Annotated in this window: 40 protein-coding genes (2 of these 40 running past the window's edge); 23 read left to right on the plus strand and 17 right to left on the minus strand. The window is 45.6% G+C overall.

Annotated elements, in window-relative coordinates:
* A protein-coding gene (locus MKX36_RS01020) for a glycosyltransferase (protein ID WP_340864055.1) crosses the window boundary here: on the minus strand, positions 1–201 show its 5' portion. It extends 948 nt beyond the left edge of the window; the window shows 201 of its 1,149 coding nt (coding positions 1–201); the start codon lies at positions 199–201; its stop codon lies off the left edge, out of view.
* 316 nt (positions 202–517) lie between these two features.
* Here MKX36_RS01020 and MKX36_RS01025 point away from each other — a divergent pair, with 316 nt between their 5' ends.
* From MKX36_RS01025 to MKX36_RS01060, 8 genes are all read left to right on the plus strand, one after another.
* On the plus strand, positions 518–1,240 hold the full coding sequence (locus MKX36_RS01025) for a GntR family transcriptional regulator (RefSeq protein ID WP_016820141.1): 723 nt from the start codon (positions 518–520) through the stop codon (positions 1,238–1,240).
* Between the two features lie 292 nt (positions 1,241–1,532).
* The gene (locus MKX36_RS01030; protein WP_340864056.1) at positions 1,533–3,917 is read left to right on the plus strand and encodes a phosphoketolase family protein; all 2,385 of its coding nucleotides are present in this window, start codon (positions 1,533–1,535) and stop codon (positions 3,915–3,917) included.
* 278 nt (positions 3,918–4,195) lie between these two features.
* Entirely contained in the window at positions 4,196–5,038 is an 843-nt protein-coding gene (locus tag MKX36_RS01035) for an aldo/keto reductase (RefSeq protein ID WP_340864057.1), read from the plus strand.
* A 178-nt stretch (positions 5,039–5,216) separates the two neighbouring features.
* Entirely contained in the window at positions 5,217–5,876 is a 660-nt protein-coding gene (locus MKX36_RS01040) for a PspA/IM30 family protein (RefSeq protein WP_090890838.1), read from the plus strand.
* 26 nt (positions 5,877–5,902) lie between these two features.
* Entirely contained in the window at positions 5,903–6,937 is a 1,035-nt protein-coding gene (locus tag MKX36_RS01045) for a TFIIB-type zinc ribbon-containing protein (protein WP_016820145.1), read from the plus strand.
* Entirely contained in the window at positions 6,934–7,728 is a 795-nt protein-coding gene (locus tag MKX36_RS01050) for a TPM domain-containing protein (protein WP_016820146.1), read from the plus strand. Before MKX36_RS01045 ends, MKX36_RS01050 begins: the two co-directional genes overlap by 4 nt.
* A gap of 21 nt (positions 7,729–7,749) precedes the next feature.
* Positions 7,750–8,742 carry an SPFH domain-containing protein gene (locus MKX36_RS01055; RefSeq protein WP_016820147.1) on the plus strand — a complete coding sequence of 331 codons (993 nt, stop codon included), beginning with the start codon at positions 7,750–7,752 and terminating at the stop codon, positions 8,740–8,742.
* A 205-nt stretch (positions 8,743–8,947) separates the two neighbouring features.
* Positions 8,948–12,688: an alpha-L-arabinofuranosidase C-terminal domain-containing protein gene (locus MKX36_RS01060; RefSeq protein ID WP_340864058.1), complete on the plus strand. Its 3,741-nt coding sequence runs from the start codon at positions 8,948–8,950 to the stop codon at positions 12,686–12,688.
* Positions 12,689–12,838: 150 nt separating this feature from the next.
* Here the strand turns inward: MKX36_RS01060 and MKX36_RS01065 are convergent, their stop codons facing one another.
* On the minus strand, positions 12,839–14,236 hold the full coding sequence (locus MKX36_RS01065; RefSeq protein ID WP_017427859.1) for a phytase: 1,398 nt from the start codon (positions 14,234–14,236) through the stop codon (positions 12,839–12,841).
* 99 nt (positions 14,237–14,335) lie between these two features.
* Positions 14,336–15,214, minus strand: coding sequence for a helix-turn-helix transcriptional regulator (locus MKX36_RS01070; protein WP_016820150.1), 879 nt, complete (start codon positions 15,212–15,214; stop codon positions 14,336–14,338).
* Between the two features lie 193 nt (positions 15,215–15,407).
* Between MKX36_RS01070 and MKX36_RS01075 the strand changes: the two genes are divergently transcribed.
* The 3 genes from MKX36_RS01075 (at position 15,408) to MKX36_RS01085 (ending at position 20,418) form a co-directional block, all read left to right on the plus strand.
* Entirely contained in the window at positions 15,408–17,351 is a 1,944-nt protein-coding gene (locus MKX36_RS01075; RefSeq protein WP_340864059.1) for a glycoside hydrolase family 127 protein, read from the plus strand.
* A 27-nt stretch (positions 17,352–17,378) separates the two neighbouring features.
* Positions 17,379–18,749: an MFS transporter gene (locus MKX36_RS01080; protein WP_025363719.1), complete on the plus strand. Its 1,371-nt coding sequence runs from the start codon at positions 17,379–17,381 to the stop codon at positions 18,747–18,749.
* A 277-nt stretch (positions 18,750–19,026) separates the two neighbouring features.
* Positions 19,027–20,418: an MATE family efflux transporter gene (locus MKX36_RS01085; protein WP_016820153.1), complete on the plus strand. Its 1,392-nt coding sequence runs from the start codon at positions 19,027–19,029 to the stop codon at positions 20,416–20,418.
* A gap of 85 nt (positions 20,419–20,503) precedes the next feature.
* On the opposite strand, the gene MKX36_RS01090 is transcribed toward MKX36_RS01085, so the two are convergent.
* Positions 20,504–21,493 carry a zinc-binding dehydrogenase gene (locus tag MKX36_RS01090; RefSeq protein ID WP_340864061.1) on the minus strand — a complete coding sequence of 330 codons (990 nt, stop codon included), beginning with the start codon at positions 21,491–21,493 and terminating at the stop codon, positions 20,504–20,506.
* Between the two features lie 134 nt (positions 21,494–21,627).
* Between MKX36_RS01090 and MKX36_RS01095 the strand changes: the two genes are divergently transcribed.
* Positions 21,628–22,494 carry a LysR family transcriptional regulator gene (locus MKX36_RS01095; protein ID WP_340864062.1) on the plus strand — a complete coding sequence of 289 codons (867 nt, stop codon included), beginning with the start codon at positions 21,628–21,630 and terminating at the stop codon, positions 22,492–22,494.
* Entirely contained in the window at positions 22,478–23,626 is a 1,149-nt protein-coding gene (locus MKX36_RS01100; RefSeq protein ID WP_340864063.1) for an RDD family protein, read from the plus strand. Before MKX36_RS01095 ends, MKX36_RS01100 begins: the two co-directional genes overlap by 17 nt.
* A 221-nt stretch (positions 23,627–23,847) precedes the next feature.
* Here MKX36_RS01100 and MKX36_RS01105 read toward each other — a convergent pair whose 3' ends face one another.
* Entirely contained in the window at positions 23,848–26,106 is a 2,259-nt protein-coding gene (locus MKX36_RS01105; protein WP_340864064.1) for a beta-L-arabinofuranosidase domain-containing protein, read from the minus strand.
* 130 nt (positions 26,107–26,236) lie between these two features.
* On the opposite strand from MKX36_RS01105, the gene MKX36_RS01110 reads away from it, so the two are divergent.
* From MKX36_RS01110 to MKX36_RS01150, 9 genes are all read left to right on the plus strand, one after another.
* Positions 26,237–27,130: an AraC family transcriptional regulator gene (locus MKX36_RS01110; protein ID WP_340864065.1), complete on the plus strand. Its 894-nt coding sequence runs from the start codon at positions 26,237–26,239 to the stop codon at positions 27,128–27,130.
* 112 nt (positions 27,131–27,242) lie between these two features.
* Entirely contained in the window at positions 27,243–27,698 is a 456-nt protein-coding gene (locus MKX36_RS01115) for a PTS sugar transporter subunit IIA (protein WP_025363724.1), read from the plus strand.
* Positions 27,698–28,015, plus strand: a complete 318-nt coding sequence (locus MKX36_RS01120; RefSeq protein WP_340864066.1) for a PTS fructose transporter subunit IIB — start codon at positions 27,698–27,700, stop codon at positions 28,013–28,015. The genes MKX36_RS01115 and MKX36_RS01120 overlap by 1 nt, the downstream gene beginning before the upstream one ends.
* A gap of 107 nt (positions 28,016–28,122) precedes the next feature.
* Positions 28,123–29,235: a PTS fructose transporter subunit IIC gene (locus tag MKX36_RS01125; RefSeq protein ID WP_107734431.1), complete on the plus strand. Its 1,113-nt coding sequence runs from the start codon at positions 28,123–28,125 to the stop codon at positions 29,233–29,235.
* Between the two features lie 39 nt (positions 29,236–29,274).
* Positions 29,275–31,950, plus strand: coding sequence for a mannosylglycerate hydrolase (gene mngB / locus MKX36_RS01130; RefSeq protein WP_340864067.1), 2,676 nt, complete (start codon positions 29,275–29,277; stop codon positions 31,948–31,950).
* A gap of 46 nt (positions 31,951–31,996) precedes the next feature.
* Complete coding sequence (locus tag MKX36_RS01135; RefSeq protein ID WP_340864068.1) at positions 31,997–33,964, plus strand: BglG family transcription antiterminator; 1,968 nt, start codon at positions 31,997–31,999, stop codon at positions 33,962–33,964.
* A 180-nt stretch (positions 33,965–34,144) separates the two neighbouring features.
* Complete coding sequence (locus tag MKX36_RS01140; RefSeq protein ID WP_340864069.1) at positions 34,145–35,083, plus strand: YwqG family protein; 939 nt, start codon at positions 34,145–34,147, stop codon at positions 35,081–35,083.
* A gap of 245 nt (positions 35,084–35,328) precedes the next feature.
* On the plus strand, positions 35,329–35,847 hold the full coding sequence (locus MKX36_RS01145; protein ID WP_025363730.1) for an RNA polymerase sigma factor: 519 nt from the start codon (positions 35,329–35,331) through the stop codon (positions 35,845–35,847).
* The gene (locus MKX36_RS01150; RefSeq protein ID WP_340864070.1) at positions 35,831–37,447 is read left to right on the plus strand and encodes a DUF4179 domain-containing protein; all 1,617 of its coding nucleotides are present in this window, start codon (positions 35,831–35,833) and stop codon (positions 37,445–37,447) included. Before MKX36_RS01145 ends, MKX36_RS01150 begins: the two co-directional genes overlap by 17 nt.
* Before the next feature lie 117 nt (positions 37,448–37,564).
* Here MKX36_RS01150 and MKX36_RS01155 read toward each other — a convergent pair whose 3' ends face one another.
* The 8 genes from MKX36_RS01155 to MKX36_RS01190 form a co-directional block, all read right to left on the minus strand.
* Positions 37,565–40,609, minus strand: a complete 3,045-nt coding sequence (locus MKX36_RS01155) for a glycoside hydrolase family 2 TIM barrel-domain containing protein (protein ID WP_340864071.1) — start codon at positions 40,607–40,609, stop codon at positions 37,565–37,567.
* Between the two features lie 51 nt (positions 40,610–40,660).
* A complete protein-coding gene (locus tag MKX36_RS01160; protein WP_113050849.1) occupies positions 40,661–41,485 on the minus strand; it encodes a carbohydrate ABC transporter permease in 825 nt (274 codons plus the stop codon).
* Positions 41,482–42,378, minus strand: a complete 897-nt coding sequence (locus MKX36_RS01165) for a carbohydrate ABC transporter permease (protein WP_016820161.1) — start codon at positions 42,376–42,378, stop codon at positions 41,482–41,484. Before MKX36_RS01165 ends, MKX36_RS01160 begins: the two co-directional genes overlap by 4 nt.
* A gap of 101 nt (positions 42,379–42,479) precedes the next feature.
* Positions 42,480–43,769, minus strand: a complete 1,290-nt coding sequence (locus MKX36_RS01170; RefSeq protein WP_025363733.1) for an ABC transporter substrate-binding protein — start codon at positions 43,767–43,769, stop codon at positions 42,480–42,482.
* A 344-nt stretch (positions 43,770–44,113) separates the two neighbouring features.
* The gene (locus MKX36_RS01175; RefSeq protein ID WP_016820163.1) at positions 44,114–45,928 is read right to left on the minus strand and encodes a cache domain-containing sensor histidine kinase; all 1,815 of its coding nucleotides are present in this window, start codon (positions 45,926–45,928) and stop codon (positions 44,114–44,116) included.
* Between the two features lie 39 nt (positions 45,929–45,967).
* On the minus strand, positions 45,968–47,533 hold the full coding sequence (locus MKX36_RS01180) for a response regulator transcription factor (RefSeq protein WP_340864072.1): 1,566 nt from the start codon (positions 47,531–47,533) through the stop codon (positions 45,968–45,970).
* 236 nt (positions 47,534–47,769) lie between these two features.
* Positions 47,770–48,405 carry a uridine kinase gene (gene udk / locus MKX36_RS01185; RefSeq protein ID WP_013368919.1) on the minus strand — a complete coding sequence of 212 codons (636 nt, stop codon included), beginning with the start codon at positions 48,403–48,405 and terminating at the stop codon, positions 47,770–47,772.
* Between the two features lie 75 nt (positions 48,406–48,480).
* Entirely contained in the window at positions 48,481–49,002 is a 522-nt protein-coding gene (locus tag MKX36_RS01190) for a ClbS/DfsB family four-helix bundle protein (RefSeq protein ID WP_340864073.1), read from the minus strand.
* Positions 49,003–49,345: 343 nt separating this feature from the next.
* Here MKX36_RS01190 and MKX36_RS01195 point away from each other — a divergent pair, with 343 nt between their 5' ends.
* Entirely contained in the window at positions 49,346–51,439 is a 2,094-nt protein-coding gene (locus tag MKX36_RS01195) for a pectate lyase family protein (RefSeq protein ID WP_340864074.1), read from the plus strand.
* An 89-nt stretch (positions 51,440–51,528) separates the two neighbouring features.
* Here MKX36_RS01195 and MKX36_RS01200 read toward each other — a convergent pair whose 3' ends face one another.
* From MKX36_RS01200 to MKX36_RS01215, 4 genes are all read right to left on the minus strand, one after another.
* Positions 51,529–51,873 carry a hypothetical protein gene (locus tag MKX36_RS01200; protein ID WP_016820169.1) on the minus strand — a complete coding sequence of 115 codons (345 nt, stop codon included), beginning with the start codon at positions 51,871–51,873 and terminating at the stop codon, positions 51,529–51,531.
* Positions 51,874–51,985: 112 nt separating this feature from the next.
* Positions 51,986–54,949 carry a DEAD/DEAH box helicase gene (locus MKX36_RS01205; protein WP_340864075.1) on the minus strand — a complete coding sequence of 988 codons (2,964 nt, stop codon included), beginning with the start codon at positions 54,947–54,949 and terminating at the stop codon, positions 51,986–51,988.
* The gene (locus MKX36_RS01210; protein WP_340864076.1) at positions 54,946–56,601 is read right to left on the minus strand and encodes an SWIM zinc finger family protein; all 1,656 of its coding nucleotides are present in this window, start codon (positions 56,599–56,601) and stop codon (positions 54,946–54,948) included. The genes MKX36_RS01205 and MKX36_RS01210 overlap by 4 nt, the downstream gene beginning before the upstream one ends.
* A 209-nt stretch (positions 56,602–56,810) precedes the next feature.
* On the minus strand, positions 56,811–57,671 hold the 3' portion of the coding sequence (locus MKX36_RS01215) for a GerAB/ArcD/ProY family transporter (protein ID WP_016820172.1). It continues 258 nt past the right edge of the window; 861 of the gene's 1,119 nt are visible here — the last part of the coding sequence; its start codon lies beyond the right edge, outside the window; its stop codon occupies positions 56,811–56,813.

Consider the following 57,671-nt stretch of genomic DNA (forward strand, 5'->3'; position numbering starts at 1 on the left):
AGGGTGTGACACATAGATAAGAGGATAGGATGCTTTGAAGCCTTCGACCATTTCTTTCGTTCCGTCTGTAGAACCATCATCAGCTACAATGACTTCGAATAGTTGCTTCGGGTAGGTTTGTGATTCAAATGAAGCGAGTGTGAGCAACAGCTGCTGGGCGCGATTATAGGTTGGAATGATGACGCTGTAGCGGATAGCCAATGTGATCTCCCCCCACCATTCTAATTAGACAACCTTTGAACGAGATAAATAATAACAATGTATTCAAGGATTTTAGCCTGGTCTAGTCAAACAACCCACAAAGTTCGAAACAGGCTTGGTCCTATGCGGATGTTAATGTGGAAGTGCTGTATTTTTTGCTGATTTGCAGATATGTTTCAGTGGTGTGATGTATATGTCATGGTAGCATTATGCATAAGGATGTAAAGTAGAAGGGACACAAACAAACATGAGATGAAATGGGCATGTTTATGGTAAACTATATGGAGTTATAGAAGACCTGAAAGAGGAGTACTATATGACACAATTTGTCTATAAGCAAATTATTGACGATCTTAAAATGAAAATTTTCGCTGGAAAGTTTGCAGATATGAGATTGCCAGATGAACGTAGTCTTAGTGAGACTTACCAGGTTAGTCGTAGTTCCATTAAACGTGCTCTGACTAAAATGGAGAGTGTCGGAATTATTTTCAAAAAACAAGGTTCCGGGACATTTATTAATCCCTTATACATAAGAAATGAATCTATCTTTAACTACGAGGGCTCTAATCTAGGAGTTACTGATAATTTTCAAATGCATGGCAAAAAGCCAAAAATCAAAGTATTGAGTTTTGAGGTCATTCCACCGACAGAAGAACTACAGCGCGATTTGTTCTTGGACACTCATGATTTTGTTTATAAAATCGTTCGCTTGCGTCTGTTTGATGATGATCCATTTATGATCGAAACGGGCTATATCCCCATTAAAATTGTCCAGGATTTAAATCAGACCATTATTGAGGGTTCCATTTTTAATTATTTGGAGGACTCGCGGAACCTGGCCGTCACCAAATCCTTTTTATCTATTTTTGCAGAACCGTCTGAAGAGAATGATCAAAAGCTACTGCAATTGAAAGAAAATGAACCCGTAGGCATTATGGAGGGTGTTTTCTTTTTGGATAACGGTACCCCATTTGAATTTTCGCATATGCGATTTCACTACAAATATTTGAAATTTAATACCTTTGTATCGGTACACTAATGAAAAGACTGGAGAATTCTCCGGTCTTTTTTTTATGGTTACGAAAAAGGATTAGAGTCTGCAAACTCTTCATTTATCACAAATTTTATTGGTTTATCCTGCTATATATTTTAATGTAAGAGCTTTTTTACTGTCTTTTTAATTTATATTTCATAGTATGTTCAAAATTTCACAAAATTGGACCGTATCACTTGTGAAAAAGGTTGAATTAATTCAGTGTAGCGTTATGATGTACATGTAGATGAAATTTCCGGAAATAAATTACAAACAAAATTACTAGGGAGTGGACACCATGGCTTTATCACCCGTGTTAGAAGATTACTCGTCTAAAACATATTTGGAAAAACTTGATGCATACTGGCGTGCAACGAACTACATTTCAGTAGGTCAGCTTTATTTAAAAGACAATCCTTTGTTGAGAGAACCTTTGAAAGATTCGGATGTAAAGGTTAAGCCTATTGGACACTGGGGTACGATTCCAGGCCAAAACTTTATTTATGCTCATCTTAATCGTGTTATTAATAAATATGATTTGAACATGCTTTACATTGAAGGTCCTGGTCACGGCGGCCAAGTTATGGTTTCAAATTCATATCTTGATGGAAGCTACACCGAAATTTATCCGCAAATCACGCAGGATATCCCAGGTATGAAGAAACTGTTCAAACAATTTTCATTCCCTGGCGGTATTGCTTCACATGCTGCGCCTGAAACCCCTGGATCTATCCATGAAGGCGGGGAGCTGGGCTATTCCCTTTCTCATGGTGTAGGTGCTGTTTTAGATAATCCGAATCTGATCTCGGCTGTTGTTATTGGGGATGGTGAAGCTGAAACGGGTCCATTGGCCGCTTCGTGGTTCTCTAACCGATTTATCAATCCAATCACGGATGGCGCAGTGCTGCCGATCTTACATTTAAATGGCTTCAAAATTAGTAACCCAACGATTATGTCTCGCCAATCAAAAGAAGAGTTAACCTCGTTCTTTAAAGGTTTGGGTTGGGAACCATTCTTTGTTGAAGGTGAAGATCCTAACCACATGCATCCAGAAATGGCGAAAGTATTGGATACTGCCATCGAAAAAATTGAAGCTATTCAAAAGAATGCGCGTGAAAATAATGACCTTACTCGTCCGGCGTGGCCAGTGCTTATCTTCCGTTCCCCTAAAGGCTGGACAGGTCCAAAGGAATGGGATGGCGTGCCGAATACAAATTCGTTCCGTGCCCACCAGGTTCCAATTCCGGTCGATCAAAAAAATATGCAGCACGCACCTGCTTTATTAGAATGGCTGAATAGCTATAGACCAGAGGAATTGTTCGATGAAAACGGTCGGTTAAAACCTGAGATTGCTGAAATTCTGCCTACAGGTGATAAACGAATGGGAATGAACCCTGTTGCGAATGCGGGTAACCTTATTAAAGACTTGAAATTGCCAGATTTCCGCAACTATGCGCTGGATAACTCCACGCCTGGTAAAGTGATTGCGCAGGATATGTCGGTTTTGGGCAAATACGTTAAAGATGTGGTTGTTTTAAATGAAGAGAATCGTAATTTCAGAATCTTCGGGCCTGATGAAACGATGTCTAATCGCTTGGCACCTGTTTTTGAAGTAACCAAACGCCAATGGATGGATCAAATTATTGAGCCTAATGATGAATTCTTGTCTTCGTATGGTCGTGTCATTGATTCCCAATTATCCGAGCACCAAGCTGAAGGATTGCTGGAAGGTTATGTGTTAACAGGTCGTCATGGTTTCTTTGCAAGTTACGAAGCCTTCCTGCGTGTGGTTGACTCGATGATCACTCAACACTTCAAATGGCTGCGTAAAGCAACGGATCAAGGATGGCGTGCAGATATCCCATCATTGAATGTTGTAGCAACTTCAACGGTCTTCCAACAGGATCATAATGGGTATACACACCAAGATCCAGGCTTGTTGGGTCATTTGGCTGATAAGAAACCAGAATTTATTCGTGAGTATCTGCCAGCTGACGCCAACTCTCTGCTAGCTGTTTTTGATACCATTTTAAATGACCGTCAAAAGATCAATTTAGTTGTTTCGTCCAAACACCCACGTCCACAATGGTTCTCTGCTGATGAAGCGAAAGAATTGGTAGACAAAGGGTTAAAGATTATTGACTGGGCAAGTACAGATCAAGGCGGAGAGCCTGATATTGTCATCGCTTCTGCTGGTACAGAGCCAACGATTGAAAGCTTAGCTGCGATCTCGATCTTGCATAAAAAACTGCCTGACTTGAAGATTCGCTACATCAACGTAGTAGACTTACTGAAGCTGAGAAGCCAAAAGTTAGATCCTCGTGGATTATCTGACGCTGAGTTTGATCAATTTTTCACAAAGGACAAGCCAGTCGTATTCGCTTTCCATGGTTACGAAGGTCTGATCAAAGATCTGTTCTTTGACCGTCATAACCATAATCTGCATGTACATGGTTACCGTGAAAATGGCGATATTACGACACCATTTGATATGCGTGTATTGAATCAAATGGACCGTTTTGACTTGGTGAAGGAAGCTGTTCTAAGCTTACCTAACGCTGGAAAGTACGCAAATATTGCGGATGAAATGGATGCAATAGTTAAGAAACATCATCAGTTCATTCGTGAAGAAGGTATTGACTTGCCAGAGGTAGAGAACTGGGTATGGGAAGGCCTGAAATAAAAAAGTATAGTACATTTCAGCTTTGTGTTGGACAACCAAGCAGTCAAGTATGAGCTGGAATATATGATTTGGTAGTAGTATAGATGTGCCTGACCCCTTGAATTCAAGTATGATTTCAACGGGGATCAGGCACTTTTCGATGTAGCACACTGAGAATTTAATAGGGAAGTCACGAGCAAGTGGGTAATAAGTATATGGGAACCGAATGGTTCACTGTATTTTGTCTGAATATTGAAGAGGTGTTATGGTATAAGAGAATAGGAGAGGAGGCTGTTAATATGAACCATCAAATTCCAGAGAAGGTATTGAATGATGGCACTAAGGTGCCTGCCATTGGATTTGGAACTGCTGGGTTGAAGGGTGCAGATGGAGTAAAAGTGATAACCGGCGCGATTGATGCGGGTTACCGTCTGATTGACACAGCTTTTAACTATGAAAATGAGGGCGCTGTCGGGAAAGCTGTCCAGCAGAGTTCAGTACCGAGAGAAGAATTGTTGATTTGCTCCAAACTTCCAGGTCGTCGACATGCGTATCAGGAAGCCATTGTCACGATCGAAGAGTCACTATATAGAGGCGGTTTGGACTATTATGATCTGTACTTGATCCATTGGCCAAATCCCAAAATCAATCGGTATGTTGAAGCCTGGCAGGCATTGATTGAGGCGAAGAAGCGGGGCTATATTCGTTCGATCGGAGTCTGCAATTTCCTGCCTGAGCATAATGAACGATTGATTCGGGAAACAGGTATCACACCGAGCATCAATCAGGTTGAACTGCATCCATTATTTAATCAGGAGCATCAGCGTACCAAAGATGCTGAACAGGGCATTGTGACGGAATCGTGGAGCCCTTTGGGTCGCGGTCACAGCATGATGGAGAACGAGGAGATTGGGAAAATTGCCGCTGCTCATGGCAAAACCGCGACACAAGCGATTTTACGTTGGCACATCCAACTAGGAGCGATCCCAATTCCTAAGGCTTCTTCTGTAAAACATCAGACGGAAAATCTGGACATTTTTGATTTTGAGTTGTCACCAGAGGAAATGAACGTGATTTCAGCGCTTAGCAGGGAAGATGGACGGCTATGGGACCAGGACCCCAATTCCTATGAAGAACTGTAATCTACAACAATGAATTCGAAGGGTTCAAAAATCTGTAGAGGGTTTTTGAACCCTTTGCTTTTTAGTAATAGCGGAAAGGATGCGATAGGCCTGAGTATAGCCATGATGAATGATGAACATTTTTAACCGGATTTGATGTATGATATGGGGGAATGTAGTCCTTTCGAAGGAGGTCATTATGGGGATTTTGTCAAGGTTTAGGGATATTATGAAGGTGAATATCAGCGCCTTATTGGATAAGGCGAGCGATCCGGAGAAGACCATTGATGATTATATGCGGAACTTGAACAGTGATCTGGGCAAGGTGAAAGCGGAAACGGCCTCGGTACTAGCTGATGAGAAAAGAGCGAAAAGAGCACTGGATGAATGTAGAGCTGAGATCAAAAAGCTCCAGCATTATGCAAGTAAGTCTGTGGAAGCTGGCAATGAAGATGAGGCTCGAAAGTTTCTGGAACGTAAAATCTTGCAGGCAGAGAAACTGGAATCGTTACAGACCTCTTATGACTTAGCTTCGGCAAACGCCGTACATATGAAACAAATGCAGGAGAAATTGGTGTCCGATATAGGGCGTCTGGAAGTGCGGCGTGCCGAACTTAAAGGGAAGCTGGCGATCGCCAAAGCACAGCAAGCCTTGAATTCTATGGGCGACCATGATTCTGTATTCGAAGCCTTGGAAGAGAAGGCAAACAAGGCATATGATGAAGCGATGGCGATAGCTGAGCTCCGGGGAGAGACGAAGGACGACCTGGATGCGTTATTCACGCAATATGAGAAGAGTACCAATGCAGAAGATGAGCTGGCTGCAATCAAGCAGAAAATCAATTCCAAAGAATCATAATAGTTTCTACATGAAGAGGTGAGCAGATGCCGGTTATCGAATACAAATGCCCCAACTGCGGCAGCGGTATGGTCTTTGACAGTGAGACAGGAATGTTATCTTGCCATAGCTGCGGAAGAGAGGACAACATCGATACGATTCCTGATCCTCTGACCAATCGTGTTTTTTCAGAAGATGAGGCCCATGAGTATCATTGTAATAACTGTGGAGCAGTAATTATGACCGAAGTGGAGACGAGTGCAACGGTGTGCAGCTTTTGTGGTTCTGCCGTGGTACTGGGTGATCGACTGACCGGGAAGCTGGCTCCGGCGCAGGTTATTCCCTTTTCGATCAGCAAGGAAGAAGCCATAGCTGCGTTCAAAAAATGGTGCAAGAATGGCCGTCTGACACCGAACCGATTTATGATAGCCGACCGAATCAAGGGAATAACCGGTATGTATGTCCCCTTCTGGTTATATGAATTACATAATCAAATTGAGGTTCAAGGTGAAGGTAACCAAGTGAGAACCTATACGAGCGGAGATTACGAATATACAGAAACGAAGCATTTTGATGTATATCGGAAAATCCGTTTGAATTACGTGAAGGTTCCGATTGATGCTGCGGAGAAAATGAATGACGAGCTGATGGATAAATTGGAGCCTTTTCCTTATGATCAGCTCAAACCTTTTAAAACGCCATATCTAGCAGGATATATTGCGGAAAAGTATAGTTATAACGAAGAGGAGCTTTTCCCGCGCGTGAAAGACAAAGTGAAGGAATATATTGATGCTTATATTCAGTCCACGGTGTCAGAGTATACGTCTGTGAGTTACACGGAAAAGCAAATTGATACTACATTAAAACAAGCGGATTATGTCCTGCTCCCAGTATGGGTCATCCACTATGACTACAATCAATTGGAGCATACGTTTGCGATGAACGGTCAGACGGGCAAGGTAGTTGGTAAGCCTCCGATTAGCAAGTTCAAAGTGACAGCTTGGTTTGCAGGCATTTTCGGCATAACTCTCTTTTCATTAAGGTTCATAACTTGGCTAATAATGGGGGGAGAATTCTATTGAAAAAATATAGAGCGATTGTGGCTGTTTTGTTGTTCTTTGCTGTTTTTCTAGCGGTTCCTATGGAAATGAAGGGCGAAGCAGCAACGACAGAGATGAAGCCATTGATTTTTGACGAGGCAGGTCTACTTAATCAGGAAGAGTATGATGTGTTGAACTCTATGGCTAATCAATACGGAGCTGAAAGAGAGACAGACATTATTATTTATACGACCAACAATCCCGACAATATGGATGTTATGAAAATGACACAGGATTTTTATGATGATCATGGTCCGGGTTATGACAGGGCTCATGGAAATGCAGTCATTTTAACGATGGATATGAGGAATAGAGAGGTGTACTTGGCCGGATTTTATAAGGCAGAACGGTATCTGGATGACGACAGGCTTACTAAAATCCGCCATGAAATTACCCCGGATCTGACGAATGGCAACTATGGACTTGCCTTTCAAAAGTATATTCTCGGCGCGCACAAATATTTGGCTATCCGCCCAGGGGTGAATCCGGACAGTATATTTTTCAAAGGCTGGCTTCACTTGGCGATTGCGCTGGGATTGGCGTCTATTATTGTAGGTAAGATGGTTTCGAGTTCCGGCGGTCGGGTTACGGTAAATCGGCAGACCTACGAGGATGCAAGCACGTCAGGGGTTCTTGCACATCAAGATCTGTACACTCACACCACGACAACGAAGCGGAAGATTGAAAAGAGCAGTAGCAGCAGCTCATCAGGCGGAGGGGGTGGAACCACCAGCGGCGGTCACTCGCATAGCGGCAGCAGAGGATCATTTTAACGGAAGGGATGGATACAGCACATGGGATTCTTCAGAAATCAATTTGCAAATGTAGTAGAATGGGAAGAATTTAGGGATGATATGATTTTTTGGAAATGGAGCAATCGTGAAATTAAAAAAGGCAGTAAATTAATCATCCGCTCCGGTCAGGACGCGATTTTTGTTAATAACGGCAAGATCGAGGGTATCTTTGAGAATGAAGGGTCATATAACATGGACTCGGATATTATTCCATTTCTATCGACATTAAAAGGGTTCAAGTTCGGTTTTAACAGCGGCATGCGGGTGGAGGTCTTGTTCGTTAATACGAAGGAGTTTACGGTCAAATGGGGAACACAAAATCCGGTTTTGATTCCGACCCCCCAATTGCCAGGCGGGATGCCGATTCGGGCCAACGGTACGTTTAATTTTAAAGTAAACGATTATGTTACGCTTATTGATAAGATTGCCGGGGTAAAGGACAGTTATCTTGTAGAGGACGTTAAAATACGCATTACTTCGGTGTTGGATCAGTTATTGATGAAGTGGATCAGCAGAGAAGGCAAGGACATGTTTAATCTACAGGCAAATGCTTCTGATATTTCGAAGGGCATTCAAGAAGACCTGGATATGCAAGTGATGGACAACGGTATGACGATTACAGGCTTTCATGTGATGAGCTTCAATTATCCTCAAGAAATTCAGGATATGATTACGAAGACGGCTTCTCATGAAATGATCGGTAATCTGCAAAAGTACCAACAAGTGACGATGACTGACGGTATGGCATCGGGGAATGTAAAAGGCGGCGGTGCTGCGTCGGATATGGCGAGTATGATGATGGGCATGAATATAGCCAATGAAATGATGAAAAATTTGAACCCAAGTCAACAGCCTCAGGCTGAGACTCAGCCTGCACCCGATGCCCCCACTCCTTCTGGCGACGGTAAAAGGCCAAATTTTTGTCCGAATTGTGGTACAAAAAACGAGGGAGCTAACTTTTGTCCGAATTGTGGACATAAATTGAACGGGTAGCTTTGTAAACCAAACAGCAGTTGTTGCAGAGTATTCTCTGTGATAACTGCTTTTTTATTGTAGTTTGTTCAAGCATTTTCTTTATAAATCTGATTTATTGGATTGAAAAAAGTACACAGGATAAGGTACTATAGCTATATAGTATGTATTTATATTAACTAATTAGGTATTACATTAATAAACTATAGGTATAGGAGCCACAAAGATGACCAAATTCCAAGATCAAATCATTGCGCGGTACAAGTTTGATGATGCAGAGAACGTCGGCAAGGATAGCTCCGGACAAGGTAATGACGGAATTGCTTCAGGCACAGCAGCACCTACGATCTCCCATGCTACAGGAAGAGCGGCTTTGGCACTTGAGGGAGGACCCAACGGAACATCTTATATTCAGCTCCCTTCTGATCTGTTTAAAGATGTAAGCGATAACACCGGTGTTACAGTGACGGCTTGGGTAAACTTCGGCAGATTCACGGATATGTGGGAACGTGTTTTTGACTTTGGTAAAGCGCATACTGGGCCTTATATGTTTATGACACGGAATCTGCGCGGAACTCTTTTCACTGAGGTGGATTTGTCCGTAGACCCAGGAAGAGGCTTTGTCAGGGATGAGTGGATGCACATAGCCCTGTCTGTCATCGGCACAAAAGGCGGTACATTAAGCAGTGCGGGACCGGTGGTATATGTTAATGGTGAAGTGGCAGCAGACGGTTCCATTAGCCAAACCTCCAGTGGTAACTATGCCAAGCTGCGCAAATGGTTCGAAACATTTGCAGATACGACCAACTATAGTAACAATTTTATCGGTCGTTCCCAACATGCAGCCGATGTAGACTTTGCTGGCTCGGTTTCGGACTTCCGAATTTATAAAGCAGGTTTGACGGCGGATGAAATTATTGAGGTCATGTGCGATTCATTGACAGATGAAGAGATCGTGAAGCTTGCCCGCGATAAGTATTTGTCATTCCCGACGACAATTATAACCAAAGACATATCCCTGCCAACGGTTCTGATGGGTGGAAGAGTAGAAGTGACCTGGAAATCCAGCCAGCCTAGCATACTCTCTGACCATGGGCAGGTTCAGGCGATTACCTCCGCACAGGGGGTCACCGTTACGGCTCTCTTGACCAGAGGTTCAAGCAGGATTGAAGAAAGCTTTGAAGTTTCCGTTCTTCCAGAACAGTTGCCTCCATACACGCTGACCATTCATGGGAATAAAGAAGTTGTGGATGTCAGCGAAGTGATGTACGGCTTATTCTACGAAGATATCAATAACGCGGCAGATGGTGGGATTTATGCAGAACTCGTGCAAAATCGTTCTTTTGAATCCTTTGAGTTTGATACGTATTCCCATGCTTCTGGTGAATGTGGCTGCTCTACAGGACGGAACCGTAATCCACTGTTCGCCTGGTCTGGTGATACGGACAAGATGGCTCCACAGCATAGCGGTGGATTAAATGAGTTTTTGGGCGCAAAAGACAAGGATGTGAACTCTTGTTATGTGACGGTAGCGGATGGGGCAACGATTCGGAACAAAGGCTTTTCTGATTCTAACCAGAATTGTGCCATGTCCATCCGGGAGCGTGCCAAGTATGAGTTCACCATCTGGGCGAAGGCCGATTCTGCGGGTACAATCACACTGCAACTGCAAGACTCGAAGGAAAAGGCTATCAGTGATTCGGTAACCGTACAGGTGGAGGGTGGCAACACGTGGAAAAAGTACGGCGTCGATTCCAAGCTGGTGCTGACAGGTACAGCTACGGTTCTGGGACAACTGGCGCTTACATTTGAAGGCGACATTTCCATTGATATGGTTTCCTTATTCCCACAAGATGTATGGGGGGCGGGAGAGGAAGAGCACTCCCCATCGGCACACGCCAACTATCAGGGTAATCCGAACTACCGATTGAGAAAAGATCTGGTGAACGCACTGGTCGGCATGCATCCGAAGTTTTTGCGTTTTCCAGGGGGATGTATTTCCGAAGGATCGTTTATATGGGAAAACGTATATGACTGGAAGGAATCCATTGGGGATATCGAGCTGCGCAAGGAAAACTTTAATGTATGGGGCTATATGATGACCATGGGTCTTGGTTATATGGAATACTTCCAGTTGGCAGAAGACCTCAATGCAGCTCCGCTTCCAGTTATGGCCTGTGGTGTGCTCTGCCAAGCCCGCTCGGATTATGCTCATCCGGCTGGCGGCGCATTAAGAGAATACTATATCAAGAATTTTACGGATCTGATCGACTTTGCGATCAGCGTTGATTTTGAACATAATGAATGGGCTGCCATGCGTAAAAAAATGGGTCATGAAGCACCGTTCGATCTGCGTTATCTGGGTGTGGGGAACGAAAACTGGGGCACAGAGTTCTTCGCCAACTTTGAAGTGTTCAAGACATCGATTGATGAGTACATGGAGAAAAACTATCCGGGATATGAGCTGCACATCATCTCCACGGTTGGCGCTCAAGCAGACGACGATGCCTATCAACAGGGCTGGAAGTTCCTGAGCGGTAATATGGAGGGCTCTGCCAAGGTTGCTTTTGCGGACGGTAACCAGGTGACGGAAGAAACTGTAACCTGGTATGAAAAGCAAAAAGACTATATGGACACCATTGCCGATGAACACTATTACCGTTCTAATGAGTATCTGTTGAATAATGTGGACCGCTATAATTACTACTATAGAGCTTATAACACGGATGGCAGTGTCAACTGGAAAGAAACGTCGAAGGTTTTCGTTGGGGAGTATGCCTCGACAGATAAAAATACATTGGCAGGCGCAGTAGCAGAAGCAGCAGTGATGACGGGCTTCGAAAATAATGCCGACGTCGTCCGGTTGGCCGCGTATGCGCCGCTGTTTAACAAAGTCCTGACGGACGGAACGTACAGATGGACACCGGATTGTATCTGGTTCGATGACGAAACGGTATGGTTTACACCAAACTATTATGTGCAGCAAATGTATGCCCAATATTTGGGCAATAAAGTATTGGCCACTTCGTTCTCTACTTACAAAAACGGCCAGCCAATTGACCTCATTCCTCAGGGTGGAATTGAGATCGCGACAGGTAACGCCGAGGTTGTGGTTAAGCGTGTGACTGTTACTTCGAATAAGGACGGCAGTGTGCTGCTGGATCAAGATTTTACCAAGGCATTGAATTCGGCCTGGAAGGTTATTCCTGGTTCCGTGGGATATACGGTGGAGGAAGGCAAGGGGCTTGTCCTCAAAGCCCAAGATAGCGGTCTGAACGGCCTGTACATCTTGAACGACAGCTGGAACAACTATAAGGTAGAGGTCGTTGCTTCCCGCATTTCCGGCACGGACGGTTTTTATGTGGGCGCAGGTCTCACGGATATTACCGCTGAGAAAAAGAACGTCATCGAATACGCGATTGGCTATGGCGGCAATGCTACCGGCGTGAAGGTTTACAAGCAAGGCATAGAAGGCTATACCATGGGTGACTACTCTTCCAGTACAGCTGCGGGCAACTTGAGAGCAGCCAGCTATGAAGAACTGGCCGATAATACCGACTACACCATCACGATGAACTATGGGGGAGAAACGGGCAGCAACCTGATTTGCTCCTACACGGACGGCAAGACAACCAGCAAAGTGCTGGATTACAAGCTGGAGGCTTATAACAGAGACGTGTTTCATTCGGTGACCCGAGATGCTGAACATGTATATGTGAAGCTTGTGAATGCCGACAACGTAGATAAGGCAACGCAGCTGAATCTACAAGATTTGAATGTTGAGTCCAGCGCCAAGCTGATTACACTAACCGGCGATTCCTCGCTTGTTCATGTACCTAACGTGAATAAGAAAAATGATGAAAAGGTAGTGCCTACCGAACATCAGGTCACACTTCATACAGATTCTGTCCTCTTACAATTACCGGCTAATTCGGTAAATGTACTGGTACTGGATCTTAAAGCGTAGGGTACGAGATAGTTAAGGTAAGGATGTCGGAACCTTTTCTCGCTTAAAAACAAAAAGGGGTGTCCCAAGAGCCGTTTTATGGCTTTTAGGACACCCCTTTTTTCTATGGATCAAGTCAGAACGTTGTTGTCTCGATTTCCCTGACGGGCATTACTTCGTGCTTCTGTTTACCAATTCACGCGGATTGGTGCCATCGTCTATCGTTAGCGGGGTAGGAGCACCTGTAGCAATTCGTTCCCAAGGTACCATTTTAAAGTTCTGATTTAACTTCTTGCCGTTTTGGAGATTTTCGTCATCTTGTGCAACGAAGATACCATGAGGGAAATTCTTGCCTAATCCATAGCCAAGAACATCAATACCGTCTGTGACAGACGTACCATCTACGGTAGGGCTGTCGCCGATCGTGAAGTTGCTAATATAGGCATTGTCACCTTGTCGTTCATAGATCGCATAGCTGCTGTTGCCTTGACTGGAGGCCATCAGGTACCCCTTGCCGTCCTTGCCATAATACAATGTGAGTCCCTCTATGTCATCGTGAAGTCTGCGTCCATCTGCAATATCAACACGTTGCAGCGGCTTGGATGAACCGTCTGGCTCGGCGCTATATTTCCAAATGGCGTAATCCTCTTCAGCAATGTACAGCGTACCATATTCATCATCGGCGACCATGCCCTCGGATTGCGTAGCCAGCTTAAACTGACGGACAAGCTTGCCGGCAATTTTGCCGTTACCATTGTCAGTCAACTCATATTGCTCGAATTCGCCCTCTTTGCCCAAAACGAGCGCGTAAAACTTATCTGTCTTGAGGCTATGGTATAAACTGAATCCATATACTTCTTTCATGGTTGCTTTAATAGGTTTGCCAACCACGTTGGTCAATGTTCCTGATTCACCGTCAATGGCAAAGATATCGATCGTATTGTTGGTTCGATTGGTTGCGCCTGCAATATCGATCTTTTTACCGCCCAGTGTAAAACCGTAGCGAAGATCCACGTTGTTCATTTTTCCGACTTTGATGTTCTGCAGTTGCTTGCCATCCAGATCATAGACTAAAATTCCGCCGCCTTTATTGGTAGCTAGAATTCTGCTCTTCTCCGGATCAACCGGATTGAGCCAGATCGCAGGGTCATCAGCTGCATCTTCTCCATCCTCCACGGCTTCTGTTTCGACAGAGGGGGTCACTTTATAGGTGGGAACTGCGTCTTTAGGATCTGCATATTTGCTATTTTCTGCTTCAAGCGCAGTAATCACTTTTGTAGGAAGATATACATTTCCATTGATTATTTTAATTTCACGGTCTGCTTTTCCGGTTTGGCCGGCTAGACGATATTGCTTCTCACCGACTGTAAAAGTTCCCACAATGCCATTTTTCAGCTTGACCAACACTGAATGGTCATCACTATCCCATGTAATAGTTGCCCCCAATTTATCTGCTTGTGTTCGTAGTGGTGCATACCCAGATGGTTGAGTGTCTGCCGCATGGATCAGGTCTGGTGATACCAGAATCCCTGTTAACATGGTTAATAATGCTAGTTTAGTTGACTTCATATGTATGCCCCTTTTCTGATGTAAAAATGATATAACCGACTCAGTATAAAGCGACAATATCAAAAGAATACAATCGAAATGTAAAAGAGACGTAAACATTCAATTGGTGGCTGGTTTCCAGTATTGTTGTCTGTAATTTTTCGGCGACATTCCGAATCTTTCCTTGAAGCACTTTGAAAAATAGCTGGCTTGGGAGAATCCTGTTTCCTCCGTAATTTGTTGGATGGACCAGTCGGTTTGCAGCAAAAGACTGCGTCCCTGATCCAGACGGTAGTCCATTAAATACTCAAGTGGTGTGCGCTGAAAGGTGGCCTTCATGCATCTAGCAAGATAATTTTGATGTACGTGAAAATGCGCCTCCAGGTCTTTATTAGTAATCGCATTTCTGTAGTTTTGTTTTAAGAAAATTTCGATCTGTTCAGCTAACTTGGAGGAACTGCTTTTATAATTCTCATCATATTCCAAACTCTGAAAAATATTCACAAATGTTTGTTGAGTCTCCCATAGAGCCAGCTTTCGGGTTTTTAGAGTAGAGGCTAGTAAATAGTCCAATTTGGAGAACAGCTCATGGGGATTAATTAATTTCTGATATTTGGGTAGATGGATGGTGGTATGTTCTGAGTGAAAATGCAGTTCAGGAATGGGGGTGCTAGGGATAATAAAATTCGGCGAGGATTGGGCACACCACATACTGTTGGTTTGAAAATGAAACCAGTAAAAGGAGGTTTGTTCTGTACATGCCTCTATGGGGAAATGGTGCTTGTCCGGCTCAAGAATGAGAGCATGATTTTCAGTTATCTTCCACGATTCATCTTCCTCACCGATGTGCAGTAGTCCTTCTTTAATGATAATTACGTCAAAATAACCCAAGTTATAGCGATTCGGATGCCAGTCCCCTTTTTGATATGTAGTAAAATTTCCCTCTATGAAATAGGGCAATGGAGGGACAAGGAAAGATAGAAAGTCTGTTTTGCTCATAGAAGTCAGCTCCTTTGTGTGTGAAATCGTATAAGTTTTAGTTAAAGATCGCGATTTTTTTTATAAATTCAGGTTGATAAAATAAGGACTGTAGCAAGGGGCGCTCAGGTTAGCCTGTTCGATATTATCATTACTTTATCCTTATTTTTTCAAAAATGAAAGCGTTCTATTTCCAGGAAGGGATGTTTATTCAATGAAAACGGCAAAGCCAGTGAAGCATGTCATCGTCGATGATTCATTTTGGAAAAAGTATAAGCAGGTTGTGGCGGAAGAGGTCATTCCTTATCAGTGGAAAGCACTAAATGATGAATTACCAGATACAGAACCCAGTCATGCGATTGAGAACTTTAGAATTGCGGCCGGTGAATCTAGTGGGGAGTATTATGGAACCGTTTTCCAAGACAGTGATCTTGCCAAATGGCTGGAGACGGTCGCTTTTAGCTTAAGGGATCATCCAAATTCTGCGCTTGAAGAGCGGGCCGATGAAGTTATTGAACTGTTGGGAAGGGCTCAAGCTGAGGATGGGTATCTGAATACGTATTATCTGCTCAAGGAACCCGATAATCGCTGGACGAACCTAAGAGATAATCATGAGCTGTATTGTGCCGGGCACTTTATAGAAGCGGCTGTTGCTTATTATGAAACGACAGGTAAGACGAAATTTCTTCACATTATGGAGAAATACGTAGACCTGATTCAGCAGACTTTTGGTACAGAAGAAGGGAAACGGAAAGGCTATCCGGGCCATGAAGAAATTGAGCTGGCCTTGATCAAATTATACGACGTAACGGCTAAGGATCAATATCTTAAATTAGCGCAATATTTTATTGATCAGCGGGGACAGCATCCAATTTATTTTATGGAGGAGCAAGAAAAGAGAAAGCATATTCAAACAGAGCCCACCTGGAATGATGATAACAACATTAATTTTGGCCTAGGCTTTGAGTACCAGCAGGCACACCAACCTGTACGGGAACAAAAAGAGGCGGTCGGTCATGCGGTAAGAGCAGTGTATTTGTATATTGCGATGGCGGATCTGGCCGCAAAAACGGGAGATGCTTCCCTGTTACAAGCCTGTGAAACGCTGTGGGATGATGTCACGAACCACAAAATGTACATTACCGCCGGAATCGGGTCTACGGTGAACGCGGAAGCGTTCACTTGCCATCATGATCTTCCCAATGACAGCATGTACTGCGAAACTTGCGCCTCTGTAGGGCTGGCTTTCTGGGCCAATCGCATGCTGCGCTTAGCGCCGGACCGGAAATATGCCGATGTTCTGGAGCGCGCGTTATACAACGGAACGATCAGCGGAATGGATCTGGATGGGAAACGGTTTTTCTACGTGAATCCGCTGGAAGCCAATCCTTTTCAAAAATCGAGAAAGGATCAGGAACATGTAAAAACAGAGCGGCAAAAATGGTTCTTCTGTGCCTGCTGTCCACCCAATTTGGCGCGAATGATTGCATCAGTGGAGGACAATATGTACACCCAGACTGATGATACGTTATATACGCATCTGTATATTGCCAGCAAGGTGAACATGAATTTATCTGGCCAAGACGTTGAAATTACACAAACTCATCATTATCCGTGGGATGCGGATCTTGCTCTTTCGATCCATGTAACAGAGCCAACTGCATTTAAGTGGGCACTGCGAATTCCAGGGTGGTGCAAGCAGGCAGAGGTCAAGGTAAATGGGGAAGCTATCTCCATAGACCATCTGGAAAAGGGCTATGTCGAGATTCAGCGTACTTGGAAGGACGGTGATGTGGTCACTTTGCATTTGGCTATGCCGGTCGAGCGCATTCGGAGCAACCCGCTTGTCTCCATGAACCAGCAGCAAATTGCTCTCCAACGCGGTCCAGTCGTGTACTGTCTGGAAGAAGCCGATAATGGGGCGAACCTGGCAGGGCTAAGATTACCAAAGGATAGTCCTATTACAGAAGAGTTTAGCGAGAATCTGCTAGGTGGCATTGTAAAGCTGACCATAGAGGGATATCGGGTAAAAAGTTCGAATGCATTATACAGCTCGGAGCCCCCTGAACTTGTTCCTCAACAAATTACCGCTATTCCTTACTACGCCTGGTGTAATCGGGCCAAAGGGGAAATGCGTGTATGGGTTTATGAATCATAATTCATTCGCATGGGGAGAGGAAAGATCATGAGTACGAGAATTGTGAGTACGGAACCACCTGAAAAAGCAACCAGTACCGTTCCTTTTCATCGTAAAATCAGCTATTCATTAACGGATACGGCTGGCAATCTACTATACTGTGTCATCTCCAGCTATCTGTTATATTTTTATACAGATGTATTCGGTCTTTCTATCGGGATTGCCGGAACATTACTATTTATCACCCGTTTTATTGATGCCATTGATGCCCCGATCTGGGGCATCCTGATTGACCGGACCAAGTCCAAATATGGTCAGAGCAGACCTTATTTTCTATGGCTAGCTGTTCCGTTTGCCGTGTTCATGGTCCTTACGTTTACGACGCCCAATTGGAGTGAATCGGGGAAAATTGCATACGCGGCTATCACTTATATCATAGCGGGTATCCTGTATACGGGAATCAGTACGCCGATTACGTCTATTCTGCCTAACCTGAGCACCAATTCCAATGAACGTGTGGTCTTGAACTCTTTCCGTATGGTCGGGGGAAACGTGGGCTTCTTCATCGCCACGACGTTCACATTACCCCTCGTAGCCTTCTTTGGACAGGGAAATGATCAAAAAGGCTTTTCCTTAACGCTCGTTTTATTTGGAATCATGGCGATTATTATGTTTTTCATAGCGTTTGCCGATTTGCGTGAAAATGCGGCAGTGAAAACGAAATCTGTCCCGATTGCTAAAAGCTTTACAGCTATCAAGCGAAACTGGCCCTGGATGCTCGTTGTAGCTGCTAACCTGTGTTACTGGATCGGCTTGAATATTCGTTCGGCTACACTTATTTTTTATCTGCAATACAATTTGGATAGTAAGGACTTGGTACCTTTAATCAATGGATTGACCTCTTTGCAATTGATCTCGATGGTTCTGATTCCATTTTTCGCCAGAAAATTAAATAAAAATACGATCATGATTATCGGATTGATATTAGCTGCACTAGGTCAAGTCGTGATTTTAATGGGGAGCACAAACTTAACCCTTATTATTGCCGGTTGGATCATAGGTGCCTTAGGATCAGGCTTTGCGTGCTCGATGCCATTTGCAATGTTGTCCGATACAGTAGATTATGGGGAATGGAAAAATGGTATTCGGGCAAGTGGATTCCTGACTTCTATTGGAAGCGCATTCTGTATTAAAGCGGGTAGCGGAATTGGCGGATTATTGCCAGCATGGGTTATGGGTAGCACAGGCTATATTGCTGGAAAGGTTCAAACTCCGACTGCTTTGTCAGGCATTCAGTTCAGCTTCATCTGGCTACCGTTTATCGTCTTCTTGATCGGAATCATTCCTATGTTTTTCTATAAGAAATTCGAAAAGAATGAAGCTTCTATTCAACAAGATTTAATTGCGAGAAGATCATAATCATTCTTATAACAAGAGGTTAATAACGTTTCATAACATGGTCATACTGCTTAAAAACCTGTTCACTGAGCTGAGCAGGTTTTTTCGGTTTTTTCTATTCAAATGTGAGCAAAACCATTGACAGGATTTTCTTTTAGAGTGATACTTCTATGTAGAGAAAAGTGTACAGAATCAAGAGCCAGAGACATCTAGCCTTGCAACTTTATACATTTTTTCGCCATGAAAGACTCTTCTGCTGAAGGGTTTTTTTCAATTTGATAAAAAAGAATGTGATAATATGAGTCAACTGAGTGTAAGGATGAGAACGCATGGCTTTCTAAATAGACATTTTTCAGGAGAGTCCATTGATTATCGGCAGATTATCGCCCTGTTTATCCCGCTTCTGATTGATCAGGCTTTTATCGTAGGTCTTAATTTGGTGAACACGGCTATGATTAGCTCGTCAGGAATGGCGGCGGTCAGTGCCGTAAATATGATTGATTCATTAAATATTTTTCTAATTAATGTGTTTGTGGCTGTGTCTACCGGGGGAACGGTTGTCGTGGCGCAGTATAAGGGGAGCGGTAATGACCTTATGGTCTCTAAAGCAACCTCCGGTACCATATCCTCCGTTTCCTTGCTGGCCTTATGCATCAGTCTGTTTATGATCGTGTTGTACAATCCAATTTTAAGTGTGCTGTTTGGCTCCGCCTCGCCTGATGTATTGGCTAACGGCAAGGTGTACCTGCTGGGAAGCTGTATGTCCTTTGTAGGGATTGCGATTGTTGAAGCGGTATGTGGAGCGCTGAGAGGGATCGGCAAGACGAGGGCATCGCTGGCTCTTTCGCTTATCATGAACTTTTCGTACGTACTGCTGAATGTCGTATTTATTAACTTGTTGGATATGGGTGTACTGGGCATGACGATTGCAGTCAATGTGTCCAGATATGCAGGGGCTGCCTGCGCGTTGATTTATTTGGTCAGGGTAGATGATGACTTGCGTGTCCAGCTTAGGGATATGCTTTATTTTAATCTGGCTATGCTTAAAAAGATTCTGTTTATTGGTCTTCCTTTTGCGGCGGAACAGATGTTTTTTAATGGGGGTAAAATTTTAACCCAAATTTTCATTGTGAACCTGGGGACCAATGCATTGGCGACGAATGCCATTTGCTCATCCCTAGCTAATGTGTTCCAAATTCCTGCAAATGCTCTGGCTCTTACAATTGTGACCGTGGTCGGTCAATGCATGGGGCGGCGAAATGTACACGATGCCCGCAAGTTTACCAAATCGTTTATTTGGCTGTCGTCCGCTTCGTTTATTGTAATGGGGCTGATCCTAATGCCTTTGTTTAAGCCGATGGTAGGGCTGTTTCATCCGCCTGCTGAAATTGTAGATGACATTTTTATGGTCATGCTGATTAATACGTTGGCCCAGATTCCGCTCTGGTCCATCGCCTTTATCACACCTTCTGCGCTTAGGGCGGCAGGTGATTCTAAATTTACGTCCCTCACCTCAATGCTGTCCATGTGGCTATGTCGGGTAGTGCTCGGATATGTTTTGGGTATTGTGTTCAATTGGGGAATTGTTGGTGTTTGGCTGGCCATGGATATTGAATGGGGGGTGCGGGGGATCGTTTTCCTCTGGCGCTTCCGCGGCAACAAATGGGTTCAGCATCGTTTGATCGACTGAATAGGTCCACTACTATAAAATTGACCTCGGATGAGGCCCTTTATAGTAGTGGATTTTTTTCTAGACGCATATGGTTACGTGCGTATTACTCCATGCTGATCCCTATATTGCCTACCTGCGCTCCCTGCTGCATACGGTAAAAGGCTTGCGCCGTATCTTGTAGAGGGAAGACGCCGTCTATAATGGGATGAAGGGAATGACGCTCCATGAATTGGAGCATATCTGCGAATTCCTCGCTGCTCCCCATAGAGGTACCGATGATGCTAATCTGTGGGAAAAATATGGAGCGAAGCGGAAGTTCTATGTGATCTCCTGAGCTTGCGCCAAATGTAACGATTCGACCATCCGGTTTGATGACATCCAGGTATTTATCGAACGTAGCGGGTCCGATGCTGTCAAGGATCAGATCCACGGTGTCTCCGTTCATACTTTCTTTCCAATCGATATCACTGTCGAATGCATGATGAGCGCCATGGGCGAGAGCAGCTTGTTTTTTGGCTTCGCTACGTGATGTGACGCTGACCTGTGCGCCCGCCGCTAAGGCCATAAGCATGGCATACGTGGCTACCCCGCCGCCAATACCGGGGATGAGCACATGATCCCCTTGCTGCAATTGGCCTCTAGTGAAGAGAGCGCGGTAAGCGGTCAAGGCAGACAGAGGCAGTACCCCTGCTTCTTCCCAAGACAGGTAAGCTGGCTTGCTGACGGCATTTTGAACGGGAATGATAACCGATTCGGCCAATGTTCCGTCCGAAGGACCACCCAAAATGGCAGGAACCAAGGGAACGAGGTGCGCCTTTTCCCATCCGATACAAGGATTGATGATTACTTCAGTGCCAACCAGCGAGTTTGGAACGCCAGCGCCTACAGCTTCGATCACGCCTGCTCCATCCGATCCGAGAATGAGTGGAGCATCGTTGTTGGTTCGATCCGCCATGAGGAACAGATCCCGATGGTTCAAGCCCGCGGCTTTGAGTCTGACCTTCACTTCGCCGTGCCCCGGATGTCTGTCCGTAACGTCCTTATACATCAGGCCCTCAAGGCCGCTTTTGCCGGTATGTATTACAGCTTTCATTTTAAAGCCTCCTGTAGTCGATTTTAGATGCATTTGCATGTACTTTGAATTGTACAGAGCGGCAAGCATCCGGTAAAATGAACAAAATCGAACGTCAGTATCATAAATGATCATACCAAGCAGGTGATGTATATATGGAAAGCAGTGATTTGAAAATTTTTCGGGCGGTTGCTCGCGAGGGCAGTATCACAAGGGCTGCACAAGTGTTGAACTATGTACAGTCCAATGTGACCTCGCGGATTCAGCAGCTTGAGGCACAATTGAACGTACCGCTATTTCGCAGATCTAACCGCGGAATGACGCTAACATCGGCAGGAGAGAATCTGCTGGAGTATGCAGAATCCATACTGACCTTGCTCGACGAGGCAGAGAAGTCTACTCAATATTCGGCTCAGCCTGCGGGACCGTTGCGACTGGGCTCGATTGAGACGACTGCGGTTACGCATCTAACCTCATTATTGACGGGATATCACGCTCAATACCCTGATGTGCATCTGTCGCTTATGACCGGGGGGACGCATGCTCTTGTACAAAAGGTATTGAATTACGAATTAGATGGGGCATTCGTCTATGGTCCTGTCGATGATCCGAATATAGAGCATGTTGCGGCTTTTGAAGAGGAATTGGTGCTTATTTCGGAACCGGGAGAAAGGGATATGAGCAAGTTACTTGCCAAGCCTATGCTGTTCTTCGATGTAGGCTGCACACATCGGGCAAGAGCGGAAAGCTTTCTGAGCGAAGCAGGTGTAGATGCGTATCAGACTATGGAATTTGGGACATTGGAAGTCATTGTGGGTGGTGTAGCCTCTGGCCTGGGGGTGTCCATGCTTCCACACTCGTCAATTGTAAAGGCGAAGGAGGCGGGAAGGATTGCTTCGCATCGTTTACCCGAAACATATAGCAAATTAGAGGTGTGGTTTGTTCATCGGCGGGATTCGGCTCACTCCAGTGCGCTGTCAGGCTTGCTCCACTGGATGAAAAAGGATGCTATACTTAACTAGGATTAAATTGACATCAGGGGTGTATCATTTGGAAGAACATCATTTATCGAAAAATCCATCTACAGTAGCACCGGGAGAATTTGTGAGGAATGGCGGCTATCAACGACGAGAACCAGATAGGATGGCGGTATTATCAGAGACATACGGAGCCTCTATCTTTTTCAGAAGATGGGCCGCCTGGATGATTGACTTCATTCTTATCGTCTTTGGGTATGGAGGGCTGGTTTATTTCGCAACGAAGAAACTATCTGAAACGGAAACTCCAAATCTGGGCATGGTAGTGATTCTCTTCTTGATTGGCTCTTTCTGCTATTATCTGTTACTGGAAGGACTTACAGGCTATACGCTGGGCAAGTTTGTACTTCGTATTCAGGTTGTGAATGGAGAAGGAAGGCCACCAGGCATGATTAAATCGTTGATCCGTACGCTCATATATCTGGTGGATACGAATCCGCTGCTTTTCTGGGGGCTGCCCGCCGGCATCTGTGTGCTGGTGACACCTCGGAAACAACGAATTGGAGATATGGTCGCCAATACATATGTAGTTAAGGTACGGGATTTGGGGAAGGTAGGCAGAAAGAAAGCCGGAATTATTGCAGGAGCAATCATTCTGATGACGATCGCTTCGATTGTCTTGGCTGTATCCTTAATTTCTACGCTCATTACTCAAATCGTGAAGCCAGAGGTATTTATCAGTAAGGATAACCAGTTTGCGATTACGGCTCCGTGGAATTGGTCACGAGATAATATGATTAATGAGGAAGCGGATATTTCCATTAAAAATGAATTTACCGATAGATATTTGATTGTATTGTCTGAACCGAAAAGCGACTTTGACAGCAGTATGACCCTTCAAGAATATAAAGGGATCATTGAGGATCATTTGGTGTCAGGAATTACGGACCCCGAATTGGGGCTGGCCTCCGACAGGATGGTGAATGGATACCCAGCCATTGAATTCACCCTAAAAGGAGAAGTGGACGGGATTCCGATCATGTATAATGTGACCACGATTGAAACGCCTTCGCATTATCATCAAGTGCTTGCTTGGACCTACGCTTCCCGGTACGGTCGAGCCCAGCAAGAGCTGCGTAAGATTAGAGACAGTTTCCGTGAAATGAACATGATGTAACGTGAACATGAAGCAGCCACTATATTCGAAGTTATTAGGGTAAACAAAAAAAGCAGATAGCTCATAGGAGCATCTGCTTTTTTTTTATTTAAGCTGAATTTAAAAGATGAACATCAAAAACGGAGCAGGCAGAATAGTGCTGGACAAAGCAAAGCGGTGGAGTTGGGAAGCACTATCCGCCTGCGTAGTGGCGTTATCGTAGATTTATATACATAATTTGGTCATACAATAGAATGTCTGATCACTCGTAATCCAGCCACTTTCGCCACCTTGCCTTGTGGATGGGCTTTGAATTGAATTGTCACTTCATTTTTGTGGCTCGTCACAGACAGAGGCAACTCATAGGCAAACGTCTCGAATTTATTCATTTCCTCGGATTCCAGCTTGCCTTCTCCCAAATTCTGACCATCTGCGATGATGTCAAAGTCACGATGAGAGCGGTCGGAGTCCTTCAGATAGGTCACTGCTAATTGGACAGGCTCATCAGGGAGCACCTTCATGACAAAAGAGAACCAGCCCCCAGGCCATGTATCGCGATATTTGCGGTTATAGATGGACCCCAAGCCTACATGTTCGCCAGTAAAGGCATGATCCCGTTCAGGCTGCATTTCGGCAGGCTGCACAACATCCACTGTACGTCGTTCCAGTTCCAGCTGGTACGCTAACGCGGTACGGTATTCTGCCTCTGTTGATGTCCACTCCTCCTTGGAAAAGAGATCCCAATAAACGGTATAAGAACGATCATATATCTGATAAAACGGACGAAGCTGCAACTCTCCGATATAACCCAGGTCGCTTAGATGGAATGTATTCGGCTCGATCCTGTCAGCAGTCAGCTTGGTTGCCAAGGAATCAGCCGATCCGATCAGAACAGATGCCAGCAGACGTTCCTCGTTGGACTCCTGTTCAACAGGACCCAGATCTCCAGCCAGCACAAGTGGACCGTACATGAAGGCAATTCGTCGCGGATTATCTGGCATTTCCTCAACTCTTACTGTCATAGGAATATCGTACTCGACCGTATCTCCATCGTTCCATTCCCGTTCAATTACAATATAGCTGGTAGGACAAGCCTCTGCTGCATACTCTTCCCCGTTGATCTTAATCATCATGCCCTGCTCCGCCCAGTGTGGGCATCTTAGTTTGATCGTGAAGAACTTGGGCTCCTTGCTTATGACACGCAGCGTTCCTCGCCCATTTTGCGGAAAGAGAGTTTCTTGTTGGAGCTGTACACCCATTTCATCCCATGTCACAGTAGAAGGGACATATTGGTTAACATAGATTGTATTTGCTGTGTGAAAATAAATCGCGGTGCCGTACATAGAGTGACTCTCCATACCGGACCCGACACAGCATGTAAAATCCTCATATTGAGAATTGAAGGACTTGTGTCCACCCATCTCCAGCGATACAAAATAGCAAACACGTCCATCTACAGGCTGCTGTGAAGCCAGAATATGATTAAACATTGCCCGTTCATAGTAGTCGGCATAAGCTGCGTATGCGTCCCATTCGAACATATGTCTTGTTAATTTCAGCATATTGTAGGTGTTGCAGGTTTCACAGGTGCCTTCACCCAAACGATCATTCAGCTTGCCGGGTTCACCAAAATGTTCATTATAGCTATTGCCGCCGATTACGTAGGAATGTTTGTGAACCACCCGATCCCAGAAAAAGCGGGAGAGGTCCGCATATAGAGGTTTGCCTGTCACTTCGAACTGCCGTGCTGCACCAATGATCTTAGGAATTTGCGTATTAGCATGTCGTCCTGCCAGCGTATCGCGGCTGTCTGCCAGATCATTCAGCACTTCTCCATGATAAAAGCGTTCCGCCAGATTCAGAAAGCGTGTCTCTCCAGAATGTTCCGCCAGATCGGTCAGCACCTCGTTCATGCCGCCAAACTCGCAATGGAGCACCTGTTGCACCTGTTCATCGCTCAGTCCTTGGAATACATCCTCCAGCCAGTCGCCGAGTTTGATTTCCATCGCTAATGCTTTGGGATGATGAGCGAGCAGGTGGGCATCACGCAAGCCTGCAAAGAGCTTGTGCATCGTATATAGCGGTACCCAGCCTCCGTTAAGGTCAAAGCCCTGGGAACGAATATCTCCGGCTTTGACCTCTTCAAAAATCTCTTTCCCGCGCGGAATACCGGAAATGTATCCGTTTCCATGACTGTTTTGGCATATTTCCAACTCGTCGATCACATAGTTTACTCGCTCCAGCAGTCTTTTGTTACCTGTTGAGGCAAACATCAGTGCACAGCCAGACAGGTAGTGACCAAGTGTATGTCCACTGATGCCGCGTGCTTCCCAGCCTTCATAATGAGCCGCTTTGGGTTCCAGTCCCGCATATTCACGAAAACGTGACAATAAACGGTCAGGTTCCAAACTCAGCAGATAGGTCGTATTCAGCTCCATGGCATGGTAAAATGGGCCGGAATCAATGCTTACTTTATGCAAGTCAAAAGCTTGTGCTTTCAAAATCATCGCTCCTTAGCTAAGATGAAAGTGTATATTTCTCCACTACATTAGCATTGCAACCGCGGTATGTCAGTAGCTTAACCATACAATGGGTGGACAAATCCGAACATGAATCTAAAGAGGCGATAACATGACCTATCTGAAAGTGAATGTAGATGCTCCGATCCAACTGATCTCAGCAGGCGAGTTTGTTTCCGAGGTGCCATGGAAGCATATGAGCCGTTCCATTGAGAACTTTGAGTTGATCCTGGGTGTCCAAGAGACAGTATATATACGGGAGGAACAGGAGGATTTTGAAGTAGGGGAAGGAGATATTCTATTGCTGTACCCTGGTCGTACGCACCGAGGATACATGGAATCGTTGCCGGGGGTTAAATTTTATTGGTTTCACTTCGATGTGCCTGCGACCCCGAATGTATTATCTAGTGAGGAAATGAAGCAGGAAACAAGTGCTATGGACGGGCTTTTGCAGCGTCATGGCGTAATGCGCGATATCTATTTACCGCAAAGCGTACAGGCAGATAATGGAGATCGGATTCATATTATTGTCAATCAAATTTTGCATGTCGCCAACTCACATTATCTTACATATCACAGTGCTAACTATTTGTTCACCTCACTGCTGATCGAGATATCTGAACTGGCCCTCAGCCGCTTGATCTCCAATCCTGTCCATTCACAGGGGAATGTGAGCATGAACAAAATTATCGAGTGGACTCGAATTCATGCTGAGGAACCGCTGACCGTGACCAATCTGGCTCGGAAGTTCAATTACAACAAGGATTATATATCTCGTTTATTCAAGCAAAATACGGGCATGCGCCCCTTGGAGTTCATTCACAGTATTCGAATCAACAAAGCGAAGGAATTGATTTCCCGTACAGATATGAGCATTAAGCAGGTTGCGGAAGAAGCGGGATACACGGATGAGAAGTATTTTATGCGATTGTTCAAAAGGCGAGTCCATATGACTCCCTCACAATACCGGAATGCCTATCACAAAACATTTATGAACAATGTCTAGTCCATTTCCGCTTGGATCGGGAAATTTTATAGATAAAACATGGAGGAAGAGTCGGCTAAAATAAATTTGTAAGCGTTTCACTTATAGATAGAGGGGAGGAGAGACATCCACCATGATTACTAGAGAACAGATTTATTTGGATGAGAAGCTGGAGACCAAATCGGCTGTGTTTGAGTTTATTGCTCAAGAGGCTGAAAAGCTGGGTGTCACCGTCCATAGGGAGCAACTGGTGCAGGATTTATGGGAGAGGGAAAAGGTATATTCGACAGGGCTTCAGGACCAGTTTGCCATCCCTCATACGCAAAGCGAGGTGGTCACCAGACCGGCAGTCCTCGTCATCCGATTGCAACATAGCATTGACTGGGACTCTCATGATGGCAAGCCTGTCCAGTATATTTTTAGTATTTTAGTGCCTAAAGGGTCTGTGGATGTATCCCATTTACAAATTATTTCCTCGCTCGCAACCCTGCTTTTAGAAGATTCCTTCAAAGAGGCGGTAGCGGACGCGAATAGTAGCGGCGATGTGTATCATTTGCTGGAACAGTATACAGAAGGGTTGGTGTCATAATGAAAATTGTAGGCGTTACATCGTGTATTGCAGGGTTGGCTCATACTCCAATGGCGGCCAAAGCGCTGGAAAAAGCAGCAGCACAGCTCGGTCACCATATTAAAGTGGAACAGCAGGGTGCGCTGGGCCAAGTGAACAAGCTTACGGTGGAAGACATTGCAGCAGCGGATTTTGTATTGATTGCTTCGGATCAGACGGTGAAGGATGCGGAGCGGTTTGAAGATAAAAAAATCGTTCGCGTTAAAATCGGCCATGCGGTCAACAATGCGGAAGCGGTACTCACCAAAGCGGTGGAAGCGATCTCTGCTCAAAAATAAGGTTAGGAAGGCACACGGAGAATCAGCAGCGTAGCTGACTTACATGTTATCCGATTATCCGAGGAGTCTTTGAATTAACAGTAGTATTCATGATGGGGGAGAACACGATGAAAAAATGGCTCGGTGAAGCTAAAAAGCATCTGATGACAGGCATTTCTTATTTGCTTCCGGTTATTATTGCAGGCTCCTTGATTGTTGCCGTGTGTAAAATTATCGGTCTGACCATGGGGGTCACCGACTTTGGCCCATATGCTGACAAAAGTGGTTTTCTTCATATTTTATACTTAGTTGAAAATGTAGGTTGGCGCGGAATTGGACTGCTAAACATGGTTCTGGCTGGGTATATCGCCTATTCGATTGCTGACAAGCCTGCACTTGCTGCAGGGCTGATCGGCGGTGTGCTGGCGCAGGAAACAAATGCGGGCTTTCTAGGCGCTCTTGTTGCAGGTTTTTTTGCGGGGTATGTCACCCTCTGGGTGAAAAACAAAGTGAAAATTACAGGCCCAGCCGCTGGTTCTGTTCCGCTGATTATTTTGCCGCTCATTACGGTAGGATTAACCGGGATTCTCATGTCCGTCATTCTGGGTGGGCCGTTGAGCGCGATTAATGAAGGACTGGTCAACTGGATTAAGCATATGAGTGAGAGCGGAACCAGCACCCTGGTGCTTGCCTTGATTTTAGGGGCTATGATCGGGTTCGACCTTGGGGGCCCTGTTAATAAAGCAGCCTGGATGGCGGGAAATGCGTTATTCCTGTCGGGCGTGTATTTACCCAATATTTTCGTAAATATTGCGATCTGTATTCCACCTCTGGGCTATGGAATTGCAACTCTAATTTTGAAAAAACGCTTTTCCAAAACGTATCGGGAAGCTGGAAAGGGCTCTGTGATCATGGGCATTATCGGAATTACAGAAGGGGCTATCCCGTTTACACTGCGTAATCCTGCCAAGCTGATTCCAATAAACATGATTGCCTGCGCAGCAGGTGCAGCATTGACAGCTTTGCTAGGCGCACATGTCATCATGCCTCCAATTGGCGGTTTGTATGGCGCGATATCCGTCGGTACTCCGTTTGCATATCTGGCTGGAGGGATTACAGGCGCATTGATCATTGTAGCTGGAACCTTGCTCGTCAACTTCCGTGAGGAAGAGCAGCAGGCTGAAGCGAAAGAGGCATCTGTTAAGAAAAATGGAGAAGACATAGAACTCGTATTTGACTAAATATCACTAGACAGAAGATAGATGGAGGGAGAACGAGATATGAGCCGTACAAAAGTGCATGTCATACCCCATACTCACTGGGACCGGGAGTGGTATTTTACCACTTCCAGATCGAAAGTCTACTTGGTGAAGCATGTGAAAGAAGTATTGGATGCGTTGGAAAACGGGGACGGTTTTAAATACTATCTTTTGGATGCTCAAGGGTCATTGCTCGACGACTATACCCGCTGGTGCCCGGAAGATGAAGAGCGCATTCGCCGCCTAGTAAGCGATAAGCGTCTGATGACTGGACCGTGGTATACGCAGACCGACCAATTGGTGATTTCCGGAGAATCTATTGTGCGTAACCTGTATTACGGTATGGAAACCGCACAGAAATACGGTTATGCCATGAAGGTCGGATATGTACCGGATGTCTTCGGTCAATCGGCGCAGATGCCACAGATTTATCAGGAGTTTGGTATTCGGCATTTTCTATTCTGGCGTGGGGTGGCAGATAACACCAATCCAAAAACCGAGTTTTTGTGGAAAGGGTCGGATGGCAGTCAGGTGTTTGCGGTACAGATGCCGTTTGGCTACTACTATGGTGGCAATATTCCAGAGGAAGCGGGAGAACTTGAGGCGTATCTCGACAGTCAGATCGGTGCACTGGAGGAAAAAGCGTCCACTCGCCATGTTTATTTTCCCAACGGCTTCGATCAGGCGCCGATCCGCCTGAACTTGCCGGAACTGATTCGCACGTTTAACGAGCTGGACCCGGAACGGGAATATGTGATGAATGAGCCGGAACGTTTCCTTGAAGAGATTGAAAAAGACAGCAGTGATCTTCCTGTACTGGAAGGAGAGCTTATGGAAGCCAAGCATATGCGTATTCATAAGTCGATTTTTTCCACACGGGCCGACCTTAAGCAGCAAAATAATGAGATTGAACATTTAATCGCCAATACGCTGGAGCCTCTACTGTCGATCAGTCATGCACTTGGACATGAATATCCACATCATATCGTGAAGGATATATGGAAGCTGTTGTTTGAAAATGCGGCTCACGACAGCATCGGTGGCTGCAATAGTGATACGACGAACCGGGATGTGGCTTTTCGTTACAAACAGGCACGCGATATCGCGGAGAATTTACTGGAACTGCACAAGCGAATGATCGCATCGAAGATTAAGCAGGAGGAGACTTTTGCCTTCACCGTCTTTAATACGTTGCCTTATCCGCGCAAGGGAGTGACGGAGATTGAAGCTTACTTGCCGGAAGGAAGCTTTGTCATTCGGGATACGAAGGGTCAGCAGCTTCCATATACGATTACCGAGAAAGTGGAACAAACCGACTACGTGCTTGGTCAGCATATTGATCTGAATCCGAGCAAAAAGGTGTACCTGCCTGAGCGTGTGTTTCGTGCCAAGCTGTTAGTGGAGCTTCAGGAAGTCCCTGCTATGGGGTATACACAAATCGTGTTTGATTTCAGTTCGACTGGGGATGCGATAGCAGAACGCAGCAACGGAGACTGTATTGAAAATGAATTTTTTACGATATCTGTACAGGAGAACGGGGCATTAAGCATTACGGATAAAGTCTCGGGGCGCGTGTACGTGGATCAAATGGTTTTCGAGGAAAATGGAGATGACGGAGATTCCTACAACTATTCTCCGCCAGAACGTGATCTTACTGTTTCTTCGCTTGGTGCTGATGTGGAGACGATAACATCCAAAGGTCCGGTAGCCGAGGATCTGTCCCTTCGGATGAAGCTGAAGGTTCCGTATGACTTAAATGAGCGTTCCGCTGCTCTGACTTCGGCTGAGTTGCCACTACAGGCATCGGTCTCGCTACGTAAAGGCGAGCGTCTGATACGTTTCTCAGTGGATGTGGACAATCAGGTTTTGAGTCACCGTCTGCGGGTGCTTTTTGATACCGGGATTGCCTCCAAGCTATCCATTGCAGATCAGCCGTTCGGCGTCATTGCCCGTCCAACTACGCTGGAGGAAGTAAAGGTATGGGAACGGGAGCAGTGGACGGAGAAGCCGATCACCATAGAGGCGATGCAAAGCTATGTTGCGTTAAACGATGGCTCACGTGGAGTAGCGGTGCTGACCGAAGGGGTAAGAGAATATGAAATCATAGGCCCTGAACATGATACAATAGCGCTGACGTTATTCCGTACTTTTGGATATATGGGTAAGGAGAATCTGCTATATCGCCCAGGTCGTGCCTCGGGAGAAAAGATCGTCGAAACGCCGGACGCACAGCTGCTAGGTGAGCTTTCGTTTACGTTTGCTCTACATGTCCACGAGTCTGGGTTTGATGAGGCGGACATCGCTCGAGCAGCGAAGGAATATTTAACGCCGTTGTCCAGTTATCAGCTGTCTGATTTTCTCAACGGTCGCTTAATATTTGCCTTCCGTGACGAAGAGAGAATATTCGAGCAAAACTACAGCTTGTTATCATTTAGCGAGCCTTCCAACGTCATCTTAAGTGCATTCAAGAAAGCAGAACATAGCGATGGGTATGTCGTTCGTGTGTTTAATCCTTACCTGAAGAAAGACGCAACTGCACGTATCACATATGGTGGATCAGCCCACTACGAGTTGGTTTCGCTGGATGAGCGCTCCAAGGGGGAGACACTGGTTGCATCCGCTTCGGAGGGTGCACAGTTGCCGGAATTGCAGCATTGCAAGCTGCTGACAGTACTGGTAACCCCGGAAATAAAGTAACGTGGCAGTAAAATACGGTTTATCGGAAAGGAGGTCTTGAATCTACATGATTTTTCCCTACAAACGCTTGAAAAAGCTGTATCAGATCGTCGGTGGAAATGATCAAGGCTGGTCTTGGACCACCAAGGCGCTCGCTGAGCGGCTGGAGGTCACAGAACGGACAGTCCGCGACGACCTCAAGAAGCTGGATAGTATGCTGAATGAATATGGAGCACACTTGGAATCCAAAAGGGGCAGCGGCTATACGATCAGGATTGATGATCACGAAAAATACCATTTTTTCGCGGATGAAAGTCAGGAAGAAAAGGAAGTAGGCCCTGGGCTACCGGGGGCTCCAGAAGAACGCATACGATATGAGCTGTTCAAGCTGCTAAATGCGGGGGAATACGTGAAGATGGAGGACCTCGCCGATGAGCTGTATATTAGCCGAGCAACGATGAATAATGATTCTAAAATCATTCGTCAGATTCTGGAGGATTATAGCCTCAGCCTGCGCACTAAGCCAGGACATGGTGTAAAGGTGGTAGGGGAAGAAAAGAGTATTCGTTACTGTCTGGCTGAATATGCCGATATCCGCGATGAAGAGGGGCAACGCAGCGGCATGCCCTTGGAGCAACAACAGCTGTTTCAAGGATTAGATCTCTCGCAGATCAGGACAATTATTCTAAAGCATTTGCAGTCCAGTGGGACCAAAATGGCTGATTTGGCCCTGAAAGACCTTATTACTCATCTGGCGGTCATGGTGCTGCGGGTGAAGGAAGGACATGGGATAGAACGCTTTGAGGCAGTGGTGTGCAGTCAGCGGGATATTGAATTGGCTACCACCATTATGAGGGAAATGGAAGAGGTATTTGGCATCATCTGCCCTGAAGGAGAACTGGATTATGTTCTGCTGCATATTGTCAGCAAAAAGATGACCGAAACCGAGTGGGAGCGTCTTCAGTCTGACCGTCTCTTCTTGGCAGTGCACGGGATGCTGACGTTTGTCTATGAACGCTTCACCTATGACTTGCGTGACGATGAACGGTTATCCCGGGATTTATTTGTACATTTGAAGCCAATGCTGATCCGGCTGGAGCATGGCATGAACATGCGCAATCCGCTGCTTGGACATATCCGCAAGTATTATCCGCTTGCTTATGAAATCACAGTAGGTGCAGTAAAAGAACTGCAAAAATCGTTTCCATACGACATCAATGATAACGAGATCGGTTATTTGGCACTTCATATCGGAGCTGCACTGGAACGTAAATACCATATTCCTCATCGGCGTCGCAAAACCGTGTTGCTGGTGTGCGGCTCCGGCTACGGAACCGCCCGTATTCTGGAATCCAGGCTGCGTTCGCTGTTTGCTGAGCTGGATGTATCCCGTGTGGTTTCCCTTCGGGAATACGAGGAAATGTCCACCGTCGATGAGGACCTGGTCGTTTCGACCATTCATTTGCAGCAACGTAAGGATAAGCCTTCGGCGGTAATCAGCCCGATTCCTTCGGAACGGGATATGGAGACCATGACACGGATGGTACGCGCCAGCGATGAGGAACAGGAGACATCACTGCTGCGGTATTTTGACAAGGAATGGTTTATGACTCGCTCCGATCAGCCGAGCAAAGATACCCTGATTGAAGAAATGAGCGGTATTTTAAAGCAAAAAGGAGTGGTGACCGACAAGTTTTTGCCAGCAGTCAAAGAAAGAGAGCAGCTGGGTTCTACTGCGCTGGATCGAGGGATGGCCATTCCCCATCCTCTGGAGCTAAGTTCTAACCGAACAGTCGTAAGTGTGTGCTTGCTGGAAAATCCGATTCAATGGGACGCTAACCATGAGGTTCACGTGGTATTCCTGCTCTCAATCTGCAAAGAGGACTATGAGCAGGCCATGGGAATTTATGATTTGTTTGTAGAACTGATCCGGCAGGAGGAAACACTTGAACGATTAAAGCATTGTCATTCCTTTGATGCCTTTATGCTAATCGCCCGTCAGGTGCTCGCAGTCAAGAGTAATGATTTTTATTAAGGGTGACCATATTATCTACTCTCATATGGAACGGAAGAAGAGATCCTAAGGGTCTCTTTTTAGTATTCTACGTCCTTATATCTGCTAGAGAAATATCTTGTCAGACTGTAATTTGGTAATCTTATGTAAGACTTGTATGGGAATATATTTATATTATTTCATTCAAAAGGGGCGAGTGAGATGCTGAAATCACCATTAAAGGAAGAACTGACTCGAATACTCGAAGAGCATTCACTTGATGAAGAATTAAAAAAAGAGATCAATCAGGAAGCTCAAGCTGCTATACAATTTCATCTAGATCATAAAGAAAATTACGAGCGTGTTGGCAATAGTCGGATCGCCGGCTATCCAGATCTGCCGCCTTCGATCGAGTGGCCGTGTAATTCAGACGGAGAATATTATACGTTTATTGCTCAGATCAATCTAAGCGAGTTGCCTTTTTCACCATTCGAGGGATTGCCTCATCAGGGCATATTATACTTTTTTCTTGGGCTGGATGAGCCAGCTTATGATATTGACGATAAAGTCTTTTACTATAACGGTGACAGCAGCGCTTTGAAGAAAACTTTGCCGCCGAATGGGAAGGTTGAAGTATGTGCCGAGAACAGGGATTTCACCTCGTATGCAATTTCCTTTCATCCGATCCTGACACTACCATCGGAGGGTGAGCTAGGAGATATTCTTGTAGATCAGTACGAAGAGCTTTATGAGCTTCTATATGAACATAGCGACACGGTGTGGGGACAGCATCAGTCTTTTGCCGGGAATACTCGTCGGGATGCTTATCTGTGCCGAAACGGGCTAGAGGGTCTTCTATTTAACTGGCATAAGAGTGAGAGTCAGATCCACCAGGAAGCCGAGCAAGCTATACATAGGGGAGGTACGGAGTATGCGGAGCAGTTACGATCCAAAGTGCTGCCTCAGCTGCAAGAATACCAGGCCAACCGGAAAAAGCACGATCAAGCTTCAGAAAATTGGCATGTTCTGCTCTCTGTATCATCCTTGAATAAGGTCGGTATGTGCTGGTGGGACGCAGGGTATTTGGAGTTTTTTATAGATCAAAGGGATTTGAAAAACCTTGATTTTACGCGAACGTATGTTAATCTGGCAACGAGCTAGCCGGGGCGCCAGACTCATGTTTATGATGAAGGCTAAAGGCCGGGGTTAGAGCAGGGTGCTTTTTTGTTTGATAAAAAGTAGTGAATTGAGCATATGGCACAGTAGGTTTGTTTTGCCTGACCGTTGGGAATTGAACGATAATCAAAGGTGGTCCTATATAGGACTGCCTTTTTTAGATGTAAATGAACGATTGTACTCTGTTATTAGTCTTATAGATGAGACCACAACAAGGGGGGGGCACACATATGACTGATCGAGAGCTATTTGAACTATATAAGGAACAGATATATTATTTTTGCTATTATCTGATGCAAAATCAAGCAGATGCGGAAGATGTTTGCCAAGAGGTATTTGTCAAAGCAATCTTGGCCGACAGGTCAAAGGTACAAGATCTCAAATCATGGATTTTACGAATTGCTTCCAATGAGTGCAGCAATGTGCTTAGAAGGCGAAAGACTGGGCTGATGAAGGAAATACGAACTTTTTTATTGTCACGCCCTCATTTATTTAATCCGGTGGAAGAGAGCTTATATCATCGAGAAACTCAGACAGAGCTACACAAGCTATATAACAAGCTTCCAGATAAAATTCGAATGGTCGTGATCCTTCGTTATGTAAACGAATTGACTGTGCCGGAAATATCTAGAGTTATAAATATACCCGAAGGAACAGCTAAATCCAGATTAAATCGGGGGCTTAAACTGCTAAAAAAAATGGTGGTATCTCAAGTAAAGGAGATGAATAGCAGTGAGTCGGTATTTTGAAAAAGAACAGCATATTCCTCAACCTGAATATGATGCAATGTGGGTGAATATAGAACAGGAAGCAGCCAGACGAAAAGAAACTCTGCAACAGTCAGAGGAAGCACCTACACCTAGAACAAAAATTGTTCCTGTGAGTATCGTATTCTCATGTTTTTTACTCGTTGCCATCCCTGTATTCGCTAGTGTAACTATCAATTGGGATAAAATAGGCGGACGTAGTGTAACCAATGCGCTAAATAATGGTATTGGCCAGCGGTATGATCTAAAAGCAACCAATGCAGGCATTACGATGAATTTGAATGGTGTTGTAACAGATGGTGAAAAAATGAAAATGCTTATCTCTCTGGATCCAGGAATCGATCCAACCAGTTATATTGGGTTTGCTATAGAGAACACTATGGTAACTAGCAATTCTAATAACAAGGAACGAGCACACGGATATTTAAATTACGATCCTAAAAGCCAGAAACTCCTTGGTATTTATGAAACTGTTGATACATTAAAAGATCGGAAACAAGATTACACACTTGAGGCACAAAATCTAATTTTTTATCGTAACCAGGACATTCCTCTAAAGACGGATCATCAAGCCGGGGATACACTTGTTACGGGGACCAAGCAGTATCCTAACATTTATATAGAATCCGTTCGACAAACCAACAACAAGACTGTTGTCCGCTTTAGAGTTGCTACAGCTCCATCTGATTTAGGACGTGGGAACCCGCATTTAGTAATGAAAGTGGGCGACAAAGAAATAGACGCAATCCCCACCATTCTACCTAGCGACAGCCCAGACTTGCATATTGAGCAGGTATTCAACATGACTGCACAAGATTGGAGTAAGGCAAACCTCCATTTTAGTTACATTGAGGAAGCAAAACGAATTGAGGGCACCTGGAAGTTCGAATTTGAAGCGGATGGGAAAAAAGCAAGTGAAGCGATTTATTCTAAGAAGTTGCATAGCAGCACTGAATTCCAAAATAATACAGGCGCTACCCTAGACCAACTGATTGTTACCCCCTTGGATATTGAAATTCTAGTAACAGAGCGTGATTCACTTAAAAAAGGAAATGTTCATTATAAAACAGTTCAACTGGTTATAGGTGATAAAAAAATTAGCGGTGGTCGGAATATTAAAGGAGTTGATCCTGAAAGTTATCAACACTTATATCAGTTTGAATCTCCAGAATGGTATAAGGACTGGTCTGATGTTCCAATGAAACTTATATTGAAAGATGCTGTCATTGAGAAACGTGATACGTCTAAAAATTGGGTCACACTTCATAAACCTAAAGAAGAGAAACAGTTCGCTGGCCTTAAAGCGGACGGTTATCAAATTGATTTTGCATACTATACAGAGGGAAAAGATTTGATTGTCGAATCGAAATCCGGTTCCCCTGGCTTCAAAGGTGTCAGCCAAACAACGATGCGAATTAACGGCAAAGAAGTAGTACCTGAGATCATTGCGAAGGGTATGGTATCCACAGGCGTTAATGTTGATCGTTATAAAGATATTAAATTAGACGGAAGATTGAAACTAAATCCTGGCATCTACAAGTACAGTGATCCTGGACGTGATATTGAAGTTGTTTTGAAATAGATAGGGCGTTCGCCGCCTATTCTACAATTACGTAAATACAAAAGCCCTTCCGGCTTTCCATGAGGGAAGCAGCGGAAGGGCTTTTGTTATATATACTTGCCTATGCGGGGAGTGTATTTATACCCGCTGCACGGTAAACTCGAATTCCAGCTTTTGATCGGCTGGGATTTGATATTCCTCATGTACTGGAGCACCCCAGCTGTCGTCGCCGCCTACGCCCATTTGCTTGCCAGCTACGGTGACAACGGTGTAATACACGTTCGGTAACTCATACACATGGTATGCACTTTCCAGCTCGAACGCTGTATACGGCGAAATATTGCATTCCACCGGCGCGGTGGCAGGTGCGGTAATGCGGATGCCCCGCTGGGAATCGTCAGTAATATCGACACGGCGCACGCCTGTACGATTGCCGGATTCCTGTGGCACGACATACCCGGACACGTTATCCGCAGCTTCGTTGCGGAATACGCCAAGTCTAGCACCGAAGGCCCGGTCGATGTAATTCTCCTCTGGTCCCATCGCATACCAGTCCAGATGGCGGTAGTCCGCTGGAACCTTGAACGAAAGGGCAAAGATCGGCAGGTTAGGCAGTCCCGATACACCTTCATAGGTGGATTTTACGTTCAGACTGCCGTCCGCCAAGACGGTATAGGCTACCGTTACCTGTACGTCTGCATGAATGCTCAGCGTGTAGCGGAACGTAATGGTCACACGGTCTGCCTGCTCTTCCGTGACCTCGATGTCCACACATTTACGCGTCAGACTTGCAGCGAACCAGCCACCAGCTTCAAAACCGAGTGCGGTTCCCCGATCATTGTCTGTGGTCGCCCGCCAGAACAACGGGGCAGGAGGCGTAGCAATCATCTCACGTCCTGCGTAGCGAAGTGAAGTCAGGCTACCTGCTCCTTTGGAGAACATGATGCTGAAATCTGCACCGTGAACGCCAATATTTACATCGCCATGCACCACTCGTAGGGCTCCACCTGTAGGAGCTTTCAGCGGATTTGGATTTTCCACAATGAAAATATGCTGTCCGAAGGCTACTTCATGCCCAGCCTCAGCCCAAATCGTCGCTTCCTTCAATACAAGCGCCGTGTGAATGACATATTCCCCAGGCTTCCCGTCTGTGCTTGGGAACGTCAATGGAATATAGGCTTCGGTCTGAGCCGCCACATCCACATGACTCACATTTCGCGTGATCTCTTGACCTTCATGCAACAGGCTGTATACCAGTTCATAGTCCCCTGTTCCCTCGAACAGGTTTTCGTTGCGAATGGTCACACCTTGGGTATCCGGGATGAGCTTCAGATTTTGATACAGGAATTTGACCTCCTGCATCTTTGGTGAAACCTTCCGGTCCGCATAGACAATTCCGTCCGTACAGAAGCCATAGTCTGTCGGACGGTCGTCAAAGTCGCCGCCGATCGCGAGGTACTCGCGTCCGTAACGATCTTTTTTCATGACCGCTTGGTCGATGTAATCCCAAATAAAACCGCCTTGATACAGCTCGTATTTGTCCTCTAGCTCGGTATACTTGTGCATGCCGCCCACGGAATTGCCCATCGCATGCATGTATTCGCAACTGATATATGGCTTTTGTGGATTGTCGTTCAGGTATTGCTCGATATCAGCGGGCTTGGCGTACATCCGGCTCTCCATATCGCTGGTATCATCGTACGTACGATTGTGAAACACGCCTTCGTAGTGTACCAGACGGCTCGGATCGGTGGACCGGAAATAGTTAGCGACATTGCGTAGCACTTCGCCTGCATACGACTCATTTCCGCAGGACCAGATCAGAATGGATGCATGGTTTTTGTCCCGTTCCAGCATGGAAATGGCGCGATCCATAACGATATCCTGCCACTCAGGCAGATTGGCCGGAATATTCCACGAAGGCTCGACTGCGCCGAGTTTTTGCCAGGAACCGTGTGTTTCCAGGTTCATTTCGTCAATCACGTATACCCCGTACTCATCGCACAGTTCATACCACAGTGTCTGATTCGGATAATGAGAGGTACGTACAGCGTTCATATTGTTCTGCTTGAGCGTCCGAATATCCCACAGCATATCTTCACGGGAAATTGCACGCCCGGTACGAGCGTTAAATTCATGACGGTTCACACCCTTAAAGATGATGCGCTTGCCGTTCAGATGCATGACCTTGTTCACCATCTCGAATTTGCGGAAACCAACCTTTTGTGGGATCACCTCGACGAGTGTTCCATCGGCATCATAAATTTGAATGAACAACGTGTACAAATAAGGCTTTTCCGCGCTCCAGCGCTCTACTTGCTCCAAGGTTGCTGACAGCGAAGCGGTGCCCTCTGTAAAGTCAGCTTTCAAAGAAGCTACTATATGTCCGGTGGCATCCTTCACATCGACAGTTGTATGGGCTGTTGCTGGTTGCTCCAAAGTCAGTTTCAATTCCAGCAGGCCCTGCGTGTAGGTAGCATCCAGGTCTGCCTTGGCATGCAGGTCACGTACGTGAACAGTAGGGATCGTGTACAAATATACGTCTCTGAAAATGCCGGAAAAACGCCAAAAATCCTGATCCTCCAGCCAAGCTCCCGTACTTCTTTGATATACCTCTACCGTCAGTTTGTTTTCGCCAGCTTGCAGGTAGGGTGTCAATTCAAAATCAGACGGTGTAAAGCTGTCCTCGCTGTAACCGACAAATTGTCCGTTCAGCCATACATAGAAAGCCGACTCAACACCTTGAAAAGAAATGAACACAGGCTGCGCGTCAGAAGCCATATTTTCAGGCAAAACAAAGCTTTTGATATAGCTACCGACCGGATTGTGGTCTTCTGGAATATGGGGTGGACGAACGTCCGAATGTCCGTCCCACGGGTACATCGTATTGGCGTACTGCATTTGGCCGAAGCCTTGCGTCTGAATATGACCTGGAACCTGAATATCGCTCCAGCCGCTATACTCAAAGTCAGGGGCATAGAATTCTGCTGGGCGAGTGGCTGGATTCGTCGCATAGTTGAACTTCCAGCTCCCATTCAGGTTGTGACGCCAGGCCATATCGGCCTGGTGTTCTGCTTCCTGAAGCGTGGCGTAATATTTATGATCGGAATAGGCAGGCAAGCGATTTACCGCGAATTTGGTCACATCGGTGAGCCAGTCCAGACTAGGGGTATGAAGGGTCAAGGCGAACACTCCTTATTTTTAATTTAAATGAAGACCGTATACAGAAATCTATTATTTTACCGAGCCGACCATACCTGCGACAAAGTGCTTCTGCATCAGGAAGAATACCAGTGCAGTCGGCAGTGTGGACAGGACAATGGCGATCATAATAACGCCGTAGTCCGGTGCATAGCTGGAGCCGAGGTTCGAAATCAGCAGCGGGATCGTTTGATTTTCTGGTGTTTGCAGTACAATCAGAGGCCAGAGGTAGTTGTTCCAGCTGGACATGAACGTGATAATTGCGGCAGCGGCATAGGTTGTTTTCATCGTAGGCATATACACCCGGAAGAACAGACCTAGCTCGGATAATCCATCCATCCGGCCAGCTTCCAGCAGATCCTTGGGAAACATCTTGGTGCTTTGACGGAAAAAGAAGATCAGGAACGCCGTAGTTACGGTCGGAATAACGACAGAAGAGAGCGTATCAATGCCGATCCACGGTATCACATTAGAAATGCTGCCGAACATCCGGTAAAGCGGGATCATGATTGCCGCAAACGGAATCATCATTGACATCAGCAGGATATTGAAGACAACGTCTTTCGATTTACTTCTGTAAATTTCAAAGCCATAACCAGCCAGTGATGCAATGAGCATCGCCAGCAACGTCGTTGAGATGGAAACCTTTGCAGAATTGCTTAGTGCTGTAACGATGTCTACTTGTTCGAGCAGATTGTGCATGTTATCCATCAGATGGGAGCCTGGCAGAAGCTTGCCTTTGGTCACATCGACTGACAGGTTTGTGGAGCTGGATATCATCCACAGGAACGGAAAAATTGAAATGAATGACACAAGAATCAGGAAGGCGTACGTAAATACTCTTTTTGTTTTCATCATTTTTTCTCACCTGCCACTTTAAACTGGATGATCGACAAGATAATGATCATAATGACGATGGAATAAGATACGGTCGCCGCATAACCAAAGTCGGATGAATACTTGAAGGACAGATTATAAATATATTGCGAAATAGAAGATGTTGCGTTACCTGGGCCACCTTTGGTAATATTCATGATTTCATCGAAGAGCTGGAGTGTACCAATCGTCGATGTAATCGAGGTGAACAGGATAATCGGCTTAAGCAATGGAACGGTAATGCTGAAAAACTGCCGGATCGGGGAAGCTCCGTCAATACGGGCTGCTTCATAGATAGAGCTGTCAATGTTCTGAAGACCAGACAGGTAAAAGATCATGTTGTACCCTGTCCAGCGCCATGTGATCGCGATAATAATCGTTACTTTGGCCCAGAAAGGATCTGTAATCCATTGGATTGGCGTGCCAATCACGTGCAGGTTCAGCAACAAGGAGTTTACCAAACCGTCAGCCGAGAACAGATACTTGAAAACAACCGAATAGGCTACAAGGGATGTGATACACGGCAAGAAGATGGCGGTGCGGAAAAAGCCTTTGAATTTCAGGTTTTTATCATTCAATAATACAGAAATGAACAGGGCCAGAATGACCATTAAAGGTACCTGGAAAATTAAATAGATAAACGTATTCTTCACGGCGGTGATGAACATTTTATCAGTGAACAGACGCTTGTAGTTATCAATGCCGTTAAAGCTCAGATTAGACCCAGTACCCGTCTTAAAGGATAAGATTAGCGCCTGAATCATCGGATAGAAATAAAAGGCGGCAATCATGATCACTGCGATGGATATGAACAACCATCCTGTCATACCTGCTTTAAGACGTGTTGTAGTCATTTTGGGCGCGGCTGTCTTCATACCATGTCAACTCCCTATGCAGCAATAAAACCTTGAACTCGCAAGCCCAAGGTTTTAAGTGCTTATCGTTTTATTGTTTAGCCTTGGCTAGATGGACTGACTTATTTAAGCTGTGCTTCCGCTTGTCCTTGAGCGTCCTTCAGAACTGCATCTACATCTTTTCCGTTCAGGTAGTTTTGAATTTCAACAGTCATGATGTCCTCAATCGCATAAGTGTGCAGGCCATAATTGACTTTTGGAACTTGTTTAGTCCAATCAGCAAATTTCTTGTATACTTTGTCGCCACCGAAGTAAGCATCTTCCACGTCATAAGCTTTACCGCTGGAAGCTGCGTTCAATGAACCAACAATTCCGATTTTGCTCAGCATATCTTGATACAGCTCTGTATCTGAACCGAATGTTTCTTTCAGGAAATCAGCAGCGGTATCTTGACCGTCCGAGTTGAGGACATACCAGGAGCTGCCGCCGAGGCTGGAAGCATTCACGGATTCAGGTATATTTTTCAGTTTAGGGAAAGGAACAACAGCCCATTTACCGGATTGCGAAGCTTCTGCCTTAATCGAAGGTGTAATCCAGTTACCTGTAGGTACAGAAGCAACTGCACCGCTGTTGAATGCGGCCAAGAATTGACTCCAGTCGGCATTCATTTTAACAATGTTGGCGTCGAACAAGGATTTGTACGTCAAGAGCGCTTCTTTCAGAGCTGGATTACCAGCCAGGTTTGGTGTTTTACCATCTTCTTTCAGGTACCAGGAACCTGCAGTTTGGATCATGCCACGGATCAGACCGAGGTCATTCGGATCTTGAGTCAGCATATCTTTGCCTGTTTTTTGTTTTACAGCTTTACCGATTTCAATAAATTTGTCCCAATCAATATTGGTCAAGTCCGCTACTTTGTAGCCGGCTTGTTCCAGATAATCCGTTCTTACATACAATCCCATAACGCCGGAATCGAAAGGAACTCCATATTGCTTGCCGTTGTAGCTAGTCGGTCCGATTTTATAATCAGCGAAGTCGGATGCTTTGATCGAATTAGTCATATCATGGAAAGAATCGGGATAGGCTTGCAGGAAGTTCTGTGCCCGGTAATCCTCAATTAAAACCACGTTCGGCAATCCTTTAGTAGAACCGGAGTTGAGGCCGGCATTCATTTTTTGTACGATATCGTTTTGAGCATATTCGACAATGTTTACGGTTACATCTGGATGTTTGGCAACATAGCGATCTTTTGCCAGCTTCAGGGCTGCGATGTTGAAGTTCGGGTCCCAAGCCCAGACTGTAATTTCTTTCTTGCCTGAATCTGTGGTCGTAGCTGCTTTCTCAGAATTGCTGGAGCATGCGGATAACAAGATCAAGCTTGCGATCAGCAGAAGGAAAGACATTTTTTTCATTTTGTTCAACCCCTACTCTTTTTTTATATGTGGCTAACCATGTAGAACTTTTTTTGAAAGCGGTTACCTTGTTTATGAATTTAGTTTATCATCCTTGCTATACTGGCAGTTAGGAATATCTTTATACAGATTGGTCTTATTATTATGATTTATCCAAAAAGGTACCGCTTACATTTGTACTTTCTTTAGACTTAGGTACTTTTTATAGATTGAACTAAAGATTTTCACGAAGCGCCACTGCGCGGCCGGATGGTGCTTCCCATCGCTGTTGTGCCTAGATGGCTAGCACCATTCCGCCCACTCCATTCTTGTTTCACTTCTTTGTTTCGTTCAGCCTATATTTTTTATGGGGTAGGAGGAGCGGGTTTTACGATCAGTGGCAGTGTCATTCTTACTTTGGTGCCCTCGCCCTTCTTGCTGGAGATGGTCACACCATATTCTTCTCCATACAAAAGGGTAATGCGATTGTGCACATTCTGGATGCCGATGCCCGTAAATAGTTGGCGTTTGCTCTTGGGATTCGGCAATCCGTCCTGCGCTGTATTTCCGTCCAAATCCATACCGTCTCCATCGTCGACTACTTCACAGATCAATGTATCCTCTGTTTTCGACACCAATATATAGATGTGCCCTGTGTTTTTCTCATTAAACGCATGGAAAAAAGAGTTTTCGATAAAAGGCTGAATAATCAGCTTGGGCACATGATACTCCAGACAATCAGGTGATACAAAATAATTTACCTGTACCCGTTGCCCATAGCGCACATGATTAATGAATACATAATTTTGCATGTTGGCCATTTCTTGCTCGATGGTGATCGTTTCGCTCACATTGCTGATTGTATTTTGCAGCAAGGAAATGAGCGCATTAATCGTCTCGGCGGCAGTTTCCTTGTTTCCTTTGAGCACTAGCATTTTGATTGAAGCCAATGTATTGTACAGAAAATGTGGATTGATCTGCCGTTGTAGTGCAGCTAGCTCTGCATTTCGTTGGCCTTTTTGGGTTTCTAAAAGCTTACGAATATAATCATTTAGTTCATCAAGCATGTAGTTGTAAGCATGACTTAACTGTCTGACCTCGTAGCTACCCGTGACCGGGATATAATTATCAAAATTTTTCTCGCGTATAGTCGACATTTGCTTGACCAGCCGAGTCAGAGAACGAATCAGGCGACGTGAAATGAGAAAAACAATCACCAAAGCAATCAGTACAATGGCGATACAGATCCAGACAACAGATTTAACGTCAATAATTTGCCCAACTGCGGTTTGCCTATCGATCATGTTCACCAGATAAAAATCAAATGAAGGGATATAGTTGGAAAGAACGATACTTTCTTTATTCATTACATCCGCATTAATATAGTTTAGTCCCTGTTCATTGATTTTGGTGGCATAGCCCAGCAGCTCACTGGAGCGTTGTCCGACTAGGTCCTGACGGTTGCTCGATACAATCAGTCCTGTTTTGTCCAAGATCAGCACATCATTACCGTTACTCGTGAAATTGTTATAAAAACGCCGAAATTCTGGCTCCCGAATGGCAATGTAGATCATTCCGTACAAGGTGCCACTGGTTCGCTCCATAAATGGTTTAGAGGCGATGATATAGGGTGTGGGTTTTTGCATGGTGCTAGTCATTTGTTGATGAAATAACTCCGTATCCATTTGATACATAAGCTGTGCCGGGCGTGCTACACTTCGGGCCGTAATAGCACTGCTCTTAAGCTGCTCCGCAGTTACAGGCCAATAGGAGGAATCGGAGTAAAAGCTCCGTCCGTTCAGACCTGTTACAGCGACACCGACATCATAAGCATCGACGTTCGATTTAATTTGCTTCATTTGCTGTGCCATACCGAAGTAAATCCTTGCCGAGTTAATCGAGTCAGATTGGCCGCTAGTCAAATAGTTTTTGACGGTTCCATTTTCCGAAGCGTGGGTTACAGCATTCACGATAGAGTCATTGAAGGATTCAAAGCTGGATTGAATCTGGCTAAGCACCTTGGCATTGGTAATACTGAATGTCTCAGCGAATAGTCGTTCAGACATTCGAATCGTCACCAAAGAGGTCAGCAACGATACCGCAGTGATGCTGACCACCATAACAATAAAGATTTTGAAGAACAGACCTTGATATTTGATCTTGTGGATATATCTTTTCATATTCGATCTCTTTTCTGCTGGCAGATATGCGCTTGCTCTCTAATGGAGATGCTCCCGGCGGTACTGGCTGGGCGAGTAGCCCTTCACCTTTTTGAACACTTTAGTAAAATAGCTGGGGTCCGAATAGCCTACTGTACTGCTAATATCTGAAATGGGCAGCGTCCCCGATCGCAGTAATTCAGCAGCCTTTTCAACCCGAATTTTGTTTAGATACTCGCTAAATCCCTCTGTATGGTGTGCCGTGAAATAACTGGACAAATAAGAGGGGTTAAAATGGAAATATTGCCCAAGGGTCGTCAAATTGAGTGTTTCAGCATGATGTTCCTCAATATACTCCAGCAATTTTTTCATGCTTGCACTACTTCCTTGCTGCGTCTTAGCCAGGATCTGTCGGTTCGCTTCCTCTAAAAAAGTCTCCAGCAACCGTACGGCTTCATGTACATGAGGGGCATCATTAATTGTTTTGAAATACGAATATTTCGCCGCATCCAGTTCCTTCATATCATACCCCTGATTCCCGAGCAAAATTGTAATGTTGAACACGATATTTCCGAGCAGCGATTTGAATTCAAAAGCGGTCGAGGTATAGTTGCCGGACATGGCGGCTACATAAGACCTCAAATCCTGAAAAGCTGTATCAAAATGCTCACGCTTCATCTCTTCCGTAAACTGTTTTAAATTAAATGAACGATTCACCTGCACAGGTTGAGGGAGCTCATCTTCTATCAGTAGCGCTGTCTCTGGGAAATAAAAGCGGTAGCTTAGTAATTTGGGTAGCTCATCCTGATAGACATCGCTGATCTGATTAAAATCCTCAAATAGCTGACTGACCGCCCAGCCTGTTTGTGGATCGAGCTGCTTCATCTCTTGAGCCACTTCTCGAATTGCAGTCATCCAGCAGTCTAATTCCCGTAGCTCCAGATTGGCTAAAAAAACGGCCGCATACCCATCCGATGGCAGCTGTCGCAGAACGATGTGTTCACAGGCAGAGGCTACTCGGTCTGTAAGCTTGGAAAATAGGTCCGAAGCCGAGGGATTGGTAGAGCGTCCCTTATCTTGCTGTGCCGACTGTTCTATACCTATGAGCGCAAAACGGGCGTAAGGAAATGCTTGCTTCACCAGCTCAACGTCATAATCTATGCTATAGCCAGAGATCAATTTTTCGATCACATGATCCATCGTGATTTGATTATTCCCGGCATCTTCCTGATATTGAATGGATGGAATTTTGCGGGCTGTTCGCTGGAGCACCTGAAGCAGCTCATCTGTGTCCAGCTTGGGCTTTAAAATATAGTCAGCCACACCTTGCTGAAAGGTGGAGCGTACGTAATTAAACTCGCCGTAGCTGCTGAGCACAATCACCTCGATATCTGGATAGTTCTGTCTGACGATGCGTGTCAGCTCCTCACCATCCATGATCGGCATTACGATATCCGTAATGACAATATGAGGACGCAAGGCTTCAATCAGCTCCAGCGCCTCTTTCCCATTGGAGGCCTCACCTACAATTCGAAATCCGTATTGTTCCCACGACAAATGATGTTTGATCCCTTGCCGTACCAATATTTCATCATCTACAATCAAAATGTTGCATAGCTCATTCATGACAGCACTCTCCATAATTATATCTATTCAAAAAAGACGCCATTAAGGCGAGGGCCTAATCATCTGACGGACATAGTTGATAACGCTTCCAACTTTAACTAAAATCTAAAGCTTTTAATCTTTACATGCTAACATAAACGGCAGGGTGATTCCAAAAATAATTTAGTTCAAATGGCATACAAAAGACAAAAAAGGCTGCCGAGAAAATCTCGACAGCCTGAACAACCGGGATTACTTTATACAGTACCCCATGTCCGATCTCCTGCCAAATATTTTTCAGTCAAAATAGACAGCAGTTGAATACCAACCTCGTTATGTCCTCCCTCAGGCAGGATCAGGTCGGCGTATTTCTTGGAAGGCTCAATAAATGCCTCGTGCATCGGTTTAACCGTCGTTAAATAGTGATCATGGATCGAATGGATGGTGCGACCGCGTTCCTCAATATCGCGAAGAACCCGACGGAGAATGCGAACATCTGGATCCGTATCCACAAATACCTTAATATCAAGCAGGCTGCGGAGTTTTTCGTCTGACAGTACGTGCAGACCTTCCAACATAACGATATGATTCGGCAGAAGCTCTACCGTCTCGTCCGTGGAACGAGCATGAACCGTAAAGTCATACACGGGCGCTTGAGTTGCTTGTCCTTTTTTCAGACATTGAAGATGCTCAATCAGCAAGTCGTTGTCAAAGGCAAACGGATGATCATAGTTGACCAAAGCACGTTCGTCATAACTCAGATGTGAATGGTCTTTATAGTAGTTATCCTGAGATATGAAAGTCACTTTATTAGATCCCAGACGCTCAACGACGGCGCGTGCGACCGTCGATTTACCGGAACCTGTACCGCCGGCAATACCAATAATAAGCATGGCGTTTCACTTACCCTTCCCTAAATGTATCCCGATACAACTCAAGTATTGTAGCACAATGCACACTTTTTTTCATCACTGTTGCACGTTGTATTTCTTCCATTTCCGTATTTTAGTTCCGAATGTTTTGAACGGTGCTACGGAGTTGATGTGAATCCATCTCGCCATAGGCCAGTTCGGATTAGTGCCTGTCCAGTTGTAAATGCCCTGGGTGAAGAGCTCTTCATGACTGAGTGTGTCCACCCAATCCAGCCACGTTTGCTCAGCCAACTTGAACATATCGCGTAATTCATATAGAGAGTGGTGGGAATAGGTCTTGTAGAATGATTGGTATAGTTCGCCTAGTCTATTCCACTTATAATTCGGGGCAGGCATGATGACGGTTTTCCCTTCCCGTTCGTCTCTGTCCCAGCTCATGACAAGATGAAGCCATCCAAGCTGGTAGGCAATCATTTCGGCGGGTGTTTTATCTACTTCGTCGATTCGAGTATCCTTGTGGCTTTCGTCAATGTCCTGGAATTCACCGTCAAACCGTAAGTAGGCGGTATGAATGGCTTCTTTTAACTCTGATTTGGAAGCGTAGTCGTAGCTAGACATCTAATCGCTCCTTTACATGAGAAATTGGTGATACTCACCCCTTTATATGTACCATTCTCAATATGACAACCGTATGTCTTATTCAAAAATAAAAAAATCTCGTTTTTTGTGATTTTATGAAACATCATTTGGTGTGTTCGCGAAAAAGAACGAAAAATTAATAGAAAAATTAAGACAAAAGATAAGTAATTAGACATATTTTAATATTTATTTAAGTCCCTATAATTATTGGAGTATAGCGATTAGGGGCCCTCATTGGTGCATGGATATGATTTCCTCCATCAATACGTTATATACCGTTTGCTTTAGTATTCATAAATCCAATTAAGAAGGGAATTGTGATATGAAATCGAGTTTGTTAAAAAAATGTGCAAGTGTAATGTTAAGCAGTACGTTGGCACTGTCTTTATCATTACCGCTATTAGGCCACGCACAGGCTGATGAGAATGTACAGGTAAGTGATGATTTTGAACAAGGAGAAGCTCAAGGCTGGTCTGCAGATTCGGGGAACTGGTCTGTGGTCAAGGACGGGAATGGTTCTACATACCAACAATCTAGTCGAAGCGAAAGCCATTCCGTAAAAGGCAATACCTCATGGACAAATTATAGTGTGCAAGCAGATGTATATGTAAATGATTTTAATGGCTCTAATCGAGTATATGTGGCAGGTAGATACACGGATTCTAACAACTTCTATGCAGCATCGTTGTACAACAAGAAAGGCGGAGCCCTTGAGATTCGTAAAAAAGTTAATGGATCTATGAAGACACTGGCTACCAATAAAAAATACAAACTGGACACCCATACATGGTACAGAGTGAAGCTGGAGCTATCTGGTCCAGAAATCAAAATGTATGTTAATGATCAGCTGGAGCTGTCCGCAACAGACACCAGCCTCACAGCTGGAGCCATGGGTCTGGTAACGTCTAAAACAGTTGCTCAGTTCGATAATGTGATTGTATCCGGTGCTTCTTCAGAAGGGGGTACAAGTACACCACCTGTGAAGCCGATACCGGGTACAGAACAACCGACTCCTGGGGTGGAGCCTAGTGTAACCTCCAAAAATAACTATAATTTGACTGGCTTTTCGTATGGTAATACAGGCGGAGGGAACATTGCCAATACGGATGCCAATTACAAAAAGGTGTACAATGCTGTAGATCTTAACGAAGCACTGAAAAAAGGCAGCAAGGTTAAAGTGATTGAGATTATGAATGATCTGGACCTTGGCTGGAATGAAATTCCTAGCGCTGCGAAGACAATGCCATTTAGCGCCAACAATCCTGTACAAACACATCCTGTTCTGAAAAAGACAGGTGTGAGCAAAGTCTATATCGAGAATATGAATGGAGTTACAATCTTCTCGGCCAATGGTGCGAAAATCAAGCATGCCGGTTTTGTCATCAAACGAAGCTCTAATCTGATTTTCCGTAACCTTGAATTTGATGAACTTTGGGAATGGGATGAAGCAACCAAAGGAAACTATGACAAAAATGACTGGGATTATATTACCATCGAAGGTGCAAGCTCTAAGGTATGGATCGACCATTGTACATTTAACAAAGCCTATGATGGCCTGGTAGATGTGAAAAAGGGCAGTAACGGAGTTACGATTTCCTGGTCATTGTTCAAAGGAGATGACCGCAGCTCCAGCAGCTGGGTAACCCAACAAGTCAACGCGATGGAAGCAGATAAGTCCTCCTACCCTATGTACGCTTATTTGAGAAGCAGTGCAGTGGGCATGAGTAAAGAAGATATCATTGATATTGCAGCAGGACAAAAGAAAGCGCATCTGGTGGGTGCCACGGAAATGGCAGGCGACAATGCGGATTTGGAAGTGACGCTGCATCATAATTATTATCTGGATATTCAGGACCGTATGCCACGTTTGCGTGGTGGTAATGCGCATGCATATAACATCGTTATGGATGATGCTGGATTGGCCAGAGCCAAAAAAAGAATTACGTCCGACATGGCCAAAGCGATCGCTGCCAAAGGATATCATTTTGACGTCGTGGGTAATGGTGCGATTTCAACAGAAAACGGCGCAGTGCTGCTAGAAAAATCGTATTTAATTGATGTGTTTTCTCCGGTGCGTAACAATCAAAAAGACCCTAATAAAGCGGATTATACAGGTAAAATCAAAGCCGAGGATGTTATCCTTTCGGATAACGGTGCCGTATTTAGAGGAGGCAGTGACGCTGCGAATAGCCCGTTAGCTCCTTATCCAGCGAAGGCTAAGACCTTCTCTTGGAATGGGTTCACAACGTTGCCATACAGCTATACAGCCGAAGACCCTGCCAACCTGGTTGCTCAATTGCAGGCCAAGGATGGAGCGGGCGCAGGCAAGCTGAACTGGTCGAGTGAGAACTGGCTCAAAACGGTGTACAATACAGCCGCTACGAAAGACGTACAAGTGGAAGAAGATTCCGAGTAGGTAGTTTTGAAAAAAAGCAGTCAGGACAGATGCGCTCTGTTCTGACTGCTTTTTTTGTTAAACACGTTTAGGCTACGTTCGGTACGAACTTAACCAATAACGACAAATGAGGACACGCCAGCAGGTACGGATCTAACGCGGAATAATACTCCATCATCTCTAAAAGTACGCAGAATATAAGGCTGGTTCGTAGGTGTGCGGACTCTGTTGAATCGGGCAGTACCAAAGCGGTCGAAGCCTGCAGCTTGCACAAAGGTTCCATCTAAACGCCGGAGTGTTGCAAAAAATCCAGACGTGTTAAAAGGTACACCATCATTATTAGCCCAGATAACTGTAAATCTACGAAGGGTTTGTGTTGGACTCACATTGCGATATCTCGTAACAGGAACCTTTCTGCCCGTAGATTTCAGCGTTTGTGGAGGACGAATGGCCACTTCAAATCAACTCCTTTGTTGTGATGAGATATTAAATGCACACAAAGGAGTGTTGGACCGTGCTATAAACTACTCTTCCTTAAAATAGGCATATAACGAACTTAGCACCTCATTATGCCCAATCGCGCCGTAGCGTGAAGAGGTCTTTTAACGCGTCTGTAGACAGCTCAGTAATCCAGCCCTCGGTGCTGGTGATGATTTGGTCACTGAGCTGCTGCTTGCTCTCCAGCATTTCATCAATGCGTTCCTCCAGCGTACCCAACGAGATAAATTTGTGAACCTGTACATCTTTGGTTTGTCCCATCCGGTAGGCTCGGTCTGTGGCCTGATTTTCAACAGCTGGATTCCACCAGCGATCAAAGTGAAAGACATGGTTGGCAGCTGTTAGATTGAGGCCCACCCCTCCGGCCTTGAGCGATAAAATAAACACAGACGGCTGCTCGTCATGGGGAAGCGTGTGTGATTGGAATTGATCAATCATTCGGTCACGCGCAGTTTTGGATGTACTACCGTTCAGATAGAGCACGGGTTCTTGAAGTTCCTGAGCGAGTACCTGCTGAAGCATCTGTCCCATACCAATATACTGCGTAAAAATAAGACAGCGCTCGCCCTCTTCCCGCAGTTCCTTGACCATAGCCAGAATACGCTCCAGCTTGGATGAACGGCTAATAACCGCTTCAAGAACGGGCTGACTATAACCAGAAGTTGCTGCATCCAGGAGCGCCTCCTTGGTTAAGAGAGCAGGGTGGTCACAAAGTTGCTTCAACTGGGTCAGGGCTGATAAAATGGCTCCTTTGCGCTCGATCCCCTCCAGCTTCTGCATCCGTTCCATCAGTTCTTTAACAATCTGATCATAGAGCGCACCCTGCTCGGAGGTGAGGTGAATGTACGTTTTCATCTCATTCTTGTCAGGCAAATCAAGCTGTATCGCAGGGTCCTTCTTTTTGCGACGTAGCATGAAGGGCTGAACCAGCTTTTGCAAATCCAACGTGCGCTGCTCATTATGTTCTTTTTCAATAGCATTCATGAAGCGATTGCTAAAGGCGCGTGAGCTGCCCAGATAACCAGGATTGATGAAATCATAAATGGACCATAGCTCGGACAGCCGATTTTCAATAGGTGTTCCTGTCAACGCGATACGATGACGTGCAGGGAAGCTGCGCACAGCTGTGGATTGCTTGGTTTGAGCATTTTTAATGTTTTGCGCTTCATCCAGGCAGATCGAATCCCAAGTCATGCTCTGCAGCAGCTCTTGGTCCAGAGTTGCCGTAGCGAAGGAGGTCAGGATGACATCAGCTTGCTCGACTTTTTCGCGGAACAAGTCTCCTTGTTCTCGCTTGCTTCCATAGTGCAGCATGACCTTCAAGGAGGGAGCGAAGCGGCTGAGCTCCTTCTGCCAGTTGCCCAACACCGAAGTCGGGCAAATCAGCAACGAACTGGAGTGCACCCCCGTCTCGGCGGCAATGTCCTGTAGGTGCAGTAAATAAGTGATAAACTGCACCGTTTTGCCGAGTCCCATATCATCGGCTAGGCACGCGCCCAATCCGAAGCGTCGCAAAAAGGCAAGCCATGCATACCCGTCCTGCTGATACGTCCGCAGCTCGGCTTGCAGCCCATCGGGTACGTCCAAAGCGGGCCATTCCGATTGCCGTCCGAGCTGGCTGATCAGCTTCAGTAGATGAGCGTTCAGCTCTACTTCCAGTCGGAAGCGTGCCGGGTCCTCTGGCTGCTCGCCCGAGGCATCGCCTTCAGGCTCGTCGGTGTTGCCGAGCAGATGCAGCTGCAGGATGTCCTGAAAGGACAATCCCTGAGTGCTGTCGATCCCGGCCATGGCGCGGCGGATTTGCGCCAGCAGCGCAGGGTCGAGCGCGATCCATTGGCCGCGGAAGCGCACCAAGCGCTCGTTGCGAGCCACGAGCTCGGCGAACTCCGACTCGCTCAGATCGGCATCGCCGATGGCCACACGCCAATCGAACTGGACAATGGAGTCCAGTCCGAACAGCGAGCTGCCCTTCGTGCGCTCTCCCGCCCCTTCGCCTGGGCGAACCTTGGCCCGCAGCTTTGGCTTCTTGCGGGTGGCTGCCTCCCACCAGGCTGGCAGCAGCACCTGCCAACCGCTTTCCAGCAGACGCTGGCTGTCGGTCGTCAGGAATTGCCATGCGGCTTCGTCAGAGAGCGGGCGGCTCAGTATGTCATCACGGCTTCCGGCACGCTGCCCTGCGGGCAAAATAGCGGTCAAGCGTTCCAGCCACCCGCCTGAGCGCTCACGCACATGCGCCGTCCATGCATCAGGCCATGAGCCGGAGGCATAACCGTCATCGGCGAGCTGTACAGGCACCAGCAAGGCCGGGTCTTGCTTGTCCTGCAACACTAGCTTGAGCTGCCAGGACGGCTCGTCGTCCTCCAGCTCTGGCTCCAGTAGTTGCAGAAGCGGACGGAACGGCGCCGTATCGGCCTTCCAGCCAATGGCGATCAGCCATGCCTGGGCATCCAGGCCTGCTGCGACCTGGCGTTGGGGAGCGAAGAGAATCGGATATTCTCTTCGCAAGTCAGCGGCTTCCGCTTCGGTGCCGTACCAGCGCTGAAAAACAGCGGCCGAGAACGCCGCTACCAGGCCATCGCGCTCGTTCTCATCCAGGCTGTCCAGCAAGGCAAGCTCTGCCGGTTGGACATTTTCCAATGCTTCTGCATCCCACTTCCATAGCAGCTTCCCCGCCTGGAACGACGTGAAGCTGGGCACATAGGCTTTCGTTTCAATGCAGTGAGCCAACAGAGAGATCAGCCGAAGCCACGGGGCATTGGCTTCGTCCCAGATCCATTCGATGTGCTTCAGCAACTCCTGCTCTGCCAGAAAAGGAATCACTTGCTCCGAGGGCAGCACGATAATATCTGTGTCTTGAACATGCTGAATCTCTAGCTCGGTGCCATAAAATGAAGCCTCATGCCAAGCAAACAAACGTTGCTTCAACATTTGACCGGAAATGCTATAGTTCATGGAGGAATCGCCATAAATTAGCGCGTCTCCATAGGTAGTTAATTGGATGTACACCGTAATCGTTTCGGTATATTGGCTCATGATAACAATTTCCCTTTCCGCAATTCCTCCTGTAGCGCCCGCAGGCGGCTGTGACGGCTGGTAAAGGTCATGAAGAACAGCTCCCAGCGTGTTTCTTGCTTCATTTTTTTGTACAGCTTGAACAATCGCTTTAACAGCTTAACTGCCGCTTTATAGCTAGATCTGTTTTTTTCCAGCACATAACGTTCTACCGCTTGATGGTAAAAGGGCAGCAGTAACTCTGGCGCGTTCTTTTCGATGGGTTGCAGCACGCTCACCCGAAAACTCAAAGGTTCACTGCGTATGCTTAGCTGATAGTCGATCCATTGCCGCCATTTTTCATGAGCAAGCAGGGCCTCTTCATACATCCCCCCGGCAAATGGAAGCATACCCATCAGCGTGTCCCACATGTCCTGTTCTGCATCTGGAAGGTGCTGCAAAACCAGCTCCCAATCATGCATATAATCCTGTAAATGATCATCCCGATGACTGTGAAGGAGGGGGCCGATATGTCGCAGTCCATCCTTGAGACGTACCCAATCTGCGGCCTGTCGCAATGCATGTAAGAACAATAGCAACTGGCTGGAGGAGATTTTTAGTGGAAAAGCTCGTTCCGCCTCCTCTAGTAGTTCCCAGGCTTTATGATCCTGCGCTTGGTAAACATACATCCAGCTCTGAGCCAGCATCCACGGAAGGCGTGCCAACGTAGCACTACGCTCCTCTTCAGCTGCAAGTAAATGCTGTAATTCTTCCGTATATATGCTAGGGTCCTGCCTTGTAGGATACACCCAGTACAGCCAAAACTGATAATATGCGTCTGAAAAATAAGTACCGTTCCGCGACTCTATCAGCATTTTCTCGCGCAAATAAGCTAAAGTTTCTGCCATACGAGCTTCGTGCATCGGTTCATCAGTTAGCTCCAGAGGACGCTCAAAATCACGTTCAATCGCCTCTTTCAGCTCATCTGCGGCGATTTGGGTGTAGTAGCCCATATAGGTATGAGTGGGGTAACCCGTCATGGGGGCCTGAGGTACCAGCTTCTCCAGTACACGCAGATGGGCATGCAGTCCATATAGCTGCTGCATACCGGGTGAGAGCGGCGGCTTCACAGCATAGATCGAAGCTAAAGCACTTTGCACATATTGGGAATTTTGAGTGTGTACATGATTAAGGGCGATACACTGATCGAACAGATCATGCCATTCGGAAACGGGCATGTCTGGTATGTTGCTTGCTTTTTTACGGAGAGCATCTCTTGTTGCTTCCTTGTGATCCGGCGAAGGGTTCGACCGGAAAGCAGATGTGGTACGGGTGTCTGCTTGTGTAGTCAGCCGTGTGAATCCTGCCGAATGAGCGTTCACTAATGCATGCACGGAACGTTCCTGTTCATTCGCGTAATTCAGCAATACGGCGATCATATGCTTGCAGTTGGTTTGAACAGGGCATGTACATCTGCTGGCAGCAAAAGCACTCAAGTGGAGATCCACTTCGTAGAGTTCATTCCCATCCACGACAGCCGCGATATGGTCAGCATCAGGCATTGCGAATTCTTTGACCTTTCCCTGCTTAAAGTACTGAAAACCTCGTTTGATCGTCACATCATTAAAATGGTCAGCCACGTTTTGAATGAGCTGCTGCCACTGTATATCATCCAAAAGATAGGTTGGTTTCATATGCAATAGTCTCCTAAGAGAGAATAGTTGATCTGATATTGATCTAATAGTAGCTTAACTCTTCCATTATATCAGTTCACGAATATAAATTGAGTGGAGGGGACAGTTGGAAAATTCCGAAGAATAACCGCTGGGGTAAAAAGTGAAAAACCCCTTACGCTATAGCATAAGGGGGGCATTCATTGGCAAGAACGAGGAGGAAGTATCCCCTACTTCTTCCCATTTGGCTTCTCTGTTCGATGGAAGACCATAGAGATGACGAGAAGCACCAAGGGTACTGCCGCGCATACCACTATTCCAAAGTAACCTATTATTTTATCGAAGTTGCCTATTTCAATAAAATTTTGGGGATACATGCTCAGGCAAAATAACATAATTAACGGGAGATAACAGATATACCTGTTCCACTTTTGGGTGAGCTGGCTGATCCCAGCCACAATATAGAAATAATAATTTGAGGCGGTCATGAAAATTTTGATCGTCCACAAAATGATAAATAATATTTCAAATCGTTCCAGAAACGCGCCGGGGAATTCAATTTGCTGTGCAAAAGAAACGACAGGCCATTGCAGTCGGGAAACTTCTTCAACGGACATACAGCCAACGACCATCGTTACCATTAAAATATACAAACCCATTGCAATCGAGTAGCCGATCCACCCGGCCTTCCATGCTTTTTGTGGGTGGGTCATCACATTAGTTAATATAAGAATGGATTCAAAACCCATTGTAGAGAAAGGTATAACTTTAAGTGATTCAAAGATCGGACGCCATCCTTTATGGAAAACAGGCCGCAAATGATCAAGATTAAAATGGTTGACATTAAGAACGATCAACAATAAAAAAACAACAAAAGTTAAAGGGAAAAAAAGCTCAATCAATCGAACCATTGCATGGAGACCGCCCCAGGTCAGATACCCGATAAGCAGAAGAAATGGCAAGAGAATCATGCTTATCGGGGTTCTCTCCAGTGCAAGACCTTTGAGGAATTCCGCCATCATTCTACATACAAAAGAGCAGATCATCATGCAAAATACAATAAATGCGATATTGATCAGAAGGCCGATGAA

Source organism: Paenibacillus sp. FSL W8-0439, assembly GCF_038008995.1.
In the GTDB taxonomy this organism is placed as follows: Bacteria; Bacillota; Bacilli; order Paenibacillales; family Paenibacillaceae; genus Paenibacillus; species Paenibacillus polymyxa.

Bases quoted from the DNA above. Each gene is read 5' to 3' on its own strand.
- mngB (WP_340864067.1), top strand. From the start codon at position 29,275: ATGAGCCGTACAAAAGTGCATGTCATACCCCATACTCACTGGGACCGG.
- MKX36_RS01135 (WP_340864068.1), top strand. From the start codon at position 31,997: ATGATTTTTCCCTACAAACGCTTGAAAAAGCTGTATCAGATCGTCGGT.
- MKX36_RS01175 (WP_016820163.1), bottom strand. From the start codon at position 45,928: ATGAAAAGATATATCCACAAGATCAAATATCAAGGTCTGTTCTTCAAA.
- MKX36_RS01075 (WP_340864059.1), top strand. From the start codon at position 15,408: ATGAAAACGGCAAAGCCAGTGAAGCATGTCATCGTCGATGATTCATTT.
- MKX36_RS01140 (WP_340864069.1), top strand. From the start codon at position 34,145: ATGCTGAAATCACCATTAAAGGAAGAACTGACTCGAATACTCGAAGAG.
- MKX36_RS01080 (WP_025363719.1), top strand. From the start codon at position 17,379: ATGAGTACGAGAATTGTGAGTACGGAACCACCTGAAAAAGCAACCAGT.
- MKX36_RS01180 (WP_340864072.1), bottom strand. From the start codon at position 47,533: ATGAATGAGCTATGCAACATTTTGATTGTAGATGATGAAATATTGGTA.
- MKX36_RS01070 (WP_016820150.1), bottom strand. From the start codon at position 15,214: ATGAGCAAAACAGACTTTCTATCTTTCCTTGTCCCTCCATTGCCCTAT.
- MKX36_RS01145 (WP_025363730.1), top strand. From the start codon at position 35,329: ATGACTGATCGAGAGCTATTTGAACTATATAAGGAACAGATATATTAT.
- MKX36_RS01095 (WP_340864062.1), top strand. From the start codon at position 21,628: ATGGAAAGCAGTGATTTGAAAATTTTTCGGGCGGTTGCTCGCGAGGGC.
- MKX36_RS01205 (WP_340864075.1), bottom strand. From the start codon at position 54,949: ATGAGCCAATATACCGAAACGATTACGGTGTACATCCAATTAACTACC.
- MKX36_RS01035 (WP_340864057.1), top strand. From the start codon at position 4,196: ATGAACCATCAAATTCCAGAGAAGGTATTGAATGATGGCACTAAGGTG.
- MKX36_RS01210 (WP_340864076.1), bottom strand. From the start codon at position 56,601: ATGAAACCAACCTATCTTTTGGATGATATACAGTGGCAGCAGCTCATT.
- MKX36_RS01085 (WP_016820153.1), top strand. From the start codon at position 19,027: ATGAGTCAACTGAGTGTAAGGATGAGAACGCATGGCTTTCTAAATAGA.
- MKX36_RS01090 (WP_340864061.1), bottom strand. From the start codon at position 21,493: ATGAAAGCTGTAATACATACCGGCAAAAGCGGCCTTGAGGGCCTGATG.
- MKX36_RS01065 (WP_017427859.1), bottom strand. From the start codon at position 14,236: ATGAAGTCAACTAAACTAGCATTATTAACCATGTTAACAGGGATTCTG.
- MKX36_RS01115 (WP_025363724.1), top strand. From the start codon at position 27,243: ATGATTACTAGAGAACAGATTTATTTGGATGAGAAGCTGGAGACCAAA.
- MKX36_RS01100 (WP_340864063.1), top strand. From the start codon at position 22,478: ATGCTATACTTAACTAGGATTAAATTGACATCAGGGGTGTATCATTTG.
- udk (WP_013368919.1), bottom strand. From the start codon at position 48,405: ATGCTTATTATTGGTATTGCCGGCGGTACAGGTTCCGGTAAATCGACG.
- MKX36_RS01120 (WP_340864066.1), top strand. From the start codon at position 27,698: ATGAAAATTGTAGGCGTTACATCGTGTATTGCAGGGTTGGCTCATACT.
- MKX36_RS01025 (WP_016820141.1), top strand. From the start codon at position 518: ATGACACAATTTGTCTATAAGCAAATTATTGACGATCTTAAAATGAAA.
- MKX36_RS01170 (WP_025363733.1), bottom strand. From the start codon at position 43,769: ATGAAAAAAATGTCTTTCCTTCTGCTGATCGCAAGCTTGATCTTGTTA.
- MKX36_RS01190 (WP_340864073.1), bottom strand. From the start codon at position 49,002: ATGTCTAGCTACGACTACGCTTCCAAATCAGAGTTAAAAGAAGCCATT.
- MKX36_RS01110 (WP_340864065.1), top strand. From the start codon at position 26,237: ATGACCTATCTGAAAGTGAATGTAGATGCTCCGATCCAACTGATCTCA.
- MKX36_RS01195 (WP_340864074.1), top strand. From the start codon at position 49,346: ATGAAATCGAGTTTGTTAAAAAAATGTGCAAGTGTAATGTTAAGCAGT.
- MKX36_RS01125 (WP_107734431.1), top strand. From the start codon at position 28,123: ATGAAAAAATGGCTCGGTGAAGCTAAAAAGCATCTGATGACAGGCATT.
- MKX36_RS01165 (WP_016820161.1), bottom strand. From the start codon at position 42,378: ATGAAGACAGCCGCGCCCAAAATGACTACAACACGTCTTAAAGCAGGT.
- MKX36_RS01055 (WP_016820147.1), top strand. From the start codon at position 7,750: ATGGGATTCTTCAGAAATCAATTTGCAAATGTAGTAGAATGGGAAGAA.
- MKX36_RS01160 (WP_113050849.1), bottom strand. From the start codon at position 41,485: ATGATGAAAACAAAAAGAGTATTTACGTACGCCTTCCTGATTCTTGTG.
- MKX36_RS01030 (WP_340864056.1), top strand. From the start codon at position 1,533: ATGGCTTTATCACCCGTGTTAGAAGATTACTCGTCTAAAACATATTTG.
- MKX36_RS01060 (WP_340864058.1), top strand. From the start codon at position 8,948: ATGACCAAATTCCAAGATCAAATCATTGCGCGGTACAAGTTTGATGAT.
- MKX36_RS01045 (WP_016820145.1), top strand. From the start codon at position 5,903: ATGCCGGTTATCGAATACAAATGCCCCAACTGCGGCAGCGGTATGGTC.
- MKX36_RS01040 (WP_090890838.1), top strand. From the start codon at position 5,217: ATGGGGATTTTGTCAAGGTTTAGGGATATTATGAAGGTGAATATCAGC.